We start from the raw sequence: 57,671 nt of genomic DNA on the forward strand, positions 1-57,671 counted from the left end.
TTGGAGCAAAAGCACAGTTGACCACATCCATGAAACTAAATGAAGTATTGGTAGTCAACGAAGACAATTTTGTCGACGACTACGGGAAACGTCATCCCTGGATTGAATTGTTTAACAATTCGGCCGGAACTGTAGACTTAAGAGGATGTTATCTGACCAACGACAAGAACAATCCTAAAAAGTATATGATTCCGAAAGGAGACGTATTGACCAAAGTTCCTCCACGACAGCACATTCTTTTCTGGGCTGACAATGAGCCTTCACGTGGTACATTCCACACGAACTTCACATTGGAACCGGACAAAGATAATTATATCGCCTTATACGATTCCGACGGAACAACTTTGATTGATGAAATTACTATTCCAGCCGGACAAAAGGCCGACATAAGCTATGGTTTGACTCTAGATGGCGGCGACACATGGGCTGTTTTACCCAAAGTCACTCCCAGTACGAACAACATAACATTGGACTCGAACGAAAAACTGGAAAATTTCCAACGGAACGACTCATTGGGTATCGGTATGACAATCACAGCCATGGCAGTTGTATTCCTCGGATTGTTGATTCTGTTTTTGGTGTTCAAACAAATCGGTAAATGGGCAATTGCCGCCAGCAAACGCAATGCAGCCAAATCCGGAGAAGTTTCAACTGTTGAAGTCTCCGGCGAAGTATATGCAGCTATTGCCACCGCTCTTTATGAATTCGGCGAAGATACCCATGACGTGGAAAACACAGTTCTTACTATCCAGAAAGTAAAACGCAACTATTCACCATGGAGTTCCAAGATCTATTCTTTGCGTGAAGAGCCCAGAAGAAAGTAATTATCTATTAAAAGTAAATTCAGAATGAAAAGTTTTAAATATACTATTAACGGCAATATATACAAAGTACACATTAACTCGGTTGTCGATGATATTGCCGAAGTAGAAGTTAACGGTACACCTTATAAGGTAAAAATGGAAAAACCTGCCAAAAAGCAGATGGTGACAATCAAACGTGCAGCGCAGGCTCCGACAACAGCTTCCGGAGATCCCGTGGTTTCACGTCCGGCAACATCGTCTTCTCCCGGCGCAGTTAAATCTCCACTCCCCGGTGTTATTCTAAGTGTTGACTGTAAAGTTGGTGACACTGTCAAAAGAGGACAAAAAATCTTAGTGCTGGAAGCCATGAAAATGGAAAACAACATTAACGCCGACCGCGATGGAAAGATTACCGAGATAAAAGTAAACAAAGGAGACTCTGTACTGGAAGGTGCCGATCTCGTAGTAATAGGATAAGACTATGCAAGAAAGTTTCTTACAGTTCTTGATGGAGAATATACAAATATTCCTATCATACACAGGATTTGCAAATGCGACTTCAGGACATTTTGTTATGCTCCTCGTAGGTCTGATTTTCATTTTCCTGGCTATTAAATATGAATTCGAACCGATGCTTCTTATCCCTATCGGCTTCGGTATCCTGATCGGTAACATTCCGTTCAAAGATGCAGGTCTTCAGTTAGGTATTTATGAAGAAGGTTCAGTATTGAACATACTCTACCAAGGAGTAAAACAGGGATGGTATCCTCCGTTGATCTTCCTGGGGATCGGAGCCATGACCGACTTTTCGGCGTTGATCTCTAACCCCAAACTGATGTTGATCGGTGCAGCAGCACAGTTCGGTATTTTCGGAGCATATACCATTGCTTTACAAATGGGATTCGATCCGGCACAAGCTGGTGCAATCGGTATCATCGGTGGTGCCGATGGTCCGACCGCAATCTTCCTGTCATCCAAACTAGCCCCCAACCTAATGGGTGCGATCGCGGTATCCGCCTACTCATACATGGCGTTGGTACCTATTATCCAGCCACCGTTTATGCGCTTACTTACCACAAAGAAAGAACGTCTGATCCGTATGAAACCGCCAAGAGCCGTTTCGCAGACGGAAAAGATTATTTTCCCGATCGTAGGTTTGTTGTTGACAGCATTCCTCGTACCGTCAGGGCTGCCCCTGTTGGGTATGCTGTTCTTCGGTAACCTGATAAAAGAAAGCGGTGTAACACGCCGTCTGGCAGAAACTGCCCGTGGTCCGCTGATCGACGTGATCACAATCCTGTTAGGTATTACGGTAGGTGCTTCTACACAGGCTACACAGTTCTTGACATTGAACTCTATCAAGATCTTCGGTCTGGGTGCATTGTCGTTCGTTATCGCAACTTGTGCCGGAGTTTTATTCGTAAAGTTCTTCAACTTGTTCCTGAAGGAAGGTAATAAAATCAACCCATTAATCGGTAACGCCGGTGTATCTGCCGTACCCGATGCAGCACGTATTTCACAGAACGTAGGTTTGGAATACGATCCGAGCAACTATCTGTTGATGCACGCTATGGGGCCGAACGTAGCAGGTGTAATCGGTTCTGCTGTAGCAGCCGGTATCTTGTTAGGATTCTTAGGATAATAAAACAAGTGACAGTTGATAGATGGTAAGTGACAGATAAATAGAATCTTTTCTAAATCTGTCAACTGTCACTTATCAACTGTCAACTTTTTATACATTCTGCTCAATCTCCATCGGAGCTGTTTCCGGATTAGTTACTTCTTCCAATGTCGTCCCCACAAACAACCATACCATCAAAAGGACAATCGCAATAATAACCCCGATGATCAACCATAGATTTTTCTTTTTCATACCTTCGTAATTCTGATTCTGTTTTATATGAGCATAAAACAACAGAAACAAGTCTTTGGTTTAAAAAGATCTATGAGTAAAATACGAAACCTACTACCATACTATCATAGTTGACAAATATTCATCCGATTACAAATAATTTAGCAGCATACTCTTCATATGCAATTCATATAATAATAGACTGTAAAACACAAAGCTGGAATACTTCCGCAAACATTGTTTTATTTGCAGGAATAAACTAACTTTGTCTCTATATCTTAAAAAGCATCCAACATGAGCCAAGTAAAAGGAATACCATACGGAATATCTGATTTCAAACGGTTGAGAAACGAAAACTTTTATTACGTAGACAAGACGATGTATCTGCCGCTGATCGAAAAGATGCCCAGCTACTTGTTTCTTATCCGTCCCAGACGATTCGGAAAAAGTCTGTTCCTTAGCTTGATGCGTACATATTATGATATATTGCAAAAGGATAATTTCGAAAAGTATTTCGGCGATTTATGGATTGGCAGCCACCCGACCGACCAGCGCAACCGCTTTCAGGTGCTTTACTTCGATTTCTCAAAAGCCGGTTGTTCGCAACCGGGAACCGATATGATGACCAGCTTCAACGACTATTGCGGTCTGATCATCAATCAGTTCGCACATGAATATGCATCCTATTACGATGCCGATTATAAAGCTACGATCGAAAATATAGCAAGTGCCAAAGCAAAACTGTCGTACATCGAGATAAAAGCAAAAGAAAAAGGGTATCCGCTTTATCTTATCGTAGACGAATATGACAACTTCACAAACGTCATACTGAGTGAACACGGACAGAAAATGTTTCACGACCTAACACATGCCAGCGGTTTCTACAGGGAATACTTTAAACAGTTCAAAGGGATGTTCGACCGGATTTTCCTGATGGGGGTCAGTCCTATCACTTTGGATGATTTATCGAGCGGTTATAACATCGACTGGAATATCTCGACTGACGAAACTTTTAACGCAATGATGGGATTCGATGAAACAGATGTTCGTGAAATGTTTCATTATTACCGGCAAAACGATATGCTGACAGGAGACATAGATACAATGATCGCAGAAATGAAACCGTGGTATAATAATTATTGTTTCGCACGAATGGCATTGGATAGTGACCGGGTGTTCAATTGTGACATGATTTTGTATTATTTACACAATCAGGTAAATTTCCACCGTGCCCCGGAAGAGATGGTAGACAAAAATATTTGCATAAATTACAGCAAACTAAAAAAGCTAACCGGTATCAACCATAAAAGTTTACACGAAGATAGCTGTATGAATACTATCAAAGATATTGTCGCAAAAGGAGAAGTGCTAGTCGACCTGCACACCTCTTTCCCGGCTGAAAAAGTAATGGATATCGATAATTTCCGAAGTCTACTTTATTACTACGGACTGCTTACTATGTGCGGTACACACGGAAAACTATTAAAAATGTGTATCCCCAATAATTGCGTACGTGAACAATACTTTGGTTTCCTGCGCGATTATTATCAACAGTTTCATACAATAAACCTTTCTCATCTGAAAGATTTAATAGACGACTTCGCTTACGACGGCCAATGGAAACCGTTTTTCGAATCCATCGCCCTTGCCTATCGTGAAAACTCCTCCGTACGTGATGCCATGGAAGGAGAAAGAAATCTGCAAGGTTTTCTGAAGGCATATCTGGCACTCGCTTCTTATTATCTGGTAGAACCGGAACTGGAAATGAATTACGGTTACTGCGATTTCTTTTTATTACCTGACAAAAAGCGGTATCCCGATATCGGACACAGCTACATATTGGAATTAAAGTACGCTGGACGTACCACCACTGACACGGAACTCGAAACGCAAGCAGAAGAAGGACGCCGCCAACTATTACAATACAGTAAAAACAAAATCGCTTTACAGTTGGCCCAAGACACAACACTTCATTTGATACTGCTTCAATTCCGGGGTTGGGATTTGGTTAAGTGTGAAGAAATAGCTTCCTGCTAACAATCTTCACCGGATGATAGCTTTCAAAACGCTATCATCCCAACACCTTATTCTTAGCGATTGTTGCCTGAAATTCTTTCAGGTAGAACGGCTCGAAATAAGCGACATCCTCAAACTGACTTTCGGCAAATGCTTTTTCAGACAAGGTTATCATATTAACAGCCAGCGGGTGGATATTATCAATAAAGAGCGCATTCGGAGAAGTAATCACCTCCCGACATTTGGCTGCACCGTTCCCAAAGAAACAAACTTTCCCTTTTTCCAGCCAGGAAGCATAAGTTTCTGCATCTACAATATCAGCAGACGTTTCGCGAACCGTCTTCAAATTAACATCATAGATAGCTGCATACACCTCCATCCGACGGGCATCGAGCATGGCGCAATACAAACAGTCGGACGCATTATTTTGCTGTTCCAATGCGGCAACAGCCAACACTTCCAGCGTAGGGATACTGATCAGAGGTATGCCGTAACCGAAACACAAACCTTTGGCGACCGATACGCCGATACGCAATCCGGTATAAGATCCCGGACCGCTGCTGACAGCTACTGCATCCAGCTTCAATCCTTTTTCTTTGGTCACCGCAATAGCCTCTTCCACATAAACACCCAACAAAGCGGCATGCGACGGACCTTCAAATGAACTCTTTTCAAAAAGCACCTCACCATCAGCCGATAAAGCGACGGAACACACCGAGGTCGATGTTTCAATATTTAAAATACAAGACATAATAGTTGACAGTTGACGGTTGACAAGTGACAGATATTTTTCAATAGAACTCCGCTGTTCATCAACCGGATTAATTGGTCGCAAAAGTACAAAAACGTCTTTATACGAATGAGAAAATAACGAACTTTTTCTCTATCAGGACGAAGAATTATCAACTGTCAACTGTCAACTATCAACTGAATAAGCTATCTTTGCACAAATTTTTAGAACAATGATACAATCAATGACTGGATTCGGTAAGGTTACAGCCGAACTTCCTTCAAAAAAGGTAACCGTAGAAATAAAAGCACTCAACAGCAAACAACTGGATTTATCAACCCGCATCCCTTCTATCTACAAAGATAAGGAAATGCAAATCCGTAGCCAGCTGCTTCAGTCGCTTGAACGGGGTAAGGTCGATTTCAGCATTTATATCGAATATATAGGAAAAGATACTCCTACCCAGATCAACCTTACCGCTTTTGAAAGTTATTACAGCCAGGTTAAGGATATTGCAGAAAAACTGAATATTGCACTTCCGGCTGACTGGTTCCAGACATTACTAAAAATGCCGGACGTTATCAAATCTGAAATTGTAGAAGTAGACGAAAGCGAATGGGAAGTTGTTTTCAATGCAGTAAAGGGAGCCATCAAACATCTTTGTGACTTCCGCATCCAGGAAGGCGCCATGCTGCAAAAGTTATTTGAAGACAAAATCGGTAATATCGCCCGCCTGCTGACCGAAGTGGAAGAATATGAAGGCGAACGCATCGAAAAGATCAAAGCCCGTATCATGGATAACCTCGAAAAGGTAGCCAACCAGGATTACGACAAGAACCGCTTCGAGCAGGAAATGATCTATTACATCGAAAAACTGGATGTGAACGAAGAAAAGAACCGCCTCGACAACCATCTGAAATATTTCATCAGCACGATGAAAGACGGACACGGACAAGGCAAAAAGCTCGGTTTCATCGCTCAGGAAATGGGCCGCGAAATCAACACGCTCGGTTCGAAAAGCAACCATGCGGAAATGCAGAAAATTGTCGTTCAGATGAAAGACGAACTGGAACAAATCAAGGAACAGGTACTAAACGTATTATAATATGGCTGGTAAATTAATTATATTCTCCGCCCCGTCAGGCTCAGGCAAATCAACCATCATCAACCATCTGCTAAAACAGAACCTGAACCTGCATTTCTCTATCTCGGCAACAAGCCGTGCACCGCGCGGAACAGAACAGAACGGTGTGGAATATTATTTCCTGACTCCCGACGAATTCCGGGCCCGTATCGCTGCCGGTGATTTTTTGGAATATGAGGAAGTATATACCGATAAATACTACGGCACATTAAAAAGTGAAGTGGAACGCCAACTGAATGAAGGCAACAATGTCATATTCGATGTGGACGTTGTCGGCGGATGCAACATCAAAAAGTTTTATGGTGACCGTGCTCTTTCAGTATTTATCCAGCCGCCCAGCATCGCCCATCTGCGTGAACGTCTGGAAGGACGAGGTACGGATGCTCCCGAAGTAATCGACAGCCGTATCGCAAAAGCGGAATTCGAACTGGGATTTATTCCTCATTTCGATGTCTGCATCGTAAACGACGACCTTGCGACAGCACAGGCCGAAGCAGTGGAAGTTATAAAAGATTTTCTGTCTAAAGAATGAATAACAACAGACAATTATCACGTAAATGGGGATATATTTTCGCACTGACCGGAATCGCGGCATTGGGAACCTGCATTGCAGGCCTCATTTATAAAGAATATCTCATTGCATTTGCAACCGGACTCGTATTCGGCGTACAGGCATTCAACTTTATAATGTGGAAGAAACAACGGTAAAGGAAAACAACAAACTGAAAACCGGAATCTTTTCCGGTTCTTTCAACCCGGTTCACATCGGTCATTTGGCCCTGGCCAACTGGCTGTGTGAGTTTGCGGGGTTGGATGAACTCTGGTTTGTTATCACGCCTCATAACCCGCTGAAAGACCGTAGCAACCTGATGGACGACCGGCTTCGGCTCGAACTGGTCGAAGCTGCCATTGCCGGATATGCCAAATTCCGTGCCAGCGATATCGAGTTTACGCTTCCCCAACCGACTTACACGATAGACACTTTACGTACCCTCGACCGTACATATCCCGACCGCGAATTTCATTTTATAATGGGAGCCGACAACTGGTCGTCAATCAATCGCTGGAAAGAATCGGAAACGTTAATTACCAGCTACCCTATCCTGATTTATCCGCGTAAAGGATACGAAATCAACATTCCCGACAACCTTCCCGACATCCGTAAAGTCGATGCTCCGCTGATGGAAATATCCTCCACTTTTATACGAGAATCACTGGCAGCCGGCAAGGATATACGCTTCTTCTTACCGGAAGCAATACGTAACCATAAGTGCTTTTCTAATATATAATTAAGTAAACTACTACTCACTTTTATCCTATAAGTGAGAAAAATTTTGTACTTTTGCGCCGTATTATACAAAATAATAGCGTAATGAATCTATTAGAACTGAGTGAACAGGAAATCATAAGACGCAATAGCATGGAGCAATTGCGCCAAATGGGGATAGAACCGTATCCCGCTGCTGAGTACGTAACAAACGCATATTCCAAAGAAATAAAGGCATCTTTTAAAGACGATGCAGAACCCCGTCCTGTAACTATTGCAGGCCGTATCATGAGCCGCCGTATTATGGGTAAGGCTTCATTCATGGAGTTGCAGGATTCGGAAGGCAGAATACAGGTATATATTTCCCGTGATGATATCTGCCCGGGTGAAGACAAAGATTTATATAACGTCGTTTTCAAGAAGTTGCTCGATATCGGAGACATTGTAGGAATCAAAGGTTTTGTATTCCGTACGCAAATGGGTGAAATCTCCGTCCATGCACAGGAATTGACGGTATTATCCAAATCACTCAGACCGCTGCCTATCGTTAAATACAAAGACGGTGTAGCTTATGACGGATTTAACGATCCCGAACTACGTTACCGTCAGCGTTATATCGACCTGATCGTAAACGATGGCGTAAAGGATATTTTCATGAAACGTGCAAAAGTGATCAAAACAATGCGCGCCGTACTCGACGAAGCCGGATATACGGAAGTAGAAACTCCGATCCTTCAGTCTATCGCCGGTGGTGCAAGTGCACGTCCGTTTATCACGCATCATAATTCATTAGATATTGACCTTTATCTGCGTATCGCTACCGAACTGTATCTGAAAAGACTGATCGTCGGCGGTTTCGAAGGGGTTTACGAAATCGGGAAAAACTTCCGTAACGAAGGTATGGACCGGACGCACAACCCGGAATTTACCTGCATGGAATTGTATGTCCAATATAAGGATTACAACTGGATGATGAGCTTCACGGAGCAGCTGCTGGAAAAAATATGTATGGCTGTCAACGGTACATGCGAAACCGTAGTCGACGGCAAGACTATCAGCTTCAAGGCTCCTTTCCGTCGCTTACCTATCCTGGAAGCCATTAAGGAAAAGACCGGCTACGACCTGGAAGGCAAGAACGAAGATGAAATCCGTTCAATTTGTAAAGAATTGAAGATGGAGATCGACGAAACAATGGGTAAAGGCAAGTTGATCGATGAAATCTTCGGAGAATTCTGTGAAGGTACATTTATCCAACCGACATTCATTATCGACTATCCGGTTGAAATGAGTCCGCTGACTAAAATGCACCGCAGCAAACCGGGACTGACAGAACGTTTCGAATTGATGGTGAACGGAAAAGAGTTGGCAAACGCTTACAGTGAGCTGAACGACCCAATCGACCAGGAAGAACGTTTCAAGGATCAGTTGAAGTTGAGCGAAAAAGGGGACGACGAAGCGATGTTCATCGACCAGGATTTCTTGCGCGCACTGCAATTCGGTATGCCTCCTACATCCGGTATCGGTATCGGTATCGACCGTTTGGTCATGTTGATGACCGGCCAGACTACTATTCAGGAAGTATTGTTCTTCCCGCAAATGCGTCCGGAAAAAACAGTAAAGAAAGATGCTGCCGATAAATACGTAGCATTAGGTATCGATGAAGCCTGGGTTCCGGCATTACAGAAAGCCGGTTATCTGACTGTCGACACGCTGAAAGAGGTGAACCCTAACAAGCTGCGCCAGGAACTTTGTGAGATGAACAAGAAGTATAAGCTGGAACTGCAAAATCCTGCGGCCGAAGAAGTGGAAGCATGGATTGCCAACGCAGCCAAATAAAAGGGAATGCTATGAAATTACCCGGTAAAATTGCAATAATGGGAGGTGGTAGCTGGGCTACCGCCTTAGCCAAGATTGTACTTTCTACACAGGATAGTATTAACTGGTATATGCGCCGGCAGGACCAGGTTGACGACTTTTTAAAGACAGGACATAACCCCAGTTATCTGTCTGCCGTAAAGTTCGACACGGACAAAATAAAATTCTACACGGATATTAACGATGCGATTAACGATTCCGATACGCTAATCTTTGCGACTCCATCTCCGTTCCTGAAACAACATTTAATGAAGGTAACGACCCCGCTGAATGACAAATTCATCATCTCGGCCATCAAGGGGATTGTACCGGACGAGAACATGCTGATTGCCGACTATTTCACGGAATATTATAATGTACCTATGGAAAACATCGCAGTAATCGGCGGTCCGTGTCATGCGGAAGAGATTGCGCTCGAACGTCTTTCCTATATTACATTAGCCTGTTCCAATATCGACAATGCACGTGCCGTCGCCCATGTATTCCAGAATCAATATCTGAACAACTATTGTTGTAAAGATGTTAGAGGAATAGAATATGCTTCTGTTTTAAAGAATGTATATGCGATTGTTGCCGGTATCTGTCACGGGATGAAATATGGAGACAACTTCCTGGCAGTATTCATCTGTAACGCAATCGAAGAAATGCGTAATTTCCTCAATTCCGTACACAGCCTGGAACGCGACGTAACCGACTCGGTTTATCTGGGAGACTTGTTGGTGACAGCGTATTCCCGTTTCAGCCGTAACCGTACGTTCGGGACGATGATTGGAAAAGGATATTCCGTCAAGATTGCCCAGCTGGAAATGGAAATGATTGCCGAAGGATACTACGGGACCAAATGTATCCACGAGATAAATGAAAAGTATAAGGTAAACATGCCGATTCTGGACGCCTTATACGATATATTATATGAAAGAAAATCGCCGACTACCGTTATACGGCAGTTGACAGAAACATTTAAGTAGGTATGAAAAACATCAGTATTAACATTGACAAAGCACTGGGCGTTGTTACAAAAGAACAGGTTTACGCACAGGAAGCCAAGGCAAACGAATGTATTGCCACTTTACATAACGGAAACGGAGCTGGTAACGATTTTCTGGGTTGGTTACATCTCCCCTCTTCTATCACAGATGCTGAATTAACAGACATCGAGAACACGGCCAACGTGCTTCGTTCTAAATGTGAAGTTGTCGTTGCCATCGGTATCGGCGGAAGCTATCTCGGCACAAAAGCCGTTGTCGAAGCATTGAACAACAGTTTCGACTGGTTGCAGTCTGACCGTAAGAACCCGGTTGTTCTCTATGCCGGACAGAATATCGGTGAAGATTATCTGTATGAGCTGTGTGAAATACTGAAAGGTAAACAATTCGGTCTGATTAACATATCCAAATCGGGAACAACAACAGAGCCTGCCCTGGCATTCCGTATGCTGAAGAAGCAACTGGAAGACGCAGTCGGCAAAGAAGAAGCAAAACATCGTATTGTTGCCATTACTGATGCCAAAAGAGGTGCCCTTCGCACATTGGCAGACCAGGAAGGTTACAAGACATTTATCATTCCTGATAATGTAGGCGGACGTTTCTCCGTACTGACTCCGGTCGGTTTACTGCCTATCGCAGTAGCTGGTATCAGTATCCGCGACCTGGTTGCCGGTGCCGTATCTATGGAAAAGGCTACAGGTATTGAAATTCCTTTCAATGAAAACCTGTCGGCTATCTATGCTGCAACCCGCAATGAATTATATAAAAGCGGCAAGAAGATTGAAATCCTTGCTAACTTCCATCCGAAACTTCATTACATCGGCGAATGGTGGAAACAGTTGTACGGCGAAAGCGAAGGTAAAGACGGAAAAGGTATTTTCCCGGCTTCTGTCGACCTGACAACCGACCTTCACTCAATGGGCCAATGGATTCAGGAAGGCGAACGCATCATCTTCGAAACAGTCATCTCTGTTGAAACTCCTTCACACAAAGTAGAAGTCCCGACAGACGAAGCCAATTTGGACGGCCTGAACTTCCTTGCCGGGAAACGTGTAGACGAAGTAAATAAGATGGCAGAACTGGGTACTCAGCTGGCACACGTAGACGGTGGTGTTCCAAACATCAAAATCACGATGCCGGAAGTAAATGCTTATTACATCGGCCAGTTGTTCTATTTCTTCGAGAAAGCCTGTGGAATCAGTGGTTATATGCTGGGCGTTAATCCGTTCGACCAACCGGGTGTCGAAGCATACAAAAAGAACATGTTCGCGCTGCTGAACAAGCCCGGATATGAAAAAGAAAGCGAAGCAATCCGCGCACGATTGTAATAACCTGTTACATGACATAAATAAAAAGGTGAAAGTGGATGTTCTTGCTTTCACCTTTTTATTTTTAAGAAGATATCTATACTAAAGGAGATTCATATCTTTGCAAAGATTATTAAGGATATAAATAAAATGATACAAGAAGCTATCAACCGTTATCTGCTTAGGACTAAGCAGAACTCTCTTTCTCCCAAAGCTGTACTTTTCGATATGGATGGTGTCTTATACGACTCCATGCGTTTTCATGCCCGTGCCTGGAACGAAACAGCGATACATCATCAGCTCCAGGCTAAAGAGGAAGACTTTTACATGTTTGAAGGCCGTACCGGTGACAGTACAATCAACGAATTGTACCAACGTACCTTTCAGCGTGATGCGACCGATGAGGAAAAACGGGAACTATATGAAGAGAAAGCAACACTTTTCAATAAATATAATGATGGTAAAGCAATGACAGGCGCCGCAGAAGTACTGGCTGCCGTTAAAGCGACCGGACTACAAACATTAGTCGTAACCGGTTCCGGCCAGCACAGCTTGATTAACAAACTGGAACATACCTATCCCGGCTGTTTTACCCGCGAAAAGATGGTTACGGCTTTTGACGTAAAATATGGCAAACCTCATCCCGAACCTTATCTGATGGGATTGCAAAAGGCCGGAGTCCATGCCAACGAAGCATTTGTCGTAGAAAACGCCCCGATGGGTGTCGAAGCCGGTGTTGCAGCAGGCATCTTCACGATTGCAGTCAATACCGGTCCCCTCCCCGACAAAGTGTTATTGGATGCAGGCGCCGATTTACTATATCCGGATATGGCAAGCCTGGCAAAAGACTGGGATAATATAATGAGGTGTATAGGATAGATTCTATTTCCATATAAAAAAACAAAGCGATACCTACAGAAAACCGTAAGTATCGCTTTTGCCATGAATAATTATCTTATAATCGTTTACTTTACATAATTCGCCTTGTTCAGGAAGTCGAAACTTTCTTTACAGCTGGCTACAGGATCATTGTTTGTATATTGTTCTACTTCAACGTACCAGTCTCTTACATTGTTTGCATACATCTGGTCAAAGATCGGTTTGAAGTCAATCTTACCGCTGGCACCGATTTCCATGTCATCCTTAATATGGATCGTCTTGAACTGGCTCGGACGGGATTTCAGATAAGCCACGGGATCACCACCACCTTGTGTCACCCAATAAACATCCATCTGGAAGAATACATGATTAGGACTTACATTGTCCAGCAAGAAGTCGTAGATCAACTTATCTTCTATCTTACGGAATTCAAATGCATGGTTATGATAACCGAAAGCAATACTGGCTGCAGCCGTTTTGTAACCTACCGTATTGAAATAATCGCAATACATCTTCAGGTCATCCAAGGTTGTTTCATCATTCACCGGCATCCAGGGCTGAACCATATATTTAACCCCCAATTCGTTGTGAGCAGCAATTGCCTGGTCCCACCAGTTCATTACTTCTGCTTCCTTTTCTTTGGTAAAAGCCTGTCCCAAATGGGCACTTGTACACTTCATACCCAAGTCGTTACACATTTTCTTAAATTCAGCAGGAGCTAAACCATAAATTTTACCATTGTCATAACCGGCTGTTTCTAAATTGGTATACCCCATTTTAGATGCTGTTTCCAACACTTTTTGAATGCCTTCGTCTTTTACAAGGTCTCTCAAAGAATATAACTGTAAACCGATATGTTTCTTTTCGGCACAAGAAGATAACAACTGAGGTGCAACTAAACCTCCTGCAAGCAACATGGAAGCTTGCTTTAAAAAGTCACGTCTGTTCTGCATAGTACTAAAAATTAAGTTTGATTGAGAATTTGTACAAAAGTAAGACTATATTCGATGGATTCTAAGATTATTTCGTTAAAATCAATAAAAAAATAAATTACTTTTGCCGCAACATTCGCTGCATCTTCATGTATCGATATTGTTTTATGATCAATTTTCGGCTACGCATAATCTGATACCTGTAAATAATGCAAGCTGTAATAAAATAGATACCGGCCTGTATCCAAAGCGTACGGTATTCGTGAGCTACTTCATTCAAGGAGGCTCCTGCCGTATTGATTCGGATAAATCCCTGTATTCCCGGTGTGGAAGGAAACAAATAACCGATTGCTTTCCAGAACGGAGGTATTGCCTCCTTAGGCCAGGACACGCCGGAGATAAACAACAGAATGACCGAAGTAAAGACAAAGACCAGCATCGGCGACTCACGGCTTGTCATAAAACCGGACAAGGTCATCGACAAAAAGATGGACGCGAACAGATAAGGCAGAACAAACAACATAACAGTCCACGGCTCTCCCACCTGCGGCAATGAAAATAATTTCGGAACCACCCCTAATGCCCAGATACAAACGACTATATATAACAATATATAAGTAAGCGACTTGCCGAACACGATACGCAACGTCCCGTTAAAATGACGGCTTACCGGAACCAGGCTGTGGAAACGGTTCTTTTCGCGTGCCGTTCCTCCCAACATACCGATACCCAGAATCAGCGTCTGCTGGATAACCAGAATAAGGATAGCCGGCACAAGGAAGCTGGCAAACCCGTTCTGCGAATTGAACAGGGCTACCGATTCATACGGAATAGGATTGATCGTTATCTTTTCCTGTTCTATCGTCGACGACGGATTATTCTGCGCCCGTAGTTCTTTTCCTATCTCGAGCGAAACTTCAGTCGTTGCCAACAGGAAGGCTTTATAAAACAACAAAGCACTCATATCACAATAAAGCGAAACCGTCGCCTGCTTTCCTTTATGTATATTTTTGCTGAACTCACTGGGGAAATACAGGATTCCGTATGCTTCTTTCGCATCCATCATCCGTTTTGCCTCTTCCATATCCGAACAGACGGCAACAACCTTTACATCTGCCGTTGCATCGACCTTCCGAATATATTCGCGACTCAGATAAGAATCCGACTGGTCCACCACCACCATCTTGGCATTGTGAACCACCTCATTATTATAGATAAACGCATACAAAAGCGGATAGATGAAGGGGACCAGGAAGAAAAAGATCATGACTCCCGAATCCTTGAAGACGTTCTTCAATTCATCCTTCCAGATAAAAAAGGTATCCAGTATACCTTCTTTAATTATATATCGTAAACGATGTTCTCTTTTCATTACTTTCAGTTTTACGGAATATACTTAAAGTACAGCAACGCATTCTTCAGGTTCTTTCCTATCAAGAACGGTAAGATAAGGAAGCCAGCCAACCAGACATATTCACTCCATGAATAGAACAAATCCCTACCGTTCAACGCCTGATCCACATAAATCAGAAAATAGTGACGAAGCGGGAACAGGTCGCTCAATGCCTGCAAAGTCGGATCCATCCCTAACACGGGAAAAGAAAATCCGACAATAGAGAAAGCAATCATACCAAACAAACTGGCAAAACTCAATCCCAGACGCAAAGTTGGCAACACACCGATCATAAACACACCGACAGCCTGCGAAGCCAGCACCAACAGGATTATTGCCGATATCATCGGCATCCAACCACTATTCAGCGGGAAAGCATTGAAACCGTACAAAGCGGCACAACACATCAACGCCACAATGGTAAAAATAACAGTTTGCGGGAGTAACTTCCCCAACAGACTAGTCGTCAAGGAGTTCCCTCCCGTCTGCAGCCACTGGCGGGCGGTCGAATATTTTATTTCTGTACCGATACTGAACACCGTCACCAGGAAGATCATCAACTGAAGCACGCCCGGCAAAATCGTGTTATTCAGATAGACGGAATAGTTCAGCCAGGGATTACCGATCGCATGAGTATCCACTACTACCGGCTGAAGCTGTCCCATAATCTGGTCGGTCGTATATCCTTTCGCCAATCCGGTCTGCAAGCCGACCGAAGCACCAGCCAGGACAGACATGGTCTTCATATCCCTGAAAAGCAGGGAAGCTGCGATTAGATAAGTACCGTTCGTATAGAAAGACAATGTAGGTTGTTTTCCCGTTGTTGCCTCCACTGCAAAGTTCTTCGGTATATAGAAAATACCGTATATGTTTCCTTTTTGCATCTCCCGGCGTGCATCATCGAACGTAGCGGTCTTATAAACAACCTCCGTCTGTTCAAAAGCATCCAGCTGCCGGATCAGGTTACGGGAAGTGGCTGAACCATCCATATCGACCACGGCAATCGGCAGATTGGTTGGCAAGCCATCTTGCATCAGTGACAGGAAGAAGACGACACAGAGAGCCGGAGCGATCAGCATACAGAAGAAATAGATCGGCTTCGATGTAAGCCGCTGTATCTCCCGCTTCGCCACATTCCAGATACTATGTAAACTCTGCTTCAATGTCATAATATTTCGTTTCCTTTTTTCTTCATTACGACAGACATTCCGGGACGTAAGTCTGCTATTTTTTCCTGCGGACGGGCACGGACTTCAAAGGTCTTCGAATCGAATTGTCCGGTTGTCTTTGTAGCTTTCCAGGCAGCATACGAGCCCATGTCCTTCATATAATATACTTTCAGCTTTACCGGCTTATTGTCGAATGCCGGAATAAAAGCATTCAGTTCGGAACCGATCTTGATATCCTTCAACAGGTCTTCACGAACACTGAATGATACCCACATATCGTTCAAATCCGTAATATTCATAATCGGTGCACCGGTACCGACCAACTCTCCCACTTGTGGGAAACGTTCGGATACCTCTCCGTCGATAGGTGAAACCAAAGCCGACTCTTTCAAATAAGATTCCACTTCGGCAACAGCACCGCCGGCCTGTTGAACCAGGGCAGCCGCAGCAGCCTTATCTTCTGAACGGGCACCGTCCCGAGCCATATCATACTGTGACTTAGCCGCTTTTTCGGTAGCGACCATCGCTTTATAGTTTGCCTCGGCCTCATCTCTTTTCTGAGCAGACATGACTCCCTTGTCATATAAGTTCTGAACACGGGTATATGATTTTTTGGCAATCTCCAAACCTGCTTGTGCCTTCTGCCACATCTCGTAAGCACCGGCTATTTCCTGTGCACGGGCTCCTTTAAGAGCTTTGGCATTCTGTGCTTCGGCAGCTTTTTGAACGGCTTCCGCCTGTTGCAGTTTTGCCAGAACTTCCGGAGTATTCAGATACACCAACGTATCACCGGCTTTTACTTTATCTCCTTCATCAAAACGATACATTTCGATTCGTCCGGGTACTTTTCCGGAAATACGAACCTGATTGGCTTCAGCCTGCCCATAATAATATCGTCGGGAGGAGTAAGCAAAAAGAAACCGGTCAATGCGACTAATCCAATCACGACCAATACCGTGATAAATGCCAACATCATGTTGCTGATCGAAAACTTTTTATTCTCGTTCATCTTTGTATATTTTTATTGTTATTACTTCTGTTTATCTACCGACAGTTTACCCATTGCCTTCGACAGGTAAACTTCCGTTAATTTCACTTCTATCTGAGCATCAATCAGGCTGGAACGTGCCGATACCCAAGCCGTCTGAGCTTCCATCAGGTTTAAGGCCGGAATAACACCTTCCTCAAAACCCAGATTAGCATGGCGAAGGTTCTCCTCCGCATTCTCCATATTCCGCGAAGAAGCGGTCAGTTTCTTATTGGCTTCATTCACCTTATAAACGGACTGGTTGACCTGCAACTCAACCTTTTCGCGGGCTTCCATCAGTTGCAACATCTGGATACGTGTCTCAGCACGGGCGGAGTTTCTTTTATAAGTACCCTCCCACCAACCGGACAAAGGCACTTTCATCATCACACCGACATTAAACATTCCGGCAAATTCATTCTTAAAACCGTTGAAAGCATTCGGGTTCGTTACCAGATAGTTGGCCGACAAAGCCACATTGGGCAACATGTCTGCCAAGACTATCCGTTCTTTCTTCTGATAAATCTTAGCTGCCAGTTCCAGGCTTTTCAACTCATTGCGGTTAGCAAACGCTTCATTCACATTTGCGGTAGCGTCACTGGAATGGACGGGGAAGTTCTCTATATTTTCATCTGCCAGCGCCAAAGGTTCATCCAATGGCAAACCGCAAATCTGGGAGAGCAGCATACGCGACAAAGCCAGACCGTTATCCACTTTCGTCTGCGCCATTTCCGCCTCATTCAGTTTTACCTTTACCGACAGTCCGTCTGCCTGGGTGGCAACTCCTTCGGCGATCATGGCTGTCACGTCACTGTCCATCTTCCGGAGTAACCCGACATACGCATCGGCCAGCTTTTTCTTATTGACCAACGAAATCACCTGCCAATAAGTTTCATCGGTTTTATAAATGACTTCCTGTAACTGGAGGTCGTTCATCGACTCGGCCAATTCACGGGCATATTTGGTAATCTGATTATAGGAAACAATCTTTCCTCCCATAAAGACCGGTTGAACCAACGAAACGCCTCCCACCCAAATATTCTGCACATCCAGATGTTGCACATCGTCAATTCCTCCCATTAATTGTCCGAAAACAGGAAGTTGGGCAAGCGGTCCCAGGGCAGAACCGAGTTTGGCACTCAAAGCGTCCATATCCAGCAGATTGATATCTTTCTGATTCCACATATATCCTCCCATAGCGGAAAGCTGCGGAAAATATTTAGTAAAAGCCGCTTTGCGTTCTTCATTGGCCGCCTTTACCTTTTCGCCGGACATCTGTAATTCCTTATTATTCTGAATAGCTAAGTTTCGACATTCTTCCAATGTCAAAGTCTGTTGGGAACTTGCATAACCAGAACAGACCAACAATCCTACTAATACAATAATCCGTTTCATCTTTTTATTGTTTTTTCATCCGGAGACTTTATTTTACCACTAAAACAACTTATCACCTTTATCTAAATAAAAAACAACCGGTTATCTCCTATTGTTTATATTCGATAAACCTATATTCTTCGTACACAAACAAAAGTACGATTTATCGGTGCAAAAGTACTGGTTTAGTTTAAATATAAAATTGAATTAATTCAATTAAAGATGCGCTTTTTCAGCTTGCAGTACCAGGCATTGCTGATTCCCATATACTGAGCAATATATTTGTCGGGAACACGCTGCATGATCCACATGTAATGATTATAAAGGTATTTGATAAATTCTTCTGCCGTACACGACTGACGGATGGCAAACATAGAATAAAGTTTTGATATGATAGTCAGCATCGCATTCTGGTAATACGATGCAAATAGCGGATAACGCAGGGAAAGGTCCTCGATATGGGTACGTGATAGCCTTAGCAGTTCACCAGCTTCGAGCGCCTTAATCTCGAACTCGGAAGGCGCCTGGGTAAAATAACCGATAGCGGAAAGGAAAGGATATTGATAGTCGGATGAAAAACCGGTTACGCATTCATCGCCTTTTTCGCTTACATATAAATTAATGAACAGTCCTTTATTGATGAAGTAGGCATCCTGACAAATCTCACCGGTACGAAGCAGGTAATCCCCTTTATCGACAGCAACCACTGTAGTGATATTCTTCAGTTCACTCACAAAGACTTCGTCGCGGGCTAGAGATTCCGGTAGATCCGCTAAAAGCTTCGCTAAGTAGCCGTCTGTTTCCATCGTTAATCTTCCAACGTGAAGTTTCTCTTTCCAATCAAGTTTCCGTCAATAAAAATATCTACACGGTAAGTTCCCGGAGAAAGGAATTCTTCGATATCCCAATACATGGTAACGGGATATTCTTCCCCGTCATATTCGATCAGTTTCTTCATTGAGTAATTGATATCCTTTCCTTCGAAGGGGAAAACATCAGCACGGCTCTTTACCAGCACATCATCGTCCGGTTTCATAATACGCACATATACAGTCTTCTCACCAACAGGAGCGGTAATATTCTTGGCGATACGGAAATCGACTACGAAACGTTCCATACGTTTGATCTTCTTTGCCAGCTTTCCACGCGAATTGACCGGAGTAACCGTGATGCCGGTAGCATCCAGGCGGCTTGCAATAGTAACGCGTTCTGCCAACTTTTCTTTTTCTTTCTTCAGGGTAGCAGCTTGCGATGTGGCACGCTGGTATTTCTGAACAGCTTCTTTCTTTTCTACCTGCAACTGTTCGTTCGCTCGGTTCAAAGAGTCGATCTGAACAACATAATTACGCATGATCTTACGAAGCGTTTCCAGTTCTTTCTTCAGACGGGCAATTTCTTTGGTATTTGTCGCCTTCACCGTACGGAGTTCTTCCATCAGGCGCTGAACCTTTGCCTGCTCTGTGGATAACAAATTCATCAGGGAATCATTGCCTACCTTGAACTGGTATCCCTCATATTGCATAGAGAGTTCATTAAACTCATCTTCAAGCGTTTGCTTATCCAGGTCATAAGCCTCAACCAAATCATTCATCTGCTGTTTCTGCTGATAAATATAATAACCTGCACCAGCGATAATCAGTATCAACACGACTACCGCCATGATTAATAATGAGAGTTTATTTATTTCCTTCGTTTCTTTCTTTTCTGTATCCATACGGTTCCTTCTAAAAATGAACGTACAAAGGTAATGTTTAATCAGATGTATTAAAACATATCCTGTCCGTTTATACATTTTTTAAGAACTTAACCATCCTTTCAACATATACCGACACCTTTTTAGTTTCATTCGGATGAAAATACAGTTTCTTTCGGGAGAAAACACAGTTTCTTTCGAATGAAACTTTTGTGAAATCATAAAAAATATATTGAAATCTCCTCATCAATACCTTTATATATAGGATGAGCTTTACAGATTTTCTAAATAAAATTACTACCTTTGCGCCACTCAATTAAATAATAACACTGCATGCACGAGAAACTTATTATTCTTGATTTCGGCTCGCAAACAACTCAATTGATTGGCCGCAGGGTCAGAGAGTTAAACATGTATTGCGAGATCCTTCCCTACAACAAATTTCCGCATGATGCAACCGATGTGAAAGGGGTTATCCTTTCAGGAAGTCCTTACTCCGTTTACGACGAAAATGCTTTCAAGGCAGACCTGAGCGAGATTCGTGGAAAGTATCCGGTTTTAGGTATTTGTTACGGGGCTCAGTTTCTGGCTTATACATCCGGAGGCAATGTAGAACCGGCCAACTCACGTGAATACGGACGTGCCAATCTATCCTACATTAATAATGAAGATCCTCTATTGAAAGGCATCGACACCGGTTCTCAGATATGGATGTCTCATGGAGATACAATCACCGTATTGCCGGACAACTTCAAAGTGATCGCCAGTACCGACGATGTAAAAGCGGCAGCTTATCATGTAGAAGGCGAACAGACCTGGGGCGTACAGTTCCATCCGGAAGTATTTCACTCTACAGACGGTACAAAGTTATTAGACAATTTCCTGAATATCTGCGGATGCGCCAAAGACTGGACACCGGCTTCTTTCATCGAATCGACGGTTGCCGAACTGAAAGAGCAACTAGGTGACGACAAAGTGATCCTGGCCTTATCGGGCGGCGTAGACTCTTCCGTTACAGCGGTATTGCTGAACAAGGCGATCGGCAAAAACCTGACCTGTATCTTCGTAGACCACGGTTTGCTGCGTAAGAATGAGTTCGAAAACGTAATGAAAGATTACGAACACCTGGGGTTGAACGTGATCGGAGTAAACGCAAAAGATAAATTCTATAAAGCATTAGCGGGAGTTACCGAGCCGGAACAAAAACGTAAGATCATCGGCAAAGGTTTCATCGACGTATTCGACGAAGAAGCTCATAAGCTGAAAGATATCAAATGGCTGGGACAAGGTACGATCTATCCGGACGTTATCGAGTCTTTATCCATCACCGGAACAGTCATCAAGAGTCATCATAATGTAGGCGGACTGCCTGATACGATGAAACTGCAACTGGTTGAACCGCTTCGCCTTCTTTTCAAGGATGAGGTTCGCCGTGTCGGTATCGAACTGGGCATGCAGCCGCATCTGATCAAACGTCATCCGTTCCCCGGCCCTGGTCTGGGTATCCGTATCTTAGGCGATATCACGCCGGAGAAAGTACGTATCCTTCAGGATGCCGATGATATTTATATGTCGCTGATGCGCGAATGGGGTTTATACGATAAGATCTGGCAAGCCGGGGTCATCCTGCTTCCTATCCAGTCGGTCGGTGTTATGGGTGACGAACGTACCTATGAAAATACCGTTGCCTTGCGTGCCGTAACTTCTACCGATGCCATGACAGCCGACTGGGCACAACTGCCTTACGAGTTTCTGGCAAAAGTATCCAACGAGATCATCAATAAGGTAAAAGGTGTGAACCGCGTTGTGTACGACATCAGTTCCAAACCACCAGCAACTATAGAGTGGGAATAAAAAATCACAAGAAGGATAATCTAATTAACTTAATAATTTTAGGAGGAATACGATGAAACAAGATATGATCGTTATTTTAGACCTGGGAAGTCATGAAAATACGGTATTGGCAAGAGCAATCCGTGCATTGGGTGTTTACAGTGAAATTTATCCTCACGACATCACAGTAGAGGAACTGAAAGCACTGCCGAACGTAAAAGGTATTATCATCAACGGTGGTCCTAACAATGTGATCGACGGTGTTGCCATAGATGTAAATCCGGGTATTTACTCGCTGGGTATCCCCGTAATGGCTGCCGGCCACGACAAAGCATTATGTGAAGTAAAACTGGGTGAATTCACCGACGATATAGAAGCTATCAAAGAAGCTGTGAAGTCTTTCGTTTTCGATAGCTGCAAAGCGGAAGCGAACTGGAATATGACAAACTTTGTCAACGACCAGATCGAACTTGTCAGACGTCAGGTAGGCGATAGAAAAGTCCTGTTGGCCCTGTCAGGCGGAGTTGACAGTTCGGTTGTGGCTGCCTTGCTTCTGAAAGCGATCGGCGATAAACTGGTTTGCGTACATGTAAACCATGGTCTGATGCGTAAAGGTGAATCGGAAGATGTAGTGGAAGTATTCAAAAATCAGTTGAATGCGAACCTGATATATAAAGATGTTACCGACCGTTTCCTGGATAAACTGGCAGGAGTTGCCGATCCGGAAGAAAAACGCAAGATTATCGGTGGCGAATTTATCCGTGTATTCGAAGAGGAAGCTCGTCAGCTGGATGGCATCGATTTCTTAGCACAAGGTACGATCTATCCGGATATCGTGGAAAGCGGTACAAAGACAGCTAAGATGGTAAAATCTCATCACAACGTAGGTGGTCTGCCCGAAGACCTGAAGTTCGAACTGGTTGAACCGCTGCGTCAGTTATTCAAAGACGAGGTTCGTGCCTGCGGTCTGGAACTGGGCTTGCCTTATGAAATGGTTTACCGTCAGCCGTTCCCTGGTCCCGGATTGGGTGTACGTTGTCTGGGTGCTATCACCCGTGACAGACTGGAAGCCGTTCGTGAAGCTGACGCCATCCTACGCGAAGAGTTCCAGCTTGCCGGACTGGACAAGAAGGTATGGCAGTATTTCACAGTTGTTCCTGATTTCAAATCGGTTGGCGTACGGGATAATGCCCGTTCTTTCGACTGGCCTGTTATCATCCGCGCCGTAAACACAGTAGACGCCATGACAGCCACCATCGAACCGGTAGACTGGCCTATCCTGATGAAAATCACAGACCGTATCCTGAAAGAAGTAAAAAACGTAAACCGCGTTTGCTACGATATGTCCCCGAAACCCAATGCGACTATTGAGTGGGAATAAGATATAGGATTTAATAATATGAAAAGGAGTTGTGTCGAAGGATGCAACTCCTTTTTTATATTATCTATAGCAACCTTCCTCCTTTACAAAAAACAATCGAACAAATATTATCCGATATAGACAATCATTCATAACCCAGGAATGACAAATATATTTTCTTTGTTTTATAGGGGGCAGCAAAAAGTTTGTCATAGCTCATTTTCAGTAGATTACAAAGAAAGCAGCTTACAACCAGGGGTAAAAAGTACCTACTTTCGCTCTCGAGTTTGTCATAATTAACATTTATCATTTTTATATCACTCCAATAAAGATCAAAGCAGGTTGCATTTCACTAATAATGAGTTTATCTCCTTTATGGATATAGACTCCCGGTCACTTTTATCATAAATAGTAACCAAATTGATTACACCTTCATCTAAAGATGTTTTTATTAAATAAGTAATAACCCTGGCACCTCCACTTTTTCCCTTATTCTTAGAACAAATGCGCATACGTATCTTCCGGATATTATTACCCAAAGAAATACCTAATTCAGGATTTTCCAGCAACTCATTCTGCAAAACTGATAAATCATCCTTCATCGAAGGATATCGTTTAGCAAGAAGTTTTGCTTTTTCGGCAAAAACCGCCGTCGGTATGATTTTAAAGTTCATCGATTAAATCCTGAAGAGTTTTCTGTTTGCCCTGGATATGCCCGGCTTTTCGTTCTCCTAATTCTCTCAAACCGTCAATAACAGATTCATGTACCATATAAGTCTCCTCTTCTTCCAATTCAACACATACTGAAACCGAATTACTAAGAGCACGCAAATAACGCAAGGCTTTGTCCAATAGTTCCTCACCCTGAAGGCCCATAATTGCTTCCACTGCTTCCATTTTTAGTATAGCCTCACGAGCATTTACATAAACGGCAACAGGCTCTGATACATTTTCCACTGTTGGATCTGGCTGTGAATATGGTTTAGCTTTCTTCATGCTATAATCTATTTATTTCTTTACAAAGATAGAGATATTCGTTTATTATTCACACGTCTGACAATTTTTAACCCAGCTTCTCCCTCCTATTTTTTCCCGACAATCTTCAGAAAACGTCCGGAAGTAATATTCACTTCTTTTATTTCGAAATAATCTTTTAACTGCGTAGCACTCACCCGTTTATTAACAGGCAGACCTACTTTGCGGTAAGCAGCCGTCAGGATTACAGACGAATCAGAACGCGAATAGGTCTCTCCCACCCGGAACTGCTTCTCCACGATCTCCTTCAGTTGCTGCTTTTTACGAAAGACAGTGGTGCCAACTTCCTCTACTGCCCGTTTGATCTCGCTGTCTTTGAAGTCGACACTCCGGATATAATCGGCCCCTTTGCGGAGATAACATTCATGGAACATGCAATCGTATTCGGAAGAAAGGATACGCGCCAGGTAACGGCTGTAACGGTCCTGGTCTTTCTCGTCGGGAGAGAAACGCAGGTAAGCGATCCGTTCGAACTGCTCGAGGAGAAATATACGACGCTGCTTACGACTGGTCTGCCGATGACGGGCCAGACGGTCGTTGTCGGTCAACGGGTACTGTTTGTCTTCATGCGTCACCTCAAAAAACGGGACATCCCGGTAGGCATTAAACAAACTGTCCGCCGAACGGTACAGGCTCTTTACCCGTTCCTGCTCACGGAAATTATCCTGCCGGAAATAATTATCCTTTCCATTCTGATAGACATACTGCTGATAAGTAAGATTGACGGCTGCCTCCATATACGTCTCCCGGTATCCGCGCCGCTTATCCTTTTTACTCTTTTCCCTGATCTCCGTCATGGCCAGCCGGGCACTCTCCAGCCACTCGTCCACCTCCGACGCATTCATTGCCTCCAGCGAAGGCTTGATACTGGTTATATGCGTCAGGCTGCGAAAACCGTTACGGAAACGGCCGGCTATCTGTATCGCTTCCGTCCGCGGATCGATCACCGACTGCTCCGCTCCGTAGAGATCAGAAAGCAGGATGATATCCGGCTTACAACGTACATCGATATCGACCGCCGAAAAGAAACGGCTGGTGAAAAAGTTATACCGTTTCAACTCTTCGATCCGGTCGTGCATGCTCCGGTCTTTCACATGCCTCAGCTTCGCAATGCCCTGGGTACTACAAAAAGTAGCAGAGTTTTGCAACTCCCCCATATCCTTATAAAGCGATTCGATCGTATCGATGGAATTGACGAAGATGCAAACTTTACTCTTACATTCGGGCAATACTTCCGCCAACGCTTCCACCACATTATTAGTCGTGACCAGACGGAGCGGCTTACGATACGGATAAGCCGGCTCGATGCGCAGTTCGGTGAAACCATGTTCCTCAAACCTCGGATCGCGGAGCAGGATCGGCGTGGCACTGACAAATGCCATCTGCCGGAAAAGAAAAAAGTCGTCGAGCGGTGCCTCTATCGTCTCACGGAAATCGTTATCCTGAATGATCTTCTCGCATTCGTCGAACAACATAAAAAAGTCCTTATACATATCGACACCTTCATCCTCCATCGCCTGCTTTACCTTCCAGAAACTTTCGGGTGTCACCATGATCTTGCAGCAGCCGGGATATTTGCGGATATGGCGCGCCACCTCATCAGTCTTGACACCGCGGTAAATACCCAGCAGGTTCTTATGTTTCTCCATCTTCCCGACAATCACCGGCACGTTCGGTTCGATGATAATAGAAGAACGGGGAGACATGATCTCGCAATAGGTAGCTCCCAATCCGGGCAATACCTTGTTCAGTATCACCCGTGTCGGTATATTTTCTTTTCCGTGGCGGCGAAGGGCATCCGACAGATACTCCCCTTTCCGGATATCCAGTTTAACGGTACGTATCATCACATTATTCCCTTTCAAATTGTACGGACCTCAGGCGTTGCATGAGTTCAGGTGAAACTTTAAACACGACATCTTTCACGGAGATAGATCCGGCGCGTATCTCTTTGGGATCTTTCACCAGCCTCGACTGTGCCGTCAAAGTAAACGTCCCCAGTCCGCTGATCGACACGCTGTTGCCGTCTTCCAGCAGGCTGATGATCCCTTCTTTGATTTGTTCGATTGCTCCGAGCATAGCGGCACTGCGGAATCCATGATCGCCGGTCACATAAGAAGCCAGTCCTTTTGAATCGACATTGTCCGAACGGATCACCTGCGGATAGAAGCCGTCTTCGATATCTTTGGAAAGATTGGTCGGGCGTTTGCGTAGTCTATATTTTACAGCCATTGTTTTGTATTGCTTAAGGTTACTTTTCCAAAGATAGGATATATAATCGAGAAAAAGGCGGTTTCCGGCAATTAGTTATGGGAAAAGGCTGTTATCCGGATTGTCATCCCGGTGACAATGAAATATCATCGGGATGATGTCGGAACGTCACCGAGGTGACAGTTTGCAAAAGTAATAGGCTTTGCCGTTAAAGTATTAAGCTTTTAGGGTTAGATACTATAGCTTTTGAGGTTAAGGGCAAAAGGGTATGATCTATTGAATACCAGACATGCTTATTCTTTTAAAAGTGGCATTTGATTAAGCATATTTTTTATTTTTATTGCCACACGGGGCATTGGTTCAGCAATTGTTAAACCAACTACGTCATATTCTTTTGCTATATCGTTTATCACCCTTACGACGGTTTCAATCTTTAGTCCGTCAGGATCAGTGCCAACGGCTGCAATAATCTCAGCCGGATCTAAAGCATCCAGATCAAAATGAATAACCACTTTCGAAGCACCGGTAGTTTTAAGCCAATCAAGAACAGCCGTACTATTTTGAGCAACATGGGCAGGCGAAAGGCTCTCTACACCGATTTCCTCCTGACGCTCTTTTGAAGCGTTTGTATCATTCCAGGCACGCAAACCAACAATAATCGATTTTGACGGATTGAGTTTAGCGGGAAACAGATCTACAATCTCCTTGTCACCCATACCAAAACAAGCGGTCAATGCCATTGCATGATAACCTGTATAACTATCACCGGGTAAATTTAAGTCGGGGTGAGCGTCTATCCACACAACCGCAACATCATCAGGATATTTTTCTGCCAGGTAGGTAAACGGCACCACACTAACCGAGCACTCTCCTCCAAGTGTCACAATACGGTCGGGATTTTCTCTTCTAATCAAATCCAAAGCATCTTTACTTTGTTTAATAATAGCACGATAACCGCTAATACCCTTTTCCTCTTTGTGACTTTCCATATCGAGAGAAATGGGGACTTCAACAGTTTGTTGCTTACTTTCGGGTGCAAGCACTTGCAGTAACTGCGCCCCAAGAAAATAACCACGTGAAACATCATTGGCGGGAATGTCGGGCATCCAGCTTGCAACCACTCCTCCCTGCCATTGAGGATAGATTAAGCGAAGTGTTTTAGAATTTGTTTTCATCTCATTCGATTTTGCATAGGTTGTGCCTATAATAAGGCTAAGCACAACAAATAATAAGAACTTGTGTTTCATTTTTAATGCAAAGTTACTGTGTATATACAGATCACACAAGTACTGATAAACCCTCATCCCTATTATTGAGCAAATAGAAAAGTGGGGAGATAATTTTCGACCTCAAATGAAAGAAATCCTTGGAATAGAAGAATAGAAAAATACGTTTCAGGATGACAAAAGCAATAACTCAAGACCTTGTCTTAGCCGATGTCCTATACTCATTCGGTGAACATCCGATAACCCGTTTGAAGGCTCTGCTGAAATATTGGGGATATTGATAACCCAACGCATAAGCAACGTCACTGATCGACTTGGACGGATCGGCTAATAGTTCTTTTGCAACAGCCATTGTTTTTACCAAAATATATTCCTGGGCGGACGTTCCGGTTTCTTTCTTGATTAAGTCACTTACGTAGTGAGACCTTATATTCCGGCAGTTGCCTGGGGAGAAGTTTCTTTCTATTCATGGATGGGATCGACTACCACCAATCTGATCAATCTGCTGACCGCTTATCTGTGGGTAATCATTGTAATAGAAGTTTATCGTTCACAAAAAGTACAACGGGCCGTAGAACCGTTGGTCAGTTACGGCCGTATGGGGTTGACAAACTATATCGTACAGTCTGTGGCCGGTGTCTTCATCTTTTCCGGTTTCGGATTGGATTGGAGTCATTTGGGAGTTTTCCTGAGCGTATTGGTTTGCCTTGCTTATACAGGCATACAAATCGCAATTAGTCATTATTGGCTGAAAGGTTTCCGATATGGCCCAATGGAATGGCTGTGGAGAACGGGAACCTATATGAAATGGCAACCGCTGGTACGCTAACTGTAAGTTTTTATATCTCCATCTGAAAAAACATCGTTCCGCTGATCATCAAGTATCACCGGAACGATGTTTTTTTGAAATCACTTTATCTCTTTGACCACCCGGCAAGGATTCCCTACCGCCAGTACATTCGATGGAATATCTTTTGTTACCACACTGCCGGCACCGATCACGGTATTATCACCGATGGTTACTCCCGGCAGGATATTTACACCGGCACCGATCCATACATTATGTCCGATAGTTACGGGACGGGCATATTCAAGACCACGGTTTCGCTGCTCTGCATCCAACGGATGACCGGCAGTATAGATACCAACGTTCGGGGCGATAAAAGCATTGTCACCGATACAGACCTTAGCCCCATCCAGAATAACCAGGTTTACATTGGCATAGAAGTTCTCTCCTACTTCAATATTATATCCGTAATCACAAGCAAAAGGCGGTTCGATGATCAGGTTGTTTCCTGTTTTACCCAAAAAAGATTTCAGTAATTGCGTCTTTTCTTCCTGCTGAGAAGGGCGCAGACGGTTATAATCGTAAAGCTGTTCTTTCGCTTTCTCACGATCCGACAACAATTCAGCATCGTAGTTGGCATCATACAACAAACCCTGACGGCATTTTTCTTTCTCTGTCATTGGCTACATTTTTATGTTCCCTACAAATATAAGAATTATTTCAGCTTACGAGGGCTTTCCCTCTTCCGCCAGAAACATTCTATTTGTTCCAGAGAGACGCCCTTTGTTTCAGGAACATAAAAATACCCCCAGATCAGCGCAAGAAAAGCAATCCCTCCGTAAAACCAGAAAGCACCGGCAGGATTCCCCAGGTCCTCTCCTTCCGTAAGGATTTCTTTTCCCGGTATTGTCAGCGCTTTTACGATCTTAAAGAAGGTAAATGAAACAATACTGTTAAAAAGCCAGACGGAAAGTGAACCGAGGGAAGCTCCCAGTCCACGTAACTTCAACGGGAAGATTTCCGAGATAATCAGCCATCCTAAAGGTCCTATACTGATGGCAAAGAATGCTACATAACAGAATATAAGTAAAATAGCCACCCATTTTACAGAGTCGCCCAACTGATTTACATAAACAAAACACAAGCCTAACAGTAAAAGCGAAACGACAATTCCGGATAATCCTATAAAATAAAGCTTTCTTCTTCCCAGACGGTCGACAAAATAGACAGACACAACCGTAAAAATAACATTGACCAATCCAACCCCAACAGAGGCCCATATAGCAGCAACAGTCCCGTCAAAACCTGCCATCAGAAAGATTTTAGGGCTATAATAGATCACTGTATTGATCCCGACAAATTGTTGGAAGAACATAATCCCTATGCAAATAATAAGAGGCGTCCTCAACCAGGGCTGTAAAAGCTCTCTCCACCCGGACTTCTCCGCTTCACTTCTTTTTATCTCCTCCTGCATCTGCCGAAAAGAAATCTTTGCCTGTGCTTCCCCTTCTATCCTGTTCAGAATGCGGATACTCTCGTCATGCCTTCCTTGACTCATCAACCAACGCGGAGTTTCCGGCATAAAAAACATACCAATCAAAAGAATACAAGCCGGAATAACTCCCACATAAAACATCGGCCGCCAGCAAGTCATATCGCTTTCATCCGCAAAATACAAATCTGATAAATAAGAGACCAACACCCCGATCGTAACCATTAGCTGGAACATGGAGACAAGCGTACCTCTCACTTTTGTCGGTGAAATTTCAGCTATATATAAAGGAACGGCAAAAGAAGAAACGCCTATGGCTACTCCCAGAAAAAGACGGGCTAATACTAAATTCCAGGCATCGGCAGCAATCCCTGACCAGACTGCCCCAACCGCAAAAATAACGGCTGATGCCAGAATCACTTTTCTGCGTCCTAACCGGTCCGTCAGTTTACCACAGAACAAAGCCCCCAGGATGGCTCCCAACAACCCTGCTGACGTAATCTGTTCAACCATTCCGTTGTCTATTCCAAAATCCTTCTGGAAAAAAGGAATAGCTCCCGATATCACTCCCGTATCAAAGCCAAAAAGCAGACCTCCGGTTGCCGCGATAATGGCTATGACATAAATCAGCATCCTGTTATGCGCTGTTTTCATGGTATTAAATTTATATATAAATGTTTCTACGGAACAAATTCCTTCCAACAATCTTCTTTTATCTGCGGAGACGGGACAAACAGAAAAGTATCCGGCTCCTCCTCAAAAGTACGATAAATAGATTTATCCTTTTTTATCCCCAGCATCGAATAATCCGACGGAGATTTGCATATCAATTCCGATTTCAGATAGCAAGGATTAACCTGCCACTGAATCTCATCCGATCCGTCGAACACCGGATACCAAGCTATACCTTTATGTTTTCTAACATCATCATACACAAACCCATATTCTCGGTCACACCAGGCACCAAAGGTCAACGGCCTGTCCGGATTTACACTGATAGTAGCATGTACCCAGTAAGGAGGAACTACTACTACATCTCCCGGTCCGGCATAAACGGCGAAACAGCGTCCGGGACTGTCTCCGGCATATTCCTGCATATAAATAATTGCCTCACCGGACCATATCTCATACACTTCCGGAGTAGACCAGTTACTGAAAGGGGACACTTTATGAATATGCCCCTGGCTACGGATAGGTTCCGTTCCCAGCTTACCGGCTGCATATGTCACAACTCCGTATAGCAGATGCATGGATTTCAGTAATTCCCGATGCACGGCTTTACCGACATCCATGGCTATCGAATAGACTATATCAGGACCATCACAATCAGGGTTCATCAAACTCTCGGAAATATCCTTTAACCTGCGTGTTTCTACCTCTGGTCCGAAAATTCCGGGACCATAAGAAAAACCTATCGGATCTCCGGTTAATTTTATATCGAGTCCCGGGTCAAATGTAAAATCGTGACCAGAACGATCAGGCTGATAAGATTTCATTCTTTCTTCTTTTACTGGTAAAACTATATTCTGCCGCCAACACTGCTGCATTATCTCCTAATTCCGATGCTACAATCTTCACCTTTTCCGTGGGACACCAGGCCAGCCGTTCCACCCGTTCACGAATATAAGGCAATATGACATCTTTACTTTTCATAATTCCCCCTCCCAGTACAATAACCTGTGGATCATAAGCATGTATATAGGTCACAATTGCAGCACTCCATACATCCATACATTCGTTTCTCACAAGCAAAGCATCGATATCTCCCCGGGATGCCAGACTAAATATTTCTTCAAAGTCATAACAGTCAGCCTTGTCCCTGAACGAAGCCGTCAATTTTGTATTATCCTTTATAATAGAAGAAAGAAAAAAAGATGAAGAAAGCGCTTCTACGCATCCGACATTTCCACAACTGCATTTTCGTCCTTTATAATCGACAACAAAATGGCCGCCTAACGAACCTGCCTGATAATGTTCACCATACAGGACACGCCCATCTAAAATAACTCCTGTACCTATCCCGGTTCCGATCGTCATCATGACAACATTATCCAATCCTCGAGCCGCTCCGCATTCCCATTCTCCAACTGTCGCCATCCGGGTATCATTGTCCATATAAAAAGGGACTCCCCAATTCAACTCACACCAAAGTTGTAAATTCAACTCACACGCATCATCATATTTTTCGTTTGTGGCAAGCACCTGGCAATGTTTTACATCCACGATACCGGGAAATGCCAGACTGATTCCCGCCAACTCAGAAATATGCACTTCGTTGTTATGCAGTAAATTATTGATTGCATCCTTTATTTTAGGTAGATTGATCCGAAGTCCTTTTTCCGAGTCTGCCGGTAAAACAGTAAAATGCAGAATTTTACCGGAGCGGATCAAGCCGATCTTTATAAAGGTACCTCCCAAATCTATTCCAATAGTATATTTAATCATATCCTTTAAACTAAAGTAGGAACTCCGTTTACATCCACCAGACGCCGGGCAAACCCTGTATCGGCAATTGTTGCATAATCATGTCCGGCATCAGAAGGCCAACAGGCGGAAAATACCAATTTCTGATACCCGGTATTGGCTACCCGGTGTGCTACTTTCCCCGGGATGTAATGAAGACTTCCCGGAAACATTCGTTCAGCCCATACATTCCTTCGTTCATCCATCAGGATCAGGAAGCCTTCACCTTCCACCCCCCAATAAAACTCTGCCCGATCGCTGTTGGAATGGAAATGTCCTTTCGTCATAAAATACTCCTGCCCGACCTTACCGGAATAAAGTGTCGTAATCCCCATGAACAGGCCACCGGGGGTACTCTCCAAAACCGGGAGGTAACTGCTGACATGATAAACGACCTGTTCTTTATTCATCTTCCCATATGCCTCTTTATCCTGGAATACCCCGTCCAGATCACCCAATACACGAGTTGATTTCACAACATCTTCTCCTGTAAGACAATCATTGGTAAAAAAGACTTCGGGTATAAAAACCTTGTTTGTTCTCATAATCATTATTTTGTCACATTGATTTTCTTCATTATCTGATCCACTCATCAGCCGATACGTAATACTCCTTGCCAGCCAGATTTTCGGGAATCTCTATACTGACCTGTTTATGTTCATCCGGTAGCAGGTTAAAGTAACCATCAGAAACATATACCGGCAATAGCGACTTTCCCGATTCCTTGTCTCGCACATTCACTTTGATACCGGTAGCGATCTTTTGCGAGTTGTTTTTTATCTCTGCCCGGATCAATATCTTATTATCCTTTTTCTTCGGTGTATTCCATTTTATGCGGAGTTCAGATTTTCCTCCTTCCTGTAAAACAGAGAAATCGGTTGGTTCGGAAGGGTTGATCCAATAATCATTCTCCGAGACGATCTTTCCCCGCCGGTCAGATAATTGGGTCCGGACGAGCGAAACGTCTCTGATTTCCGGAGGCAAAGCAATTTCCATACAGTCTGTCAGCTTATTTGCTTCTAATTCCACAGAGATCTTTTTCTCATACAATTGCTTTCCTTTCAAATCGTACACCCTGAAAAAGACTTTTGCATCCGGTATATTTTCAAGTGTCGTATTAACGACCTGTAGTTTTTTGTTTACTGAATTCCATTGAACATGTATCGGTTCGCAGGCTTTCTTCGCTCCATAAAAAGAACCGTGCGTCTCATAATCATATGAATAAGTCTGCCAGATCATGCTTGGCCATGCCGGATGGCTCATCCATAACAACAGACCACTGGCATAGTTCCACATTTTCTGATTCCAGGCTTCAAACATATTGCGATACAGATTATAATTAATGAACTGGGCACGTGAACAGAATTCATCCGCATTACGTGACGGAGCCTGTCCTAACTTTTCCACATCACGGATATAGTTTTTCCAATCGAAACTTTCATAGTGTAAATCATGGTAATACCAAACATCACCGATAGGCCATAGATCTTCTTCCGGTATAAATTTGCGAAGAGTTTCGACGGTCGGTACGGACGGTGCTCCCAACTCCGTACTGAAACCATCCGCTTTTCCGGTCAGATACTCCAACTGATTATCAATGTAGTGCCACGGACCGCTTGAACAAAGATTCAAATCCCTGGAGTTCCCGTGATAATGCCGGGTACCATCCACTGCACTGATTATCTTCTGAAAACCGTCTTCCAATATTTCCGGAGCATATCCTTCATTACGCGGACACCAGATGGCAATAGAGGGGTGATTACGGAAACGAAGGACAATATCCCGGGCATTGGCAAGGAATAATTCATCATCCAACGGTTCCAGGTTGTATCCCTGAGTCGAAATGGAAAAGTCATTCCAAACGAGCAAACCGTATTCATCACAAAGAGTATAAAACAATTCTTCCGTAGATTCTCCGGTCCAGTTTCTCACCATGGTAAAATTGGCTTCCTTATGCAAACGGAAATAAGGTTCCAACCGTTCACGGGTTACCCGTTTCATACCATCATCCATTCCCCAGTTTCCCCCGCGGCAGAAGATACGCTTTCCGTTTACACAAATAGTCAGGAAAGGATTTTCCGGCTGAGTGGTCTCCTTCCGGAGGTATTGTATTGCTCCGTCAGTTAACGAAGGAATGATTATCGAAGAAAAAGCCGGACTCTCCACCGGTACACGTTTCTTATAATCAAACAAAGATCTTCCTTCCTCTACATCCGTAGGGCTATACTGAAAACGTATATTTTCCTTTTCGGCAGTCTGTGCCATCAGTTCATAAGAAAGTTCCCGGATACCAAAACGGATCTCTTTCTTTTGCTTTACCTGATCCTCCTGAGTCACAGTCAGGGATAATTTATACAAAGCCTGTGCCCCATAACCGTTCGGCCACCATAAAGCAGGGTTATGGATACGGAGTTGTCCGAATTGCTCCGGTGTGAAACTTATATTTTTTTGTTCGGAAGGTTTCAGTATTACTTCCTGTGAAAAAGAGATATCTCCTATCTTTCCATTCACGGAAACCGTTTGTGTCTCCGGGGTTGTATTCACCAACCGCGTTTTAATTTTAATATCGGCATAAGTCGTATCCGGCAATGGTAGATCTGTGATGACCTGAGGATCTTCCATCAGGACATCACCTACCGGAACCAGTCTGACATCCTGCCAGATACCTATATTCCTATCCCGGATACCAGGTATCCAGTCCCATCCTTCCGAAGAGATAAAAGTCGGTCCGTCCAGACAAAGGGCACCACCATTACCGCCAAACCATTCCTTATTCTCTTCAAACGGAATACCCGGATTATTGGGTGGAAAAATATGAACGGCTAATGTATTCATTCCCTGTTTATCCAATAAACCGGCCACAGTATACAAGCCTCTTTTAAAGGCTCCGTTCATTGTACCCAGGCGGATACCGTTCAACCAGATATCCGCCTTATAGTTGATACCGTTCAGTAATATCTGATAGTCCGTATCCTTCATCGTCTGAGGTATCTCGAATGAGATACGGTACCACCAGTCCATACGGCAAAGCGTATCCGGTATCAGTAAGTTATTCAGGCCATAATAAGGATCCGGATATACTGACTGTTCGACCAGTGTGGTAAGGACTGTTCCCGGCACAACCGCATTATACCATTCATCGGCATTTGTCCGGGTATCCCACAAAGATATACCTTTTCCTGCCAGCTTATATCCTTCGATCATCTCCCAACCGCCGGAAAGCAGGAAATTACCTTCTTCATCCTTTTGTAACTGTCCGGATACGGCTTGGTAGGCTTTCCTTTCCGTTATAATCTTTCCGGCTTTTGAATGGGGAAGTTCATCAGCCTGTTGCCTGACGGTCCGTCCGAAATTCAAGTTACTCTGCCCCTGTACTGACGCTCCGATCAACAGGAATGCCAGCAAACTTAACCAATATATCTTTGTCATAGTTTTACCTACTTTTTCAACAATTTATCTTCCATCACTTCTTTAAAAAGAAGATATGCTTCAGGAGTGATATGAATATGGTCTTCTTTGAAGTATTCCATAATAGGGCAATCATTCTCATCGACAAATTTCTCCCAGACACTTACATAATCCATATAATCATACAATGCAGCATATTCTTCCATCAGTCGATTGGCTTTCTTATATTTCTCAAAAGAGTTCACCCGCGCCGGACAAGGCTTGATGGAAACAAGCAGAATACGGCATTCCGGATAATGATAATGAATGAGACGGCTCATACAAATGACATCTTCCATAAACTGTTCAGGAGTAGTCTCCGTCTCATTCAAATCATTATCGCCTTCATAGATAACGACCTGGCGAGGATTAAAAGGCTTGACAACTTCATCGAAAAAATAGATCTGATCGCACATCATAGAACCACCGAATGCCCTGTTCACTACCACCGAGTTTGGAAAATACTTCTGTGTATCTCCCCATCGTGTAAACGTAGAGCTACCTATAAATAAAACACAACCTTGTTGGATTCCTTCCTTACTGTTTTTATCCCTTAACTCCTGAATCTTTTCTTCCCATTGCGCAGCCCGTTCATATTGGGCCGAAGCTAAAACGCAATGACAGGATAAAATACAAAGCAGAACTATCTTTTTCATGATCTATCACACCTTTCCTTCTTATTTTTTCACTTTAAAACACCAGAACCACGCTTCCCAGCCATTAGACAAGACATGCGCCAAGACCAATTTATCTTCGGTCAACTTCAGAATGTCAAATTCATGAACCGTTTTCCCTCCTTCGTTCGGAGAAACTCCTTTCAGGATCGTTCCGTCCACAATTGTCAATGTACCGATAGACCAGGGAGTTCCGTCAGCCATCACCTTCTGTTTAGTCATATCAAACTTAAAACTACCCTTCTCCACAACTTTTCCGGTCTGACTTATCTTCGTAAAATTGGCGGCACCGTTCAGGTCGAAATGCATAACGCCGTCTTTCCCGACTTCCGGATCTTGATCATCCATATCTCCCGCCTTGATCGTTGCCCAGGCCGGAGCGGTATTTCCGGGATAGCCGCCATTTCCCCAAACGACATCGTCCGGACTTGTATAATCCCACATCCAGTCTTTACCATTTTTATCCGTTCCTGCAAAAATGGCCCATTCATCTTCTATCGGATAAAGAATATTGTCAATAGTCACCTTACGAGTCGTAGAAATGGTTCCTCCAGCACATATTCCGGTGAAAACAATCTCTTTCTCACCTAAAAACGGGACCAGAACCGTATCCTGCTGACGCACAGAGATGCCTGAACCATAATTCCAATGAGATCCGACCATCGGAGTATTATTGATCATAACAATCTTATTTCCTCCCTCTGTCAGCGGATATACATCCAACTTCAACTCGCTTTCCGCGATCACACTACCTTGTTTATGCTCCTCCTCTATCGGATTACAAGACAACTGAAACATTGCCAGTAGCGAAAAAAGAGCGATTATTATCTTTTTCATATAATTTCATTTAACTGTTTGATTAATACAATGCATCATTACCCCATCCCGGAGTTTGTTCAAGTACGCCGGCCGATAAATCAATCTGTGTTTTGGGTATAGGCATGAATCCTCCCGTTTCCTGGATACGTTGTGTCAGATTACCCATATTCATCACATCATCCACTCCATTATTCTTAACTTTTACGCCGTTCTGTTTTTCAAGGGATTCGCCTGCAATGCCCCAACGAAGCAAATCATAATAACGGGAACCTTCAAAGGCTAGTTCCCAACGGCGTTCATTCTGCAACGCCCTATCCGTATAAGCAGCCAGAGGGGTTAAACCGGCACGTTCACGTACCCGGTTCAAATAACTGACATCCTGTTTCAGCTCTGCCATCATCAGCAATACATCTGCAAAGCGGATGATCACCTGATCCTGTGTGTTATCGATCTGGAAGTCAGGAGTTCGTCCATACAATATGCAACTGTAATTAACACAAGCTGTCGTTCCGTCCGACTTTGCCTGATGTGCGTTTATTGCGATATACTTCTTCTGCCAATAACCTGTTTCCTGTATCTGCATACTGGCTCCCCAGGTATAACTTTTTATATTCTCATCCGGATCGTTTACGTCCAGGATAGAAGCGGCACGCCTGAAGTCATTCGGTTCGCTTATCTCCCAGTCGCTTATCAGATTAGTACTGACCGGTCCTGCTCCCCAACCTTGTCCGAACGGAAATATATTCTCATAATTCGGTTGTTCACGAATGGAGAAATAAAGTACCGGTTGGTTTCCATAATAAATACTGGTAGAATGATTACCCATTGCAGAATATTTAATGGAAAAGATCGTTTCATTATTCTGGTCATCTCCCACCCAACTCAGGTTATTATCTGTAGCGAACTTATAATCAGGAGCCGTAGCGGAATTTGCGTAAGGCCATAAATTACCAAAATTGGAAACCAGCCCATGACCGCTATTATTAATACAGTCATCCAACCAGTTGATCACTTCCTGTTTTGTCACAGAACCGCCTTCAGTCAATGGCAGGGCGTCCTGCTTATAATATCCGGTATAAAATAAATAGACACGTGCCATCAATGATTCGGCAGCCCATTTCGTTGCATGTCCCAACTGGCTGTCTTTTACTTCATATTTTTTATCCGGCAACGTCTGAATGGCATATTTCAAATCATCCGCCATCTGAGCATATAACTCTCTGGCTTCGGCCCGCGGATTATTCACAGCTTCTGTCGTCAGAACCAAAGGTACCGTTCCAAACATACGGCATAATTCAAAATAGAAGTAAGCACGCAGAAACCGGGCTTCAGCCGCTATCTGATCTTTCAACTCCGGCTTTTCCCATGTCTTTACCACATCGAGAGTTTCCAGCAGCATATTGGAACGGAAAATCCCCTGATACATTTTTTTCCAGAAATCCGGGAACATATCGTCATTTATCTTTTTAAGTTGATCCATTGCAGCCCAGCTTCTATCTACGGCAGCTCCACCTCCCAGACGGTCATCCGAAAGCAATTCGGATACCAGGAAAGTGCATTGGTTTACATTCACTGATGGTAATATGGAATACACTCCGGTTAACGCATCCAATGCATCCTGTGATGTTTCCGGAAAACTCGACGTATCCTTTTTCACCAGATTTTCTGAATCCAGAAAACCGTCGCAACCTGTAAACAGGAATACGAGTAATGAAAGAAATGCTATCTTTTTCATATTTTAAATCGATTAGAATTTTAAATTAACACCTATCATATATGTTCTCGGACTTGGATAAAAGCCGACATCGATACCGGACACCCAACTCTTATCTGCACCATACCCGATTTCCGGATCCATTCCTGAATATTTGGTAAAGGTTGCCAGATTCTGAGCTGTCACATACAACCGGACCTGACCCAACGGCATACGGGGGAATAGTTTCTTAAAGTCATATCCTAAAGTCACATTCTGGATACGGAAATAATCCCCGTCTTCAATGAATATATCCGATATGTACAGCCAGTTTACATTCGTTCCGGATGCAACACGAGGCAAGCGGTTGGAAGTGCCTTCACCATGCCAACGGCCTAAAATGTCTGTTGTATAGTTTTCTTTCGGCTGGTCTGTAAACGACCGGTACGACTTGGCGATCTGGTTACCGAATACAGCATTTGTCGTTATCCCCAGGTCAAATCCTTTATATGCGAAATTCAGAGTCAATCCCATTGTAACATCCGGATGCGGGTTACCGATCATACATTTATCTTTATCATCAATCACACCGTCCTTGTTCGTATCTGCAAAAATCAAGTCACCGGGGGCTGTACCCGACAGCTTTGCTCTGGTATATTCTGCTATCTGCTTTTCACTCTGGAAAACACCCAACGTTTTATACCCATAGAAATAACCGATCGGGTATCCTTCCTGTGCCCGATACATTTCCGTTGTACCTTCACTCAGAATATTCGGACTTCCGTGAATAATTCCTTCGGAGTTGGCAATACGAGTTACTTCATTCTCATTATGCGACAAATTCAGGTTTACCCCGTAAGTAAAATCTCCAACATGATCATTCCAGTTCAAAGCCAGTTCAATACCTTTATTCCGAACATCACCGCCATTGATATAAGGAGCGTTCGTACCGTAGGAATCCAGAATAGGAGCCTGTACCAACCAATCTTTGGTTGTCTTTATATAATAGTCGAATGAAAGTCCCAGACGGCTACCCAGGAAACGGGCATCCAGACCTAAATCCAGCTGTTCGGAAGTTTCCCACGTTACATCCTTATTAGGTAAAATATCGGGATAAGCCCCGGAAGAAATAGTTTGCTTGTCCGGTCCGAAGAAATAATTGGACTTCAGGGACGAGATCGTTGCCAGATACTGGAACGGATCGATATCCTGATTACCGTTTTGTCCCCAGCTGGCACGGATTTTAAGGAAATCGAGATAATTTCTCGTCGGCTCCATAAATGCTTCGTTACTCATCACCCAACCGGCAGAAACTGAAGGGAAATAACCCCAGCGATTTCCTTTAGCAAAATTCGATGAACCATCGGCACGCATGACCAGGGTCAACAAATAAGTTTCCTTATAATCATAATTGATACGACCGAAGAAAGAAGCGATCCCTCTTTTCTGTAAGATCCCGTTCTTCATATAAGGAGAACCACCGACTGTTGTTTTATCGGCATAGATAACAGTTGTATTATCCAGATAGGCATGATCGAAGTCATCGAAAATCGAATTGACATTGCTGGCCGATAAATTGTCACCTAAACCACTCCGTTCCATAGACTGACCGATCAAGGCGCTGAAATTATGATTATTATTGATTTTGAAATCATAACTTACCGTATTTTCCCAAAGCCATCCAGAATTGATAAACATACGTTGAGTCACCTCATTCTCTTTATTATACACATTCGAAGCCAACTCATAAACCGGTTTAAAACTGCGATAGGAATTAGCTTCCATTGTCAAACCGAAGCTGCTCCTGATCTTCAGGTTTTTGATCGGCTGTAAAGTCACGTAGGCATTCGCTTTAATGTTATGTTTCTTTGTCAGGTTCTGACCATGTGCATAATCCATCAGGGCAACCGGGTTTTCACCAGTAGGATCCCAATCCAGTGCATAATGATAATTCCCGTCTTCGTCATACATAGGAAGGAACGGATTGGCTTTCAACGCACCGTTGATATCATTCTGATACTGGTTGCCGATAGAGATTCCCGATTTTTCAGTATAAGAATATGTCAGGTTCTCTCCAAACTTAATGATATCAAAGTCCTTATTTTTTAATAAAATGTGCTCGGTATTCAAACGAAATGTATAACGATCATACTTGGGTTGTACAGGTTTACCCAGAATACCTTCCTGTGAAGTATAGGAAATACCGATAGAATAAACGGACTGTTCGCTTCCTCCCGTAATATTCAGAGCATGATTCTGGACCGGGGCATTCTCATTCCTCATTTCATCCAACCAGTTCGTCCCTTTGTTCGTTCCATTGGCATAACTTTCCCAGTTGGGTACCATCGAACTAAAATCATAAGCAGGCAGGCCATCCATTAAACGACCTTCATTCTGTATCATCGCATATTCCTGTGCATTCAGTGTCGGAACCATTTTATATACATTCTGCACACCAAAATATCCGTCATAAGATATGGTTGCTTTTCCGGCACGCCCCTGTTTTGTCGTCACCAATACAACACCATTCGCAGCACGTGATCCGTAGATAGCAGCTGATGCAGCATCTTTCAGCACATCAATAGATTCGATATCGGCAGGATTCAGATTATTGATATCCGCACCGGTAACCCCGTCTATAATGTATAAAGGTCCCGAAGAACCGGTTGTACCCAAACCACGTATTGTCACATTGAAACCTTCGCCCGGCATACCGGATGATTGGGTAATGTTCACCCCAGGAGTCTGACTTTGCAAAGCACCCAAAGCACTCACCGTGTTCAGCTTCTGAATATCGTCTCCCTTCACCTGTACAGTCGCACCTGTTACCAGTTTTTTCTTCTGAATGCCATAGCCCACCACAACAACTTCATCCAAAGCCTGCGAATCTTCTTTTAAAGTAACCTGATAGATTGCAATGTTGGGCTTGACGGTCAATAACTGTTCCTGATAACCGATATACGTAATTTGTAAAACACTTCCGTCCGGAACAGTCAAGGTAAACCGTCCGTCCAGGTCCGTAACTGCACCGTTTGTAGTCCCTTTCTGAACAACGTTTACACCTATCAGAGGTTCATTACCGACCTCCGATACAACAATTCCGGAAATAGTCCTTCCCGTTTGAGCTTCTGCCAGCAGGTTTCCTAAAAGCAGGAAAACGGAAATGAAAACCAGATAAAAACTTCTATTTTTCTTTTCCATAAAAGAATTGATTTAATTGATTAATCACTATTTTTTTAATGTAATTTCCCTGGCGGGAACAATATGTTCTCGCTTATATAAATTTTAACATGAGACTTTTTGATAACTGAAACTTAAAGCCGTCTCAATAATTTAGCAGCTATTTCATTATTCATGACAATAGATTCATCCAACACAGCCGACCTGATTATTGCAGTCAATTCCTGATGCCATTTTACATCTCTCCACATACCGGCAAACTGCGGTCCACAAAAATTACTCGTAGCTATTCCTGCCCACATCCCCGTTTGAGCAGCCGCTACTGTTCCTAAAGCACAAAGTTCTTTCACCCAATCCCAATTCAGCAGAGGCCAGTCTTTATAATCTACAATCCCCCAGCATTCTGTAGTAATAAGAGGCCGTCCTGTTTTTCTTGCGATTTTCCCTGTCAGTTCTATTTTATCGGTCAGTAACTTCTGCCAGTACAATGGTTTCTCCCGGTAAAGCTTTTCAGCAGATCTCACCACTTTCTTATAGGCTTCGGGAGAAAACTGTCCATCCTTATAATCCACGATCTTATAAAACTCGCTGTTATTCTGATGAACCATCCATATATGATGCTCATACAAATCCAGGAAAGAAGTGTCTACTTCCTCATATTTCTGAACATCCCCATAATCAAAGGAAAAGAGGAAAGGCATATCCGGATATTCTTTCCTCATCCGATTCAAAGCATGTTTCATCCACTGAAGCGACTCTTCCTTATACCATTGTCCCCATACAACATGCGGATATTGGGATGAAAAGAAAGGAGCCCACAAATTTCCCGGCCATTCATTACACAGATCCACAAATAATACAGTATCCAACAGCCCATCTGTTTCTATAGATTTAAGAGTTGATATCCAGCAATCAGCCATCTTGTCTGGGGTTGTTATCTTCATCCTGGTATCATCTACGTCCTGACGATACCAGGAAGAAAGTCCTACCTTGATATCGCGTTCCCGACATTTTGTAAGAAACTCATTCAAAGCAGGCTGGACCTGTACTTCATTCAAATCCGGACTTCCCCAAACCTGCTGGTTCCAGACCTCATTCAACATCCATTTCCCGGTCGGATTCTCTGCGACCAGATGCGGATAAGCATCAATACGTATCGCATTATAACCACGTTCGAGCAATTCATCCAACACCTTATCCCAGTCTTCGTAACCGGCTCCCGGCCAACGACGTTCCAACCAGGAAAAGTCCCACATGGTAATTGCACGGGGCGATATCTTTCTCTTACTCATTTCCGGAACTACCTCATTAAAAGAAGAAGTTCCAAACAGATCAAAAGAAGCAAGGCTACCCAAAGTTGCCATAGTAGTTTGTTTTATAAAATTCCTTCTGTCCATATTCATTACTTAAACGGGATAATTTGCATTTACACTATAAAACTCTTTATTCAAAATGCTTGTGTATCCATAGGCTTTCTATTATTAGAATTATAACTGTTAACTATATCTCAGATTTCTATATGGCAAAGATATAGTCAGTTAAGCCTACTTCTTTTCTTTATTTTTGCGCATAATGCTGGTATTTTACCATAAATCTGAAATCAGATAACTTTCCGGTTTTTTACTCCGAACTTTTTCTGATATTCTGACGGCGACATCTGTGTGGAGCGTTTAAACTGCTCAATAAAGTTTGACAAATTATTAAAACCAGCCTCCATACTTAACGTCGAAATCTTCATACGTCCTTCTATCAATAGCTTTTTAGCATGCCCGATACGTATATCATTCAAGTACTGTACAAATGTCTTTTTGGTACGTCCCCTGAAATAACGGCAGAAAGCATTAGGCGTCAAACCGACCAGTGAAGCGACTTCTTCCAGTTTTATCGGCTTTGTAAAATTCTTCATCATATACTGGTATACTTTATCGAATCTTTCAAAATCCGAAGAATTGACAGATTCCGTGAATCCGACACTTGCCAGCAACTCATATTCGTCTGTCGTCGCCATCATTTCCAGCAACGAGATAAAGTTGGTAATTCGGGCAGCCCGGTATCATTCACCGAACGTTGGATGAAAGAACCGATCGTATCTCTGGATTTCCCCATAAACTTAATGCCGCGCCTGGAACGTTCTATCAACTGACGAATATTGTTCATTTCCGGTAAGCGGATCAGATTTTCTTCAAAAATATCTTTTAGAAAGAACAAACATAGGCAAGACGCCTTCAGTCCGGCACCTTGTTTAAAGAATTCATCATCATTCCGCCATTCATGGGGCAACTTCGGTCCTACCATACAAACATCACCTTCCTGGTATCTGTCAATATGGTCCCCGACAAAACGTGTTCCGGTACCTTCCAATATATACATAATTTCTATTTCGGGATGATAATGCCACGGAACAATAAAATGTGGCAAATCTTCTTTATAGAAGTTTATATAGCTATTGCTCGTAAATGGTAATTCCTGATAAAGTGGTATCATAATGTTTTATTTAATAAAGAAGATGGTTAGCCAATACATACTTATGCCTCTTGCACAAATATACAATCGAGCTTATATCAATATTTATTTGATATTCGCAGGAAATTATGGTATTTTACCATTAACATAAAATGGGATGTTAATATAACATAACCTTCAATATCTCTCCTCCTTTTCCATTGAAGTATTAAAGTATGGTTCAAAGAAAAATAAAAAAAGGATACGAACCAAAGGTATTTCTTCGGTTAACATATCCTTTTTTCTATGATATTTAATCTTTATTGATTCAGTACATGTATCGTATGACAAGCCACCAGTGCAGCTGTCTCCGTACGAAGACGACTTTCTCCTAATGAAATAGGTTCAAAACCCTGCTGTAAAGCCAGTTCTATCTCTTCCGGACTGAAGTCTCCTTCAGGGCCGATCAGTACTAAAGCGTTTTCACCCGGACGATACGTTTGTTTTAATAATGTTTTATCTCCATCCTCACAATGAGCGATAAACTTACGACCGTCAAAAGGTTGGCTGACAAACGATTTGAAATCAGTCATTCCTTCCAGCTGGGGTAGTGTCGCCTTTTGCGACTGCTTCATGGCACTGACCAAGATCTTTTCCAGACGGGCTGGTTTTATCTCCCGGCGTTCTGAGAAACGACAATTCAGGCAGGTAATGGCATCAATACCGATCTCGGTCGCTTTCTCTGCAAACCATTCCATCCGATCCATATTTTTTGTCGGAGCAACTGCGATATGAAGGTGGAAGTTCCATAAAGCCGGTTGCTGCCAACTCTCCAGAATGGACACTTCGCAATGTTTATGATGGGCACGACTGATAGCCGCCTTATAAAAAGTTCCTTTACCATCAGTCAGTAAAATTTCATCGCCTTCGGTCAGACGAAGTACACGAATACAGTGACCTGCCTCCTCTTCCGGCAGTTCCGGATTCACTGCAATATCCGGCGTATAAAATATCTGCACGTCTCTTTAATTTTCAATTTATAATTTTCAATTACCCGAGTATCATCCCTATAATCGTGGCTGACAACACAGAAACCAAAGCACCGGCAATCATGGCCGGAAAACCGAAACGGGTTATCATTTCCTTCTTCTCCGGAGCCAGCACTCCCATTCCGCCTAACAGAATCCCGATAGACGAAATATTAGCAAAACCACATAATATATAGGTAGACATTAAAATCGACTTTTGATACATGAACATCCCGGCATCTTTCCACTCCTGCAACTGGAAATAAGCCACAAATTCATTCAGGATCGTTTTCTGTCCCAGCAAAGAACCGACAAGCATAATATCCGGTGACGGAATACCGATCAGCCACATAAAAGGAGCCAGAATAACTCCGAGAATAAACTGGAACGTCAATCCCTGCGCTTTACCGTCAGTCACCGAAACGATCCATTCATTCAAACCGGTATAACGCCCCAGCAATCCTTCCAGAAGATAATTCGCCAAAGCGACCAGCGCAATGAATACCAAAAGCATTGCAGCTATATTGACCATCAGGCGGATACCGGTAGATGTTCCGGCAGCCAAGGCATCCAAAGCCGTCGGATGGGAACTTCCTTTTTCCAGCGTGGCAGCCTGATCAACGGCAACTTCCGTCTGCGGACAAAGCATCTTTGCCAAAACGATCGAGCCGGGTGCAGCCATCAACGACGCCGAAATCAGATGCTTGGCAAACAACACCCTGGCTACAGGGTCACCCCCCGATAACATACCAATATAAGTTGCCATAACCGTTCCGGCGATAGTCCCCATTCCGGACACCATAACCAGAAAGATCTCCGACTTATTCATCGCCGGCAAGTAATTCTTAATAAGCACGGGAGATTCAGTCATTCCCATAAATATATTTCCGGAGGTAACTAATCCTTCCGCACCCGATATATTCATAAACTTTCGTAGCAACCAGGAAAAAGCTCCCACAACACGCTGGATAATTCCCCAGTAATAAAAGAGGGAAACCAATGCTGAAAAGAAAATGACAACCGGTAATGAATGGATCAGGAATATAAACCCATTACTTTTGGTTGCGTACGGTCCTAATAAAAAGCCAACTCCCGCCTGGGTAAAGTCCATCAGTTTAATGAACGCCTTCCCCATCCATTCCAAAGCTGTTCCCACGAACGGTATATAAAGAACTGCCAGGGCAAATATGACCTGCATAATCAATCCACCTCCTATCAACTTCCAGTCAATACGTTTCCGGTCATAACTCAAGGCATATGCCACAGCCAGAACTGTCACGATCCCTAGTATTCCACGTAAAAGGGATTCCAGACTAATCCCGCTCTGTTGATCTATCATTTGGCACTTCCCTCCTCTTCTTCACGACGGCGAATCTCGTCTTTGTACATCTTTGCATATTCATAGTTCTCATCAGCTACAGCTTCTTCCATCCGTTCACTCAATTCTTCTTCATCCAGAAGAGAAAGCCATTTCTTCAATTCCGCCTCATCTTCTATATCTTCCGGTTCTTTGTCCAGCAAAGCATAATCGTTGTCATCCATTTCATCCGGCATCGAGGATTCTTCCAGCACGACTCCGCATTCTGAAACGATATGTTCTGTCGTATAGATGTCGCATTTCACCCGAAGAGCAATTGCAATGGCATCCGATGTCCGTGAATCGAGGCGTACCTGAGTTATGCCATCATCAAACAACAGCTCGGAATAGAAAACACCGTCTTCGAACTTATAAATGAAAACCTCCCGTAGCTGAATGCCGAAAGCCTGGGCAAAAGTCATAAATAAATCATGAGTAAGAGGCCTGGGAGGCGTAATATGTTCTAATGCAATAGCAATGGATTGTGCTTCCGATGTCCCTACTATAATAGGTACACGACGAGCTCCGTTTTCTTCCGCCAGTATCAGGGCATATGCTCCCGACTGAATCTGGCTATTAGTCAGCCCTTGAACCCGTAATTTTATTTTTGTATCCACACCACATAAATTTTATAGTACTGATACAAAAGTAATATTATTTCGGAATTAAAAGAGGGAAAGTGGACAAATGATGATCGGTAAAGTCTATAAAAAAGAAAAGGTTGTCATCCCGACAACCAATCTTCATTGCTAACCTTAAATCTAATACCATGAAAAACACAGTGCAAATATAAGCACTTTATGTTATTCAGCATAGTTTTATAGCACAAATCATACTTGTTTTAGCAATAATTTAGTAAAATACCTTATTTGGCAAGGTATATTAACAATCAATTCTTATCTTTCATATATTCATCCGCTTTCTCCTTCATCCGTTCAACACGTTTAGCTGTTTCAGGATGGCTTGAAAACATCTGGCGAAATTTGGATGATTTCGGTGCATCTTCACTCAAACTCATCAGTTTATTCAATGAATTATGCATGCTGTACGGATCAAGGCCATTGGCTACACTAAACTCAAAGCCGTAATCGTCTGCTTCATTTTCCTGTTTTTGAGAATATTGTGCACCGGCCAATGCCGTTGCCAAGTCGCCTAACTGGGAATCCGATAATTTAGCTACGACATCACTGGTTGCCCCTGCGGCATTTTTTGCAGCCGAAGTCAGATAAGCGTTCTTCATGGCATCTTTCGAATCGGAATGAAGTACATGACCGATTTCATGTCCGATAACAGCCATTACTTCATTGTCGTCCATCACTTTCATCAATCCGCCGCAAACACGGACACTACCGTCGCCACAGGCAAAAGCATTTACGTCAATAACATTGTATACCTTAAAATTCAGATCCAGTCCGTCAACTTTGATATCCTTTGTCAGACGTTCCAGACGCTGTCCCATCTCCGTATCGGGGCCGGCCACTTCATTATGGGTATCCATCCATTCGATATATTCACGACTCATGGTCACTATATCGGCATCACTAAGTGTGATAGCCTTAGCAACATCGGTAGCGGCGCTAACCACTTTCTTGGTGTTAATTGTTTTCCCTCCGATTTTAAACTGCGCAGAAGCAGTCAGGCTGACACCAGCCAGCAAGATTACTGATAATAACGTTGTTCTCATACTCAATTTGTTATTTACATACATTAGTTTGTTTGCATTTGCATAAATTCCATCAACTGGTTAAATGTGACATCTTTTAGTATAACTTTTTTCGTCTTATCCAACAGGTAAAGGGTTGGAATTGCTTTCAGATCATATATCTCATCATTTTTAAGGCTTACCGTATTATCATAGGAGTTTATCCAGGCTGCCGGTACATCAGGGATATGTTTCCGCCAGGCTTCCAGATCCTCATCGGGATAGACAGCCAGAATCTTTAGTTTCTTATCAGACATCATCCGGCCGATCAACGGATCACCCGACAACTGTTCCGTAATTTCTTTACAGGCATGACAATCCGGATTGTAGAAGAATAACAAAAGATAATCAGCCTTTACATTATATAATGTACCGGTTTTCCCATCAGCCAAGGTATAAGTAAAGTCGATTGCCGGCTCACCTACCCTGTTCTTTAATGCCAGTTCCAGTAAATGGGCAGGACGGATTTTATTTACTTCATCGAGGACCGGTGCGGCCAGGACGGATTCGAGTACAGGGATATACAAAGATTCATCACGCATCGGAGAGTTAGGATCGTAAAGATACTTTTCATACAGACCGGCCATATGAGCAAAGAAGCTGCTGTCAGCCGCAGCCTTGTGCATCATACCTTTGATGGAAGAGGTCGCAACTTCCGGAGTCACATATTTCATCAGGTCGATATAGTTGGTAAGTGCCTGTTCCGTAATATCCGGCAGATGGATATACGCCGTATCGGTAAAATCAAATTTATCCCAATAATGCTGGACCAGATATTTGGCTCGTTCGCCCGGATCGGTAATCATACTGGGAACGGCAACCATTTCAAAGGTTCTCGGCGTTGTATCCTCTTTCTCTGTTTTTGCTGTCTGCTGGCCGTGACATGAGTTAAAAATCAACGCAAATGCCAGCAAGCAAAGTATTCTGACTATCATATCTTTATGTTTTATAGTGCAAATATAATAGTTACTACAGTTTCAGATATCACTTTAGCCAATTATTTTATAGAGAATCCCTCCTGACTCTACTTTATAAATCAAAAAGTCAGAAGGGAGGGAGGGGTTAACATTCAATTTTAACGTATAATCACCTTTTCGGTTTTTTGCCGGTTGCGGGTGGTTACAGTAACCAGAGTAACTTGTTCAGGAATAAACACATCGAGAGAAACAGTACTTTGACGAATAGCTTGCTTATTATATATCAGTCTACCGTTTAAAGCATGTATTTTTACAGATTTAATCGGATCATCAACAGAACTGCTTACTACGACCCGGCCGTTGCTGACAGCAATACGTATATCCGAATCCGGAATGTCATTCTCCTCTATTTCACCTATCCGCAGGAATAACCGTCCTTCTACAAAACCTGTCTGATTATCAAATGTATATTCAGGATTCTCCCTCATATTCTGCAATGTTCCCGTAAAAGTATCCTGCAGATAAATATTCTGAGCCGTATCAAAAGTTTCCATTCCGGATAAGCGAAGGGTCAACTCACCTTTGACATCGGTACGGATACCCAGTTCAATGGGTTTCGATAAATCGCCCAATGTACGGATAGAAGCCGCCTTTCCATCCAGTAACGTATATAAAACAGCCGGTTCTGTATTCTCTTCCGAAAAGAGAGTCCACATATCTTTGCGTGCATTATACCGGTTTTCTTCAAGCGGAACATATTTCAGACGAATATGACTCTGGGCTACCTGATTCCTCAACACGTCCATCTTCAGCGTTGCCTCTTCCATTCTGCGGGAGGAACGCAGGGTGATGTCAGACGTTGTTGTCGACATCGTGAAATTGAATTGAAGCTCAGATATCTGTCCTGTCTTTTCTACAATAAAGGATTGCATAGGTGCAATAAGATACGGATCATTTGAAAAAACCCCTGGGTTATAAGCTTCAAACGTTTCATTATCCGTCCATATATAATAACCGCCAGTTATAGCCTGATTGGCTGCTTTAAATTGATTGAAATTCAGATGTGACATAAAAGGATTGCCTAACAAAGCTGTCGTATAGCCTGTTTGATCGTTTTTCACAGTCACATTAAAGTTCTTATTTTCATTATCTAATGGTCGGTTACCTTCCATCTCTTCTATACACTGCTCATAAGTAAACCGCCCTATACCGGTACGATCCATTGTCTTTGTTTCGCCCAGATAAACACCATGATAATTCCACATTGAATAGGTAACGCTATCTTTGGGGAAACGGAAAGACTGCAGTTCCGCTTCGATGTCTTCTCCATCATAGACTCCGATAGCGTATCCGAGCCCCGGAGACAAATCTTCGGTCAGCGTATTGAAAGGATTCGAGAAGTCGCCTGTCACCTTTGCCGGTGTATCTTGTGTCTGTGGATTGGTGGTATTATATTTCATCATATAAACTGTTGGATTCTGACGCTTTATATTTCCTTCGACAAAATAATCACCGGAATACATTGCACGTAAAGGAGCCGAGACAGTATACCAACGACCTGGTTTCACATCAAGATCCACTTCTGCAAATCTGTAGTTCAAATAATTCGTACGAGCCACTCCGCCCCCCATCTTGAAGGTTATCGTATCGCAAGCTGGGCGGAGAGAAAAGAATCCGTCATTCTGCTTTTCTTTCTGTTGATTCAGATATAACTGACTATTGGTATAATCATTTACCACATTCAACGAGTCTACTGTCGGCTTTATCAACAGAGGATAATGACCTAACAGATTGGTTTGATCCACTTTGATTGATTCATTGGGGATGATCACATTAGTACAGTATCCGGGTACACCGTTGTCCCAGTTTCTGAAATCATTCCAGTTGTTTGCTTCACCATTACCGGTCCAAGTGGTTACTTTAGGGAATAGAACAAACTCATGCATAGAAGCCTCAGTACATCCCACGGAATTATTGGCAGTCAACGAAACCGTATAAAATCCCGGAGCATAATCGTCCAATTTTATTTTCAAAGCTTTTGCTGTAGTATCGGAAACGACCGTCCCACCGACCATCCAGGTATAACTTGCATAAGGATTATTATCACTCACTTGCGTATCCTGGTTGGTTATAGTGATATACCCGTCTCTATCTACATCGGAATAGCAGAAAGCTGTTCGGTTACCGGCCAGCGAAGGGGTAGGAATCTTATCTATAGAGGCTGCAAAAAGTAATTCACGAGGCTCTGACACAGCCATACAGGCATAATTCGGAATACCGGCAAAACCTCCCGACTGAGCTACTACTAAACGATAATATCCATTGTTGGCTGCTGTAAAAGGGTAGATTTCGAATTTTGATTTATCAGTCGTGATCACTCCTGAAGTCACCTCTCCGATAACACTGGCAAGGGGTTGCCACGGACCATCTTTTCCGGTAGGACTAAACTCCCATCGATAGTCCAAATAGTTTCCTAAGGTACCGTCATCCGTATAAGTTCCTTTCAGGATAAGCACTCCCTCATCTTCTGCACAAACATAACCGTTTACAGACGGCACGAGGGTCACGGGAGGGATAACCAGATAAATTTCAATATCATCCATCAACACATCATTTCCCCCTCCGGTACCAAAGTTGTTATTGACAACTTCCAGAGTTATACTGGTTACATTCTCCGGAACAAGGAACCTGAATCCGAATTGTCTCCAATTATTACCTTCCCCATCAAGCATATTTCCGGAAAGATATTCTGCTAATATATCTCCTGTTTCTGTGTTTGTCAATATAAATTTAAGATTCACTTTCTCCAGTCCGTTCCATTTTACAAAGCTGGTAAACCATCCTGTAATAACTAATTCGATATTACGGCATGCGCCCAGGTTCGTTAATTGATGAGTATAGAAACGTCCGGGAGTCTCTGTAGCGTTTACAGCGACCAAATAACCATGAGTTTCATTAGGCTGGTCTTCATAAATATGGTCTGTCATAGCCATCCAGCCATTAGAACTCCCTGCGGGACTTTTCTTCGTAATCATATAACCGCCTTCCGGCAAATTGCCATCACTGGATTTATACTGTTCGTAATCAATCGTAATATAATCGATTGGCTCTTGTTTTACATTCGGATCTCCGGAAGCTGTTCCCCCAAAGTTCTCCCTGTGTATACGACGGGCATTTGCCGGAGAAATAGCAGCATCTACGCTACCACACAAATAACCAGGCAGTAAATAGTATGCGACTCTCTCATCCAAAAGGGGAACTCCGTTCATATCACATATCTCTACCCAATAAGTTCTTGCTTTAAACTGTCCGTCTGTATTTCTTTCGTTCTGGACAGACAGGGTATGTGTCTTTCCGTCAGACAGTATTACAGGATCCTCTATGGCTTGCGTAGAAGAATATTTCTGATCATAATCATACTCATCCTGATCAGGCAGTAGATCTTCCGTACCTCCGTCTTTACTAGTGTACCATTTATACGTAACTCCAGTTATTTCTGGGGCCTCCATATGAATAAGCGAAGGCAAATAACCTGGTTCACCCAAACTCACCATTCCTGGAAGATATTCACCACTTCCCCTATAAACTGTAGCTTGATCTTTCGTCATGTTATCCGGACATACGAAATAGGTTTTCGATTTAGATGCATCTTCCGGTATAAATTTAACCGAATCAGAATAGACAGATACATTATCTCCTGTTACCACAAAACGATAATAAATAGTCTCATGAATGGCATTTGTTGTATAATCGGTCGTAAAATTTCCATTTCCGACAGTACCGGTAGCTCCCGTTCCACTACTATTGATCCACCCTCCGGTCTCAAGACGTTGCTGCCATTGATAGGTGAGCGAGCCTGTCAAACTGCCGCAGGCATACCCCCCTGTCAGGGTTTCTTTCTTACCGGATAACACAATCATCTCCGTCTTTGTTGGTGTAAATATCTGTGCCGGGCTCAATAATTTTATTTCAATATCATCCAATGCAACCCCCTTACCCCAGTCCCAGGCTCCTTCCGTAAATAGGGAAAGTGTAGCGGTAGTAGCACCTTGCGGTACAAAAAAGTCAAATCCATATTGTTTCCAGAGACTATTACTTCCTCCGCGAATATCTCCTGTCGTATATTCTTGGGTATCTCCGTTGTCGAAACCGACAAGAAATTTGAAATTCTGCTTGGTATTGGTGTTTTTCTCCAGATTGGCAATCCAGGCTTTAAACGATAGTTTCGAACCACCACAAAGATTGGAAAGCGTCGTTTTATAAAATGGCATACTTTCACCATCCGACGTACCCCTGGCGTGAACCAGCAGAAAGTAACCGTCTTTACAACTGGAATGATCTGTTACATCCGTATTCCAGTTTGTCGTACTTTCAGAATTATCCTCATTTGTCCAGTAATTCAGGTATACTTGATTCGTTATTATATAGTTACCGCTCCCGGGGTTGGGTCTTACGATTCCCTCCGACACCTGGGTATATTCATATCCGGGAATAACATATTGATTGTCGGCTTTATAAATAAAATCCTGTGTAGAACCACACCCTCCAAAGTCTTCTCTGATCAGGTAATTGCCATCCCGAAACAGTCGCACAGGTTCTGAGACCAGAGCTTCCGTAAAATCCGTATCACTACCATTCCCCTTGATTACCAAAACTCTATAATAGTAACCGTCTACCACCGCTGGTATAGTCCCGGTAAAAGTTCCGCTGTTACCTGTCGCCGTACCGTCCGATCCAGCAATATCTGTCCATCCATTACCATCGGCACTTCTTTGCCACCTGTAATTGATAGAAGGACTGATATATTTATAATCCACCATAAAATCCACATTGAAACCGACAGTACTTCCCGACACTGGAGATTTGATAGTTATAAATGATTCATATCCGGTGAGGGAGATATCATCTAATCCAAGCCACAAATTATCACCTACAGATGATATACGTATTTTAATATCATCGTCCTGATAACTAAGAGGAATGTAAAACAATAATTTTCTTTCTTCCCATTCGTCGCTTACCTTAAACTTTGCAGAGTCCATCACAATACCTCCAGCATCTTCAACTTCCAACTTAAACTGATAGGGAAGAGTATCGACCCTCCCCCACAAGGCAACCTGCCATGTACTGAGAGAAAAGGTTTGTCCCAACATGTCCGTTGTTACCGGAATACTGGCTTCATAAACAGTCTTCTCTGTATTTGTACGGTTCACAGCGTACATAAAATAACCTTTTGAATTGTCTCCAGGGATACTGTGATCCTCAAAGCCACCTTTACCGCCACCGTCTCCGTCTCCCCAATTCCACTCTACACCCGGAAAACCGGGGATAGACAACTTCCATCCGGCCAGTTTTGTGATTGCATAAGTGGCAGCTCCTCCCTGATCCAGTTTAATCGGTCTTTCCCCGTAAGCTTGTTCGGCTTTGTCCCTGTTGTAGGCTCTGTCATCGGGGAGTCCGTAAGTAAAATCCGTTGTTATTGTTGGATGCGGACCAGCAGCAAGCCACCAGTCGCCCGAAGCTCCTGCCTGGTTTGTCGAATCGGTAGAGGGCCAGTTTCCACCAAAGTCATCCTTCAACAGATATTCGACCGCTGTGTACTCTACAGTAACTATATCCGAATACAAAGTTTTACTACCTGCCGTGACCACAAGCCGGTAATAGACAAGACCTTCCATACTTTCCGCCGCAGGAGTGAATTCTGTTGTAAAAGATGTTCCATTAGCTCCTCCTGTCGCTCCCGTACCAGTGGCCTGAACCCAAGAACTACCGTCATATTTCTGCCATACATAGGAATAAGCTTCACTTCCTAAAGGATTGTTATATTTTGCCAGAAAAGGAGCAGCAACCTGTGTGTTGACTTTCGTATAGGTGTATAAAGAAGCAGGAGATGCCATCTGTATCGCCTTCATGTTCACCGTTATATCATCCACCCCAAATTTGTGCTTCTTATTTTCATATCCATATTTATCAACAAGACTGAAAGTAATCGCTCCATCCTGGGTAGCTGTAACAGAATGAGACCAATAAATCCATCCGCCATTCGAATTTGCATAGTTGGCCGAAGTTTTAGTCTGACCGCCAAGTCCGGTTCCCGTAGCTTGTATTTCAAAATTATATCCGCCATCCACATCGTCATAATAAACGCCAAACTTAACAATCTCTCCTTTCTTTACATAAGAGATTGTAGCAGCATAGATTTTTTTAGGATCGGTACCTGCTTCCTTCACGGCAAAAAGATAATATCCGGTTCCTGTGGTATGATCGGGATGTGGCCATTGTGGAGGTTCACCGTGACCAACAAGGTTTGAATTTTTAGTAATGATACATTTTCCGGCATCATCGGCCATAGGTACAGTGGCAGCATACGTGAAATCATAGTAACTCCATATTCCCGGATTAGGATCTATGTAGTTACCGCTAAATTCGGGTCTCTCAAAATCTTCATTGATAACGTTTACTTTTGTTGCCTGTTGTGCTTTCACCTGTCCACCGACCAATAATAGTCCCAGAAATACGATGAGTTGCATCTGCTTAATACAGATTGTCTTTTTTGAAATATTTGTCATAACCCTTATGCTTATTTAGAATATGATTGACTGATTTCTGATCAGAATATTCGAGTTACTTTTTACCTCCGGTACAGCAGACCGGGTAACAGTCTCTATAAACTCTGGTTTGGACTCCGGCAGAACAGGCGATCCGATAGAGATCATTTTTTCTATATTCAGTTTGTACCAGTTATTCCGTACCACACCGAAACGTCCGTATTTTCCGATACCTTGTGCCTCTGCAACGGAAAAATGTTCTATTGGTACCTCATAATACATTTCACCGTTTTTATAAAATGAAAGATTGGCAGATTCTGCCGGTTTTTCGTTTCTCCAATTAGAAAAGTTAAAATCAGGATGGTCCTCTTTAAATTGTCTGATCGCTTCGAGAATACCCTCCCGAAGATATATATGAATATGTTCTGTTGTAGAGGCCGAGGCGTAGATCTCCACATCCTCCGGACGGAGAATAAAAAAAGTGGTATTGTCTTTATTATAATTATTGTATTTATAATTTTCGATATCCGTATTTCCTCCTTTAAATACAAAGAACCCCTCGATCGGTTTTAACGGAAGCTCCGGATTCACCTCTGTACTCTTCTCACCAAACTGCTCTCTTTTAAGAACCGCTTTAAAGATAACCCTAGTCACGACATCTTTCTTTTGTTCATTTTGAACCATGGTATTTTCGGGTATGTACACAGGTTGAGTGTCTCCCTTTTTCCATGACCAGTAATTATAATATTTATAATCGGAGAGTTGAGGATACAGCTTTTTAGCCGTACTATTGGTACCCGGATTTAATTCTGTGCCATCCAATACATAGCTGAAATTTTGTTTTTTCGCATCTGTTCCTGAAAAGCCAGAGAAGTTAGGGTCTTCAGCGTAAAAATATTCCCGGTCGATATCTCCCTGTTCTTCGATTACGGTTCCTCCGGCTTTATATGTAAGATGTCTGAGCCAATAGCTTTTTTTATTGACTACATCGATTTCCCAGGTAAGGTCAG

Annotated in this window: 46 protein-coding genes and 4 pseudogenes (2 of these 50 cut by a window edge); 16 read left to right on the top strand and 34 right to left on the bottom strand. The window is 43.2% G+C overall.

The window, feature by feature from the left end; translation table 11 throughout:
- The 3 genes in view from C825_RS21485 to C825_RS21495 are tightly spaced (at most 24 nt apart) and all read left to right on the top strand, a layout consistent with a single transcriptional unit that may run on beyond the window.
- Positions 1–824 carry the 3' portion of a lamin tail domain-containing protein gene (locus C825_RS21485; protein WP_010800118.1) on the top strand. The gene continues 52 nt to the left of window position 1, outside the view, so 824 of the gene's 876 nt are visible here — the last part of the coding sequence; the start codon falls outside the window, past its left edge; its stop codon occupies positions 822–824.
- 24 nt (positions 825–848) lie between these two features.
- On the top strand, positions 849–1,280 hold the full coding sequence (locus C825_RS21490; protein ID WP_010800119.1) for a biotin/lipoyl-containing protein: 432 nt from the start codon (positions 849–851) through the stop codon (positions 1,278–1,280).
- 4 nt (positions 1,281–1,284) lie between these two features.
- A complete protein-coding gene (locus C825_RS21495; RefSeq protein ID WP_007657774.1) occupies positions 1,285–2,445 on the top strand; it encodes a sodium ion-translocating decarboxylase subunit beta in 1,161 nt (386 codons plus the stop codon).
- Positions 2,446–2,535: 90 nt separating this feature from the next.
- Here the strand turns inward: C825_RS21495 and C825_RS21500 are convergent, their stop codons facing one another.
- Positions 2,536–2,676 (bottom strand): hypothetical protein, encoded by a 141-nt coding sequence (locus C825_RS21500; RefSeq protein WP_167754494.1) that lies wholly within the window; start codon positions 2,674–2,676, stop codon positions 2,536–2,538.
- A gap of 273 nt (positions 2,677–2,949) precedes the next feature.
- Between C825_RS21500 and C825_RS21505 the strand changes: the two genes are divergently transcribed.
- Positions 2,950–4,692 (top strand): PD-(D/E)XK nuclease domain-containing ATP-binding protein, encoded by a 1,743-nt coding sequence (locus C825_RS21505; RefSeq protein WP_010800120.1) that lies wholly within the window; start codon positions 2,950–2,952, stop codon positions 4,690–4,692.
- Positions 4,693–4,726: 34 nt separating this feature from the next.
- Here C825_RS21505 and tsaB read toward each other — a convergent pair whose 3' ends face one another.
- Complete coding sequence (gene tsaB, locus C825_RS21510; RefSeq protein WP_044215164.1) at positions 4,727–5,422, bottom strand: tRNA (adenosine(37)-N6)-threonylcarbamoyltransferase complex dimerization subunit type 1 TsaB; 696 nt, start codon at positions 5,420–5,422, stop codon at positions 4,727–4,729.
- Positions 5,423–5,633: 211 nt separating this feature from the next.
- On the opposite strand from tsaB, the gene C825_RS21515 reads away from it, so the two are divergent.
- From C825_RS21515 to C825_RS21550, 8 genes are all read left to right on the top strand, one after another.
- Positions 5,634–6,506, top strand: coding sequence for a YicC/YloC family endoribonuclease (locus tag C825_RS21515; protein WP_010800122.1), 873 nt, complete (start codon positions 5,634–5,636; stop codon positions 6,504–6,506).
- Between the two features lies 1 nt (position 6,507).
- Positions 6,508–7,077 (top strand): guanylate kinase, encoded by a 570-nt coding sequence (gene gmk / locus C825_RS21520; protein WP_007657745.1) that lies wholly within the window; start codon positions 6,508–6,510, stop codon positions 7,075–7,077.
- On the top strand, positions 7,074–7,253 hold the full coding sequence (locus C825_RS21525) for a hypothetical protein (RefSeq protein WP_007657744.1): 180 nt from the start codon (positions 7,074–7,076) through the stop codon (positions 7,251–7,253). The genes gmk and C825_RS21525 overlap by 4 nt, the downstream gene beginning before the upstream one ends.
- Positions 7,235–7,834 (top strand): nicotinate (nicotinamide) nucleotide adenylyltransferase, encoded by a 600-nt coding sequence (gene nadD, locus C825_RS21530; protein ID WP_010800123.1) that lies wholly within the window; start codon positions 7,235–7,237, stop codon positions 7,832–7,834. The genes C825_RS21525 and nadD overlap by 19 nt, the downstream gene beginning before the upstream one ends.
- Before the next feature lie 83 nt (positions 7,835–7,917).
- The gene (gene lysS, locus C825_RS21535) at positions 7,918–9,648 is read left to right on the top strand and encodes a lysine--tRNA ligase (RefSeq protein WP_010800124.1); all 1,731 of its coding nucleotides are present in this window, start codon (positions 7,918–7,920) and stop codon (positions 9,646–9,648) included.
- Between the two features lie 11 nt (positions 9,649–9,659).
- Entirely contained in the window at positions 9,660–10,655 is a 996-nt protein-coding gene (locus C825_RS21540) for an NAD(P)H-dependent glycerol-3-phosphate dehydrogenase (RefSeq protein ID WP_010800125.1), read from the top strand.
- A gap of 2 nt (positions 10,656–10,657) precedes the next feature.
- Complete coding sequence (locus C825_RS21545) at positions 10,658–12,001, top strand: glucose-6-phosphate isomerase (protein WP_010800126.1); 1,344 nt, start codon at positions 10,658–10,660, stop codon at positions 11,999–12,001.
- Positions 12,002–12,130: 129 nt separating this feature from the next.
- Positions 12,131–12,859 carry an inorganic diphosphatase gene (locus C825_RS21550; protein ID WP_010800127.1) on the top strand — a complete coding sequence of 243 codons (729 nt, stop codon included), beginning with the start codon at positions 12,131–12,133 and terminating at the stop codon, positions 12,857–12,859.
- 86 nt (positions 12,860–12,945) lie between these two features.
- On the opposite strand, the gene C825_RS21555 is transcribed toward C825_RS21550, so the two are convergent.
- The 7 genes and pseudogenes from C825_RS21555 to C825_RS21585 all read right to left on the bottom strand — a co-directional run bounded on the left by C825_RS21555 (position 12,946) and on the right by C825_RS21585 (position 20,468).
- Complete coding sequence (locus C825_RS21555) at positions 12,946–13,812, bottom strand: sugar phosphate isomerase/epimerase family protein (RefSeq protein ID WP_010800128.1); 867 nt, start codon at positions 13,810–13,812, stop codon at positions 12,946–12,948.
- A 97-nt stretch (positions 13,813–13,909) separates the two neighbouring features.
- Entirely contained in the window at positions 13,910–15,163 is a 1,254-nt protein-coding gene (locus tag C825_RS21560) for an ABC transporter permease (protein ID WP_010800129.1), read from the bottom strand.
- 11 nt (positions 15,164–15,174) lie between these two features.
- Positions 15,175–16,353, bottom strand: a complete 1,179-nt coding sequence (locus C825_RS21565) for an ABC transporter permease (RefSeq protein ID WP_010800130.1) — start codon at positions 16,351–16,353, stop codon at positions 15,175–15,177.
- Positions 16,350–17,362: pseudogene (locus C825_RS21570) on the bottom strand (HlyD family secretion protein). Before C825_RS21570 ends, C825_RS21565 begins: the two are co-directional and overlap by 4 nt.
- A gap of 21 nt (positions 17,363–17,383) precedes the next feature.
- Complete coding sequence (locus tag C825_RS21575; RefSeq protein WP_010800132.1) at positions 17,384–18,775, bottom strand: TolC family protein; 1,392 nt, start codon at positions 18,773–18,775, stop codon at positions 17,384–17,386.
- 191 nt (positions 18,776–18,966) lie between these two features.
- Complete coding sequence (locus tag C825_RS21580) at positions 18,967–19,560, bottom strand: Crp/Fnr family transcriptional regulator (protein ID WP_010800133.1); 594 nt, start codon at positions 19,558–19,560, stop codon at positions 18,967–18,969.
- Positions 19,561–19,562: 2 nt separating this feature from the next.
- Positions 19,563–20,468, bottom strand: coding sequence for a DUF8429 coiled-coil domain-containing protein (locus C825_RS21585; RefSeq protein ID WP_044215181.1), 906 nt, complete (start codon positions 20,466–20,468; stop codon positions 19,563–19,565).
- Between the two features lie 312 nt (positions 20,469–20,780).
- On the opposite strand from C825_RS21585, the gene guaA (C825_RS21590) reads away from it, so the two are divergent.
- Both guaA (C825_RS21590) and guaA (C825_RS21595) read left to right on the top strand, forming a co-directional pair.
- A complete protein-coding gene (gene guaA / locus C825_RS21590; protein WP_007657711.1) occupies positions 20,781–22,301 on the top strand; it encodes a glutamine-hydrolyzing GMP synthase in 1,521 nt (506 codons plus the stop codon).
- 52 nt (positions 22,302–22,353) lie between these two features.
- On the top strand, positions 22,354–23,661 hold the full coding sequence (gene guaA / locus C825_RS21595) for a glutamine-hydrolyzing GMP synthase (protein ID WP_044215166.1): 1,308 nt from the start codon (positions 22,354–22,356) through the stop codon (positions 23,659–23,661).
- A 311-nt stretch (positions 23,662–23,972) separates the two neighbouring features.
- Here the strand turns inward: guaA (C825_RS21595) and C825_RS21600 are convergent, their stop codons facing one another.
- The 5 genes from C825_RS21600 to C825_RS21620 form a co-directional block, all read right to left on the bottom strand.
- Positions 23,973–24,314 carry a hypothetical protein gene (locus C825_RS21600; protein ID WP_044215167.1) on the bottom strand — a complete coding sequence of 114 codons (342 nt, stop codon included), beginning with the start codon at positions 24,312–24,314 and terminating at the stop codon, positions 23,973–23,975.
- Positions 24,304–24,636, bottom strand: coding sequence for a hypothetical protein (locus C825_RS21605; RefSeq protein WP_010800136.1), 333 nt, complete (start codon positions 24,634–24,636; stop codon positions 24,304–24,306). The genes C825_RS21600 and C825_RS21605 overlap by 11 nt, the downstream gene beginning before the upstream one ends.
- An 86-nt stretch (positions 24,637–24,722) precedes the next feature.
- Entirely contained in the window at positions 24,723–26,522 is a 1,800-nt protein-coding gene (locus C825_RS21610; protein ID WP_010800137.1) for a DEAD/DEAH box helicase family protein, read from the bottom strand.
- Positions 26,523–26,526: 4 nt separating this feature from the next.
- The gene (locus tag C825_RS21615; RefSeq protein ID WP_007657701.1) at positions 26,527–26,907 is read right to left on the bottom strand and encodes an HU family DNA-binding protein; all 381 of its coding nucleotides are present in this window, start codon (positions 26,905–26,907) and stop codon (positions 26,527–26,529) included.
- A 272-nt stretch (positions 26,908–27,179) separates the two neighbouring features.
- A complete protein-coding gene (locus C825_RS21620; protein ID WP_010800138.1) occupies positions 27,180–28,190 on the bottom strand; it encodes an arginase family protein in 1,011 nt (336 codons plus the stop codon).
- Here C825_RS21620 and C825_RS21625 point away from each other — a divergent pair.
- Positions 28,183–28,269 (top strand): annotated as a pseudogene (locus C825_RS21625) (winged helix-turn-helix transcriptional regulator); the annotation flags it as partial. The gene C825_RS21620 and the pseudogene C825_RS21625 overlap by 8 nt on opposite strands.
- Before the next feature lie 33 nt (positions 28,270–28,302).
- Here C825_RS21625 and C825_RS21630 read toward each other — a convergent pair.
- Positions 28,303–28,530 (bottom strand): annotated as a pseudogene (locus C825_RS21630) (helix-turn-helix domain-containing protein); the annotation flags it as partial.
- Here C825_RS21630 and C825_RS21635 point away from each other — a divergent pair.
- Positions 28,531–28,941, top strand: coding sequence for a DUF418 domain-containing protein (locus tag C825_RS21635; protein ID WP_010800139.1), 411 nt, complete (start codon positions 28,531–28,533; stop codon positions 28,939–28,941).
- An 80-nt stretch (positions 28,942–29,021) separates the two neighbouring features.
- Here C825_RS21635 and C825_RS21640 read toward each other — a convergent pair whose 3' ends face one another.
- The 19 genes and pseudogenes from C825_RS21640 to C825_RS21730 form a co-directional block, all read right to left on the bottom strand.
- Positions 29,022–29,579 carry a sugar O-acetyltransferase gene (locus tag C825_RS21640; RefSeq protein WP_010800140.1) on the bottom strand — a complete coding sequence of 186 codons (558 nt, stop codon included), beginning with the start codon at positions 29,577–29,579 and terminating at the stop codon, positions 29,022–29,024.
- Positions 29,580–29,614: 35 nt separating this feature from the next.
- Complete coding sequence (locus C825_RS21645; protein ID WP_044215183.1) at positions 29,615–31,045, bottom strand: sugar porter family MFS transporter; 1,431 nt, start codon at positions 31,043–31,045, stop codon at positions 29,615–29,617.
- A 26-nt stretch (positions 31,046–31,071) separates the two neighbouring features.
- Positions 31,072–31,887 carry a glucose-6-phosphate isomerase family protein gene (locus C825_RS21650; protein WP_010800142.1) on the bottom strand — a complete coding sequence of 272 codons (816 nt, stop codon included), beginning with the start codon at positions 31,885–31,887 and terminating at the stop codon, positions 31,072–31,074.
- Complete coding sequence (locus tag C825_RS21655) at positions 31,868–32,836, bottom strand: ROK family protein (RefSeq protein ID WP_010800143.1); 969 nt, start codon at positions 32,834–32,836, stop codon at positions 31,868–31,870. Before C825_RS21655 ends, C825_RS21650 begins: the two co-directional genes overlap by 20 nt.
- Positions 32,837–32,841: 5 nt before the next feature.
- Positions 32,842–33,399, bottom strand: a complete 558-nt coding sequence (locus C825_RS21660; protein ID WP_010800144.1) for a glucose-6-phosphate isomerase family protein — start codon at positions 33,397–33,399, stop codon at positions 32,842–32,844.
- A gap of 31 nt (positions 33,400–33,430) precedes the next feature.
- Positions 33,431–36,283 carry a glycoside hydrolase family 2 protein gene (locus C825_RS21665; RefSeq protein ID WP_010800145.1) on the bottom strand — a complete coding sequence of 951 codons (2,853 nt, stop codon included), beginning with the start codon at positions 36,281–36,283 and terminating at the stop codon, positions 33,431–33,433.
- Between the two features lie 8 nt (positions 36,284–36,291).
- Complete coding sequence (locus C825_RS21670; RefSeq protein WP_010800146.1) at positions 36,292–36,957, bottom strand: GDSL-type esterase/lipase family protein; 666 nt, start codon at positions 36,955–36,957, stop codon at positions 36,292–36,294.
- Positions 36,958–36,978: 21 nt separating this feature from the next.
- Complete coding sequence (locus tag C825_RS21675) at positions 36,979–37,812, bottom strand: hypothetical protein (protein WP_010800147.1); 834 nt, start codon at positions 37,810–37,812, stop codon at positions 36,979–36,981.
- Positions 37,813–37,834: 22 nt separating this feature from the next.
- The gene (locus C825_RS21680) at positions 37,835–39,529 is read right to left on the bottom strand and encodes a RagB/SusD family nutrient uptake outer membrane protein (RefSeq protein WP_010800148.1); all 1,695 of its coding nucleotides are present in this window, start codon (positions 39,527–39,529) and stop codon (positions 37,835–37,837) included.
- 12 nt (positions 39,530–39,541) lie between these two features.
- A complete protein-coding gene (locus C825_RS21685) occupies positions 39,542–42,688 on the bottom strand; it encodes a SusC/RagA family TonB-linked outer membrane protein (protein WP_010800149.1) in 3,147 nt (1,048 codons plus the stop codon).
- A gap of 113 nt (positions 42,689–42,801) precedes the next feature.
- Positions 42,802–44,031, bottom strand: coding sequence for a cellulase-like family protein (locus tag C825_RS21690; protein WP_010800150.1), 1,230 nt, complete (start codon positions 44,029–44,031; stop codon positions 42,802–42,804).
- 236 nt (positions 44,032–44,267) lie between these two features.
- A pseudogene (locus tag C825_RS21695) lies at positions 44,268–45,151 on the bottom strand (AraC family transcriptional regulator).
- 278 nt (positions 45,152–45,429) lie between these two features.
- A complete protein-coding gene (locus C825_RS21700) occupies positions 45,430–46,128 on the bottom strand; it encodes a 16S rRNA (uracil(1498)-N(3))-methyltransferase (RefSeq protein WP_010800152.1) in 699 nt (232 codons plus the stop codon).
- A gap of 31 nt (positions 46,129–46,159) precedes the next feature.
- On the bottom strand, positions 46,160–47,476 hold the full coding sequence (locus C825_RS21705) for a NupC/NupG family nucleoside CNT transporter (protein WP_007657689.1): 1,317 nt from the start codon (positions 47,474–47,476) through the stop codon (positions 46,160–46,162).
- Positions 47,473–48,111, bottom strand: a complete 639-nt coding sequence (locus tag C825_RS21710; protein WP_007657688.1) for a bifunctional nuclease family protein — start codon at positions 48,109–48,111, stop codon at positions 47,473–47,475. Before C825_RS21710 ends, C825_RS21705 begins: the two co-directional genes overlap by 4 nt.
- A 272-nt stretch (positions 48,112–48,383) precedes the next feature.
- Positions 48,384–49,178 (bottom strand): M48 family metallopeptidase, encoded by a 795-nt coding sequence (locus C825_RS21715; protein ID WP_007657687.1) that lies wholly within the window; start codon positions 49,176–49,178, stop codon positions 48,384–48,386.
- A 23-nt stretch (positions 49,179–49,201) separates the two neighbouring features.
- Entirely contained in the window at positions 49,202–50,131 is a 930-nt protein-coding gene (locus C825_RS21720) for a DUF5106 domain-containing protein (protein WP_010800153.1), read from the bottom strand.
- A gap of 140 nt (positions 50,132–50,271) precedes the next feature.
- Positions 50,272–56,682: a DUF8694 domain-containing protein gene (locus C825_RS21725; RefSeq protein WP_010800154.1), complete on the bottom strand. Its 6,411-nt coding sequence runs from the start codon at positions 56,680–56,682 to the stop codon at positions 50,272–50,274.
- Between the two features lie 15 nt (positions 56,683–56,697).
- Positions 56,698–57,671 carry the 3' portion of a fimbria major subunit gene (locus C825_RS21730; RefSeq protein WP_010800155.1) on the bottom strand. 964 nt of this gene lie beyond the right edge of the window, so only the last 974 of its 1,938 coding nucleotides appear in the window; its start codon lies beyond the right edge, outside the window — the gene reads right to left on this strand; its stop codon occupies positions 56,698–56,700.

This window comes from Parabacteroides sp. ASF519, assembly GCF_000364265.2.
GTDB lineage: Bacteria > Bacteroidota > Bacteroidia > Bacteroidales > Tannerellaceae > Parabacteroides > Parabacteroides goldsteinii.

Bases quoted from the DNA above. Each gene is read 5' to 3' on its own strand.
- C825_RS21555 (WP_010800128.1), bottom strand. From the start codon at position 13,812: ATGCAGAACAGACGTGACTTTTTAAAGCAAGCTTCCATGTTGCTTGCA.
- C825_RS21680 (WP_010800148.1), bottom strand. From the start codon at position 39,529: ATGAAAAAGATAGCATTTCTTTCATTACTCGTATTCCTGTTTACAGGT.
- C825_RS21605 (WP_010800136.1), bottom strand. From the start codon at position 24,636: ATGAAGAAAGCTAAACCATATTCACAGCCAGATCCAACAGTGGAAAAT.
- C825_RS21660 (WP_010800144.1), bottom strand. From the start codon at position 33,399: ATGAGAACAAACAAGGTTTTTATACCCGAAGTCTTTTTTACCAATGAT.
- C825_RS21565 (WP_010800130.1), bottom strand. From the start codon at position 16,353: ATGACATTGAAGCAGAGTTTACATAGTATCTGGAATGTGGCGAAGCGG.
- tsaB (WP_044215164.1), bottom strand. From the start codon at position 5,422: ATGTCTTGTATTTTAAATATTGAAACATCGACCTCGGTGTGTTCCGTC.
- C825_RS21545 (WP_010800126.1), top strand. From the start codon at position 10,658: ATGAAAAACATCAGTATTAACATTGACAAAGCACTGGGCGTTGTTACA.
- C825_RS21670 (WP_010800146.1), bottom strand. From the start codon at position 36,957: ATGAAAAAGATAGTTCTGCTTTGTATTTTATCCTGTCATTGCGTTTTA.
- C825_RS21610 (WP_010800137.1), bottom strand. From the start codon at position 26,522: ATGATACGTACCGTTAAACTGGATATCCGGAAAGGGGAGTATCTGTCG.
- C825_RS21715 (WP_007657687.1), bottom strand. From the start codon at position 49,178: ATGAGAACAACGTTATTATCAGTAATCTTGCTGGCTGGTGTCAGCCTG.
- C825_RS21655 (WP_010800143.1), bottom strand. From the start codon at position 32,836: ATGATTAAATATACTATTGGAATAGATTTGGGAGGTACCTTTATAAAG.
- C825_RS21665 (WP_010800145.1), bottom strand. From the start codon at position 36,283: ATGACAAAGATATATTGGTTAAGTTTGCTGGCATTCCTGTTGATCGGA.
- C825_RS21580 (WP_010800133.1), bottom strand. From the start codon at position 19,560: ATGGAAACAGACGGCTACTTAGCGAAGCTTTTAGCGGATCTACCGGAA.
- C825_RS21645 (WP_044215183.1), bottom strand. From the start codon at position 31,045: ATGAAAACAGCGCATAACAGGATGCTGATTTATGTCATAGCCATTATC.
- C825_RS21720 (WP_010800153.1), bottom strand. From the start codon at position 50,131: ATGATAGTCAGAATACTTTGCTTGCTGGCATTTGCGTTGATTTTTAAC.
- C825_RS21515 (WP_010800122.1), top strand. From the start codon at position 5,634: ATGATACAATCAATGACTGGATTCGGTAAGGTTACAGCCGAACTTCCT.
- C825_RS21495 (WP_007657774.1), top strand. From the start codon at position 1,285: ATGCAAGAAAGTTTCTTACAGTTCTTGATGGAGAATATACAAATATTC.
- guaA (WP_007657711.1), top strand. From the start codon at position 20,781: ATGCACGAGAAACTTATTATTCTTGATTTCGGCTCGCAAACAACTCAA.
- lysS (WP_010800124.1), top strand. From the start codon at position 7,918: ATGAATCTATTAGAACTGAGTGAACAGGAAATCATAAGACGCAATAGC.
- C825_RS21690 (WP_010800150.1), bottom strand. From the start codon at position 44,031: ATGGCAACTTTGGGTAGCCTTGCTTCTTTTGATCTGTTTGGAACTTCT.
- C825_RS21540 (WP_010800125.1), top strand. From the start codon at position 9,660: ATGAAATTACCCGGTAAAATTGCAATAATGGGAGGTGGTAGCTGGGCT.
- C825_RS21615 (WP_007657701.1), bottom strand. From the start codon at position 26,907: ATGGCTGTAAAATATAGACTACGCAAACGCCCGACCAATCTTTCCAAA.
- C825_RS21620 (WP_010800138.1), bottom strand. From the start codon at position 28,190: ATGAGGGTTTATCAGTACTTGTGTGATCTGTATATACACAGTAACTTT.
- guaA (WP_044215166.1), top strand. From the start codon at position 22,354: ATGAAACAAGATATGATCGTTATTTTAGACCTGGGAAGTCATGAAAAT.
- C825_RS21705 (WP_007657689.1), bottom strand. From the start codon at position 47,476: ATGATAGATCAACAGAGCGGGATTAGTCTGGAATCCCTTTTACGTGGA.
- C825_RS21600 (WP_044215167.1), bottom strand. From the start codon at position 24,314: ATGAACTTTAAAATCATACCGACGGCGGTTTTTGCCGAAAAAGCAAAA.
- C825_RS21500 (WP_167754494.1), bottom strand. From the start codon at position 2,676: ATGAAAAAGAAAAATCTATGGTTGATCATCGGGGTTATTATTGCGATT.
- C825_RS21725 (WP_010800154.1), bottom strand. From the start codon at position 56,682: ATGACAAATATTTCAAAAAAGACAATCTGTATTAAGCAGATGCAACTC.
- C825_RS21685 (WP_010800149.1), bottom strand. From the start codon at position 42,688: ATGGAAAAGAAAAATAGAAGTTTTTATCTGGTTTTCATTTCCGTTTTC.
- C825_RS21490 (WP_010800119.1), top strand. From the start codon at position 849: ATGAAAAGTTTTAAATATACTATTAACGGCAATATATACAAAGTACAC.
- C825_RS21575 (WP_010800132.1), bottom strand. From the start codon at position 18,775: ATGAAACGGATTATTGTATTAGTAGGATTGTTGGTCTGTTCTGGTTAT.
- C825_RS21550 (WP_010800127.1), top strand. From the start codon at position 12,131: ATGATACAAGAAGCTATCAACCGTTATCTGCTTAGGACTAAGCAGAAC.
- C825_RS21675 (WP_010800147.1), bottom strand. From the start codon at position 37,812: ATGAAAAAGATAATAATCGCTCTTTTTTCGCTACTGGCAATGTTTCAG.
- C825_RS21525 (WP_007657744.1), top strand. From the start codon at position 7,074: ATGAATAACAACAGACAATTATCACGTAAATGGGGATATATTTTCGCA.
- C825_RS21585 (WP_044215181.1), bottom strand. From the start codon at position 20,468: ATGGATACAGAAAAGAAAGAAACGAAGGAAATAAATAAACTCTCATTA.
- C825_RS21560 (WP_010800129.1), bottom strand. From the start codon at position 15,163: ATGAAAAGAGAACATCGTTTACGATATATAATTAAAGAAGGTATACTG.
- C825_RS21640 (WP_010800140.1), bottom strand. From the start codon at position 29,579: ATGACAGAGAAAGAAAAATGCCGTCAGGGTTTGTTGTATGATGCCAAC.
- C825_RS21505 (WP_010800120.1), top strand. From the start codon at position 2,950: ATGAGCCAAGTAAAAGGAATACCATACGGAATATCTGATTTCAAACGG.
- C825_RS21650 (WP_010800142.1), bottom strand. From the start codon at position 31,887: ATGAAATCTTATCAGCCTGATCGTTCTGGTCACGATTTTACATTTGAC.
- gmk (WP_007657745.1), top strand. From the start codon at position 6,508: ATGGCTGGTAAATTAATTATATTCTCCGCCCCGTCAGGCTCAGGCAAA.